Source organism: Bradyrhizobium sp. AC87j1 (assembly GCF_002936975.1).
Classification (GTDB): domain Bacteria; phylum Pseudomonadota; class Alphaproteobacteria; order Rhizobiales; family Xanthobacteraceae; genus Bradyrhizobium; species Bradyrhizobium shewense.
The window spans coordinates 1-42,107 of the sequence record NZ_PTFE01000074.1; the positions used below are offsets into that span (position 1 = coordinate 1).

The window sequence follows — 42,107 nt, forward strand, 5'->3', positions numbered from 1 at the left end:
CTGTCACCCCACCTCGGCTCGCATTTCGCTTCGCTTCATGCGAACCGATCCTCCCCCTCCAGGGGAGGATGGGGACCTTTGATGCCGCGCGGCCTTTGCCTCTCTTCGAATCCCTTGGATGAACCGGGCTGCGGCTTGCGGGTTCGGGCTGATTAAGGTTATCGCGGCTTAGGGCTGCCGCCGGGGACCGGAGCCGTGGACCTGCCTGCGGGCGCGGGCGATACTAACCCTTTCTTAAGGCTGTCATTCCCGGCAGCCGCCAGCTTCAAGCGTGAGACACAGACGGTCGGATGACGAGTTCGGATTTCCAGTTGCGAGGTGTGGGCGATCCCCGGCTGGCCGTGCATGCGACCTCGCCGCTCGCGACCTGGCTGTGGTCCACCGACGGCGCGCGCGTGCTGTGGGCCAATCCGGTCGGCGCAAAACTGTTCGGCGCGGCCAATGGCGCAACGCTCGCGGAGCGGATCTTTGGCCCAGCGGACGGCCATCGCCGCCAGGTCGCCCGGCTCGCCCGGCAGCTGCCGGCGAGCGGCAATGTGCGGCTCGAACGGCTGCGCGGCTTCGGCGCCCGGCTCGGCACGCTGATGACCTGCGCCTGCGCCCGGCTCGACTTTGCCGATGGCGGACACGCCGTGCTCGTCACCGCGATGGACCCGACCTTGCGCACCATGCCGCTGGTCGAGCGGCTGCATCGCCTGGTCGAAGACGCGAAGATGCCGATGGCCGCGTTCGCGCCCGACGGCCTGTTCGTCGGCGCCAGCGAGGCCGCCCGCTCCCTGCTCGGCTTTCGCGATCTCGGCGAGGCCGGGCTCGAACAGGCGCGCAGCGATGCGCTTCGCGCGGGCCGCGTCGAAACGCCGATCGGCATCGGCCAGATGGTGCTGCAGCGGGTCGGCAGCGGCGCCGATGTCGGCCTGATCGCGCTGATCGAGCCGGCGACGCAGGCTGCGCCCGCGGCGGCCGTGCCCGAGAGCGCGGCGGAAACCGCAAACGAGGCGCCGGCTGAACCTTCGCAGCAGGCCACGGCCATGCCGTGCGAGCCGCCACCGTCGCAGGACGGATCGGCCGGGATCTCGTTGTTCGATGCGTTCGCCGAGCCAATCGAGGCGCCCACGGCAACCGGGACAATCGCGCCTGAACCGCAGGACTCGACGGGGATCGACGACGCGGCCGACGAGCCTGTTCGAGAGCCAGCTCGCGAAACGCCGGCCCAGAGCGCCGACATCGCGCCAAAGACTCCGGTTGAAAACCCGCATCAAGCCATCCTCTCGCCGCAGGCTGCGCCGATCACTCCCGGCATGGTCGATCCACCGTCGAGCCAGGAATCGTCTGGCCGGGATTCGTCGGGCCAAGAGCCGCCCGCACCGCGTCAGCATCCGCTGCGCTTCCTCTGGCAGATGGATGCAGAGGGCCGCTTTGTGCTTCTCTCCGACGAATTCATCCGCCTGATCGGCGCGCGCACCGCCACCGGCTTCGGCCGCCCTTGGCGCGAGATCGCCGAGCAGTTTTCGCTCGATCCTGATGGCCGCGTCGCGGAGGCGCTTGCACGCCACGACACCTGGGCCGGGATCACCGTGAACTGGCCGGCTGACGGCGGCGAGCGTCTAGCGGTCGAGCTCGCGGGCCTGCCGGTCTACGACCAGTCGCGCAACTTTGCCGGCTTCAAGGGCTTTGGCGTCTGCCGCGATCTCGACGGCCTCAACCGCCTGGAAGCACTCAGGCGCTTCGAGACGGTGGTCGAACCGCCGGCGCAGCACGGCCCGTCGGCCGAGCTGGTCGCGCCGGAGCCCGAGGCCGAGCCGGTCGCGGAGGCGCCGCCTCCGCCGATCGAGCCGCCCGCAGCCGAACCCGAGCCAACATCCGAACCTGAACTGCCCGAACCCACCAGCGACGCGAATTCACATCCAACCGATCCGGACATTTCCGTGGAAACGCCAGTCGAAACCCCTCCGAATGTCGTGCCGTTCCGCCCGCACGGCGATGTCAGATCACCCAGTGATCAGAGATCGCCGACGCTGACGCCGGTCGAGAACAGCGCGTTCAATGAGCTCGCCCGGCAATTGTCCAAACGGCTCGAACGCGAGCGCGAGACGATCGCGGCAGAAGCTTCCGAGCCTGTGGCGGAGATCACCACCGAGCCGCCGGCGCCGGAGCCCGCGCCGCCCAACGCGCCGGCCGAATGGCTGACCGAGCCCGCGCCGCCGGCACGCGGCGCCAGCGCGCGCGACCGCACCCTGCTCGACCTGTTGCCGACGGGCATCCTGATCTACCGGCTCGACCGCCTGCTCTATGCCAACCCCGCCTTCCTCGCGCGCATGGGCTATGCCGGCATCAACGCGCTGGAGAATGCCGGCGGGCTCGATGCGCTCTATGTCGAGCCGGGCGTGTCCTCGGCCAGCAGCACCTCGCAAGCCGGCACGCCGGTTACGATCAGCGCGACTCTCGCGAACGGCGAGCAGCCGCTTGCCTCCACCGAAGCGCATCTGCACACGATCGACTGGGACGGCGAGAGCGCGCATGCGCTGATCTGCGCACTGCCGCAGGCGCCCATCGTCGCGGCGCCCGTGATCGCAGAGACCATCGTCGTCGAGCCCATCGTCGCCGAATCCTTCCCCTACGCGCCCGAGCTCGAATCCGCGGCCGGCGATGCCGATGCCGAGGATCTCGCCGCGATCCTCGACACCACCGCTGAGGGCATCGTCATGTTCGATGCCGAAGGCAACATCCACGCCTGCAACCGCAGCGCGGAGGCGCTGTTCGGCTATGACGGCACCGAGCTGCTCGAGCAGAATCTGACGACGCTGTTCGCGCCGGAGAGCCGGCAGATCGTCGCCGACTATCTCGAAAGCCTCAAGAACCAGGACATTTCGAGCCTGCTCGACCACGGCCGCGAGGTGCTGGGACGCGAGAAGAAGGGCGGCGTCCTTCCGCTCGCGATGATCATGGGCCGCACGCGGCCGGACGGCCCGAACTTCTTCGCCGTGTTCCGCGATCTCTCGCAGAGCAAGAAGGGCGAGAACGAGCTGACGCAGGCCCGCCACCTCGTCCACAGTGCGGCCAACGCCAAGGCCGACATGCTGGCGCGGATCAGCCACGAGATCCGCACGCCGCTCAACGCCATCATCGGCTTTGCCGAGGTGATGATCTCCGAACGCTTCGGCACGCTCGGCAACGAGCGCTACGGCGAATACATGAAGGACATCCGCGCCTCCGGCGAGCGCGTCATCGCGATCATCGACGACCTCCTGGAGCTGTCGCGGATCGAGACCGGCAAGCTCGATCTCAATTTCGCCAACCTCAGCCTCAACGACCTCGTCGAAGCCTGCGTGACCGTGATGCAGCCGCAGGCCAATCGCGAGCGCATCATCATCCGTACCTCGCTCGCGCATGCGCTGCCGCAGGTCACGGCTGACGCGCGCGCGATGCGGCAGATCACCATGAATCTGATCTCGAACTCGATCCGGCTCGCCAGCGCCGGCGGCCAGGTCATCGTCTCCACCGCGCTGTCCGACCGCGGCGAGATTTGCTTGCGCATCCGCGACACCGGCCATGGCCTCTCCGAGCGCGAAGTCGCCGCCGCGATGGAGCCGTTCCGCACCCCGCCGCCCGGCGATGCAGCCGACAATTCGGCGCTGAGCCTGTCGCTGACCAAGGCCCTGGTCGAAGCCAACCGCGCCCGCTTCAACATCAAGAGCGCTGGGAATTCCGGCACGCTGATCGAAGTGGTGTTCGCACCGGTGGTGGCGGGGGCGTAGCAGTCACCACAAGCTCGTCATGCCCGGGCTTGTCCGGGCATGACCACACGGGAGCATCACGCCGCGCGCACCGTGTCCAAAAACCTGCTCACCTCGATCTTCAGCCGGCTGCTGTCGTTCGACAGCGACTGCGCTGCGGAGAGCACCTGCGAGGAGGCAGATCCGGTCTCGGTCGCGCCCTGGCGCACGCTGCTGATGTTGGCGCTCACCTGCGTAGTGCCGGCGGCCGCGTTCTGGACGTTGCGCGAGATCTCGCCGGTCGCGGCGCCCTGCTCTTCCACGGCGGCGGCGATGGTGGAGGAGATCTCGGACAGCCGCTCGATGGTGCCGCCGATGGTCTTGATGGCGCCGACCGAATCCTCGGTCGCAACCTGGATGCTGGAAATCTGCTGACCGATGTCGCCGGTGGCCTTCGCGGTCTGCTCGGCCAGCGCCTTCACTTCCGAGGCCACCACGGCAAAGCCGCGCCCGGCTTCGCCGGCACGCGCGGCCTCGATGGTGGCATTGAGCGCCAGCAAATTGGTCTGGCCCGCGATGGCGCTGATGAGCTCGACCACGTCGCCGATGCGCGCGGCCGCCTTCGACAATTCGCTGACGCGGTCGTTGGTCTGCCCGGCCTGGCTGACGGCTTCGCCGGCCATGCGTGCGGAGGCCTGCACCTGGCGGCTGATCTCGTGGACCGAGGCGGTCATCTCCTCCGCCGCGGAGGCCACCGACTGAACGTTGGTCGCGGCCTCTTCGGAAGCGGCCTCGACCAAGGTGGCAAGCTCGGTCGAGCGGCTGGCGGTGGTGGTCAGCGACGTCGCCGACGCCTCGAGCTCGTTGGCGGCAGACGACACGGTCTCGACGATCTCGCCGATCGCGCCTTCGAAATCGTCGGCCATCCTGATCATGTCGGCGCGACGGCGCTCGGCGGCGAGCTTGTCCTGCCTGATCTTCTCTTCCGCCTCTTCCTGCGCCTTGCGCTCGGCATTGACCTTGAACGTCTCGACGGCCTGCGCGATCTCGCCGATCTCGTCGGGACGGCCGAGCCCGGGCAGCACGATGGCGAAATTGCCGTTGGCGAGTTCGATCATCGCCGCGCGCATCGCTGACAGCGGCTTGGAGACCGAGCGGCCGATGAAGATGCCGAGGCCGAGCACGCCGGATGCGATCAGCGGGATCGCAACGCCGATCCACCACTGGATGCTGTCGCGCTGGGCATCGTTCAGCCGGTCGGCTTCGGCCAGGATCTGGTCGACCGATTTCGACACCTGCTCGATGACGGGCTCGACCGCGGAGAAAGCCTCCGACATCGCCTTGAGTTCGCTCGCCAGAGTCAGCGCGGTCTCCATCCAGGCGAAGAAGTCACGCTGGTAATCAGCGAGATTCTGGCGCAACTCGGCCTTCGCATCGCCGGGAATGGAGGGCTCGTCGAGGCCGGCCACAAACTCGGCCGCGCGCTTTTTCATGTCGTCGCCGTATCTGGCGTCGCGACGCAGCATGAAGTCCTTCTCGTGCCGGCGCATCATAAGCATTGTCACCTTGAGCGACGGATTCCGGAGCTCGCCGACCTTGGTCTCGATGTCGTGGACCGAGGCCCGCAAGCGGCCTTCGAGACCGGACTTTTCGTCGAGCCCGAGCCGCTGTCTCTGCTCGACCACCGCGGCGAAACGGGTCTGATAGGTCTTCAGCGATGCGGTCATCGCGTCGATCCTCGCGACCAGCTCGGGCTTACCGAGCCCTGAAATCCTGGCGCCGAAGCTTCTCGATATCGAGCGAGACCTGCTGGCTGATCTCGGCCTGGCGCTGCGCCTTGGCCGGCTCGCTGCGCAAGAGGAAGTCCTTCTCGGCGCGGCGTCCCTCGAGCAGCTCGACGGCGATCTTGTTATTCAGCTCGAAGATGGTGCGCGCGTTCTCGGCGGCGCCCCGATAGAACGCCATCGCGTTCTCGCCGTACAGATGGATGCCGCCGATCAGGACGACACCGATGACGCCGATGACGCCGATCGCGGTGATCTTGTGGGTAAGACGAAGGGAGAGAAATCGGATCTTGGCTTCAAAAATCGGTTGTCGCTGATGCGAGTATGAAACGTCAGGGCTGGGAAACTTCCGTTAATTTACCGGCACGTATGAATACGTACTTATTCACGATACACGTCATACGAGAGGTAACAAAGTCCCAACGCCGGTTTATCCTGGCCATGTTATGCACGGTGAGATGCATAGGCGCAGACAAAAAAACACGGCGCTCGTAGCGCCGTGCTGTCATGTCTTCAAGTGACTTTGGCGGTCCGGATCAGCTGTAGATCTCGAACAGGCCGGCGCCGCCCTGGCCGCCGCCGATGCACATCGTCACCACGCCCCACTTGGCCTTGCGGCGCGCGCCTTCCTGCAGCAGGTGGCCGGTGAGACGGGCGCCGGTCATGCCGAAGGGATGGCCGATCGCGATCGAGCCGCCGTTGACGTTGTACTTGGCGGGATCGATGCCGAGCTGGTCGCGGCAGTACAAGCACTGGCTGGCGAAGGCTTCGTTGAGCTCCCAGAGATCGATGTCGTCGACCTTGAGGCCGGTGCGCTTGAGCAGCTTCGGGATCGCGAACACCGGGCCGATGCCCATTTCGTCGGGCTCGCAGCCCGCGGTCGCCCAGGCGACGAAGCGGCCGAGCGGCTTCAGGCCGCGCTTCTCGGCGTCCTTGGCTTCCATCAGCACCACGGCGGCGGCGCCGTCCGAGAGCTGGCTGGCATTGCCGGCGGTGACGAACTTGCCGGGACCCTTCACCGGCTCGAGCTTGGCGAGACCTTCCATCGTGGTCTCGGGCCGGTTGCACTCGTCGCGATCGACGACGTAGTCGACGATGCTCTCGGCCTTGGTCGCCTTGTCGACGACCTTCATCTTGGTCTTCATCGGAACGATCTCGTCCTTGTACTTGCCCGCCTGCTGCGACGCCGCCATGCGGCGCTGCGATTCCAGCGAGAACTCGTCCTGATATTCGCGGCTGAGCTTGTAGCGCTCGGCGACGATGTCGGCGGTGTCGATCATCGCCATGAAGATGTCGGGCGCGACCTTGAGCAATTCCGGATCGATAGATTCCTTCGGCGTGCCGCCGCCCGGCATCGAGATGCTCTCGACCCCGCCGGCGACGATGCAGTCGGCGCCGTCCGAGCGGATCGAGTTGGCGGCCATCGCGATCGTCTGCAGTCCCGAGGAGCAGAACCGGTTCACCGAGACGCCGGCGGTGGTCTTCGGCAGGCCGGCGAGCAGCGCGGCCTGGCGGCCGATGTTGGGCGCGCCGTGGGCGCAATTGCCGAGATAGCAGTCCTCGACATAGTCCTTGTCGACGCCGGCGCGCTTCACCGCGTGCTGGATGGCGTGCGCCGCGAGCGACATCGGCGGCGTGATGTTGAACCCGCCGCGGCCGGATTTTGCGAGGCCCGTGCGCGCATAGGAAACGATGACGGCTTCACGCATGTGTTTCTCCCTTGTCGAGCGATTTTGAACGGAGCGCTCTTTGAACGAGTTGTCCTGGCGCCATTGGTACACAAAGTTTGAAGGCTGCGGAAAATAAAAACGCCGCCTCCGGTGGCGGAGGCGGCGTTGTTCCGCGGGTCGGAATATGATGCTCGTCATTCCGGGGCGATGCGAAGCATCGAACCCGGAATCTCGAGATTCTCAGGTGCGCACCGGAGTTCTCGCTTCGCGAGCCCCGGAATGACCGTGACTCAGAACGTCAGCGCCTTGACCTGCTTGACCTGCGGCAGGGCCTGCACCTTGGCAAGCACGTCTGCCGGGACCGCGCCATCGACCTCGACCAGCGCGATAGCGTCGCCGCCCTGCTCGACGCGGCCGAGATGGAAGGTCGCGATGTTGATCTTGGCGTCGCCCAGCAGGCCAGCGAAACTGCCGATGAAGCCCGGCTTGTCCTCGTTGGTGACATAGATCATCGACTTGCCGAACTCGGCGTCGACGCGGATGCCCTTGATGTCGACCAGGCGCGGCTTGCCGTCGTGATAGACGGTGCCGGAGACCGAGCGCTCCTGGCGTTCGGTCGCGACCGTCACGGTGATCAGGCTCTCATAGTCGCTCTGGGCGGCGCGCACGATCTCGTCCACCACCATGCCGCGCTCCTTGGCGACGACGGGCGCGGACACCACGTTGACCTCGCCCAGCATCGGCCGCAGCAGGCCCGACAGCACGGCGGAGGTGATCGCCTTGATCTTCATCTCGGCGACGTGGCCCTCATAGGTGATCTCGACCTTGAGGATGCCGGTCTCGGTGAGCTGGCCGGCGAACGAACCGAGCTTCTCGGCGAGCGAGATGAACGGCTTCAGCTTCGGCGCTTCTTCCGCCGTGATCGAGGGGAAGTTGACCGCATTCGAGATCGCGCCGGTGAGCAGGTAATCCGACATCTGCTCGGCGACCTGGAGCGCGACGTTCTCCTGCGCTTCGGTGGTGGAGGCGCCGAGATGCGGCGTGCAGATCACATTGGGATGGCCGAACAGCACGTTGGCGTTCGCGGGCTCCTCGACGAAGACGTCGAACGCGGCGCCGGCGATGTGCTTGGAGTTGAGTGCATCGACCACCGCCTGCTCGTCGACGAGACCGCCGCGCGCGCAGTTGATCAGGCGCACGCCCTTCTTCATCTTGGCGATTGCGGCAGCGTCGATGATGTTCTTCGTCTTCTCGGTCAGCGGCGTGTGCAGCGTGATGAAATCGGCGCGCTTGAGCAGGTCGTCGAGCTCGACCTTCTCGACGCCGATGTCCTTGGCGCGCTCCGGCGACAGGAACGGATCGAACGCGATCACCTTCATGCGCAGGCCGAGCGCGCGGTCAGCGACGATCGAGCCGATGTTGCCGCAGCCGACCACGCCGAGCACCTTGCCGGTGATCTCGACGCCCATGAAGCGGTTCTTCTCCCACTTGCCGGCCTGGGTCGAGGCGTCGGCCTGCGGGATTTCGCGCGCGAGCGCCAGCATCAGGGTGACGGCATGCTCGGCGGTCGTGATCGAATTGCCGAACGGCGTGTTCATCACGATGATGCCCTTGGCCGTGGCGGCGGGGATCTCGACGTTGTCGACGCCGATGCCGGCGCGGCCGATCACCTTGAGGTTGGTCGCCTTGTCGAGGATCTTTGCGGTCGCCTTCGTCGCGGAGCGGATCGCAAGGCCGTCGTAATTGCCGATGATCTCGGCCAGCTTGTCCTTGTCCTTGCCGAGATTGGGCTGGAAGTCGACCTCGACGCCGCGGTCTTTGAAGATCTGCACGGCAGCGGGCGAGAGCGCGTCGGAAATGAGAACTTTGGGTTTGGTCATGGGGATGATCCGTGGTGCGTGCTGCGTTTACGGAACGTCATCCGCGGGCTTAAGCGCGAAGCGCGTCTTCGCGCCAGAACCCCGCGGATCCATTTCTCTTGATCGATGGATGGCCGGGTCAAGCCCGGCCATGACGGGAATGAGTTGGAGCGAATTACGCCGCCTTGGCGAGCGTGGCCTTGGTCTCGGCAAAAGCCCAATCGATCCACTGCGTCAGCAGCTCGACGTCCTTGGCCTCGACGGTGGCACCGCACCAGATGCGCAGGCCGGCCGGCGCATCGCGGTAGTAGGCGAAGTCGTAACCGGCGCCTTCCTTCTCGATCAGCGCGACCAACTTCTTCGAGAACTCCGCCTGCGCGTCCTCGGACAGCGAGGTGATCGCGGGATCTGTGAACTTCAGGCACACCGAGGTGTTGGAGCGGATCGAAGCGTCCTTGGCTAGGAAGTCGATCCACGGCGTCTTCGCCTTCCAGTCGGCGAGCACCTTGGTGTTGGCATCGGCACGCGCGATCAGCGCCTTGAGGCCGCCGATCGACTTGGCCCAGTTCAGCGCATCGAGATAATCCTCGACGCAGAGCATCGACGGCGTGTTGATGGTCTCGCCGACGAAGATGCCTTCGTTAATCTTGCCGCCCTTGGTCATGCGGAAGATCTTCGGCAGCGGCCAGGCCGGCTTATAGGTTTCCAGCCGTTCCACCGCACGGGGCGACAGGATCAGCATGCCGTGCGCGGCTTCGCCGCCGAGCGCCTTCTGCCAGGAGAAGGTGACGACATCGAGCTTGGCCCAGTCCAGCGGCTGCGCAAACGCGGCCGAGGTGGCGTCGCAGATGGTCAGGCCTTCGCGGGTCGCGCTGATCCAGTCCGCGTTCGGCACACGCACGCCTGACGTGGTGCCGTTCCAGGTGAAGACGACGTCGCTCTTGGGATCGACCTTGGAGAGGTCGGGGATCTCACCGTAAGCCGCATTCAGCTTGGTGACGTCCTTGAGCTTCAATTCCTTGACGATGTCGCTGACCCAACCCTCGCCGAAGGATTCCCAGGCGAGCGTGGTGACGGGGCGCGCACCGAGCAGCGACCAGAGCGCCATCTCGACTGCGCCGGTATCGGAGGCCGGCACGATGCCGATGCGATAATCGGCGGGCACTTCGAGCACTTCGCGCGTGAGATCAATCGCGAGCTTGAGCTTGGTCTTGCCGACCTTCGCGCGATGCGACCGGCCGAGTGCTGCGTCCTTGAGATTTTGGGCGTTCCAGCCGGGGCGCTTGGCGCAGGGGCCGGAGGAGAAATGCGGCACGTTCGGCCGCGAAGCGGGCTTCGCTACAGTCATAATATCTACCCTTCCAGATAGTCAGCCTCCCGTTGGGGGGAGGTGTCCCGCCGCGGCTGATACGGGAAACAGGAAGAGTCGTCAAGGAAGTTCCGGCGTCTCACGGCGGCGTGACGGTGCTTCCGGTGCGATATCAGGGGATTCGACGACCGCGAGCGCATTCAGCAAGTCCGTGGCCTCGCTGATCAATTGCGCGGCTCTGCGGCGGCTGGCGACTTTCAAAATGCACTTGTCATTGGCCTGCACGACGTAATCGTTGCCGACCTTGATCATTGAATAGCTTGTCATCGAAATCCCCGAACCGACAGAGCCCGGTGTCTGAAGCTGCCGTAGCACCGTTCGTTCCCGGATCAACGTGAACGACGGCTGGGTAGTTTATCAGCTGTTAATATGAACAAACGCGCGATCCGAATTCGCTGATCGCGCAAGGCTCGCGAGGAGCTGCCTCAAAAGCGGACAGTCATACCGACGTGGCTCGCCGCGAATCCGAGCCGCTTGTAGAAACGCTGCGCATCGACGCGGCTCGCATGCGTCAGCAACTCGACCAGATTGCAGCCGCGCGCTTTCGCTTCCGCGATCGCCCATTGCACCAACAGCTCGCCGATGCCGCGGCTGCGACAATCCGAAGCAACGCGAACGTCTTCCAGCAGGCCGCGCACGCCGCCTTGCGAGCTGATGCCCGGCAGGATCGCGAGTTGCAGGCAGCCGACCACCCTGCCCTCGCTCTCGGCAACCACGAGCGTGAGGTTCGGATCGCGCTCGACGCGCGCGAAGGCATCGTAATAGGCGGCAGGCAACGGATCCTCGACGCGCTCGCGCGCGCGGCCGAGATGATCGTCGGCGAGCATCGCCACGATCGCTGAAACGTCGTCGCGGCGCGCGCGGCGAATGGAGACGGATTCGGCGTTCATGTCAGGCAACTCCAACCTCAGCGCGCCGGCGGGAGGCCGAGAAGCGCTTCGACCTCGCCGATCCAGCGGCGGAGAGCGGCATAGCGGCCGAGATCGAAGCCGCCTTCATGCGCCACGCGGGTATAGGCCAGCAGCGAGACGTCGGCGAGCGAAACCTCTTCACCGGCGAAGAAGCGGCCAGCCGAAAGATGCTGCTCCATGCGGTCGAGCGCTGCATAGCCGCGCTTGACCTTTTCGGGGTCGAGCTCGGATGCGTCCTTGCCGAGATAAACGAGGAGGAAGCGGCACACCGCGATATAGGGCTCGTGGCTGTACTGTTCCCAGAACAGCCATTCGTCCATCTTGGCCGCAACGAAGGCGTCGCGCGGAACGAGCGCGCTGTCGCGGGCGAGATAGCGGATGATGGCATTGGACTGCGCCAGCGTGCGGCCGTCGTCGAATGCGACGGTGGGCACCTGGCCGGCGCCGTTCATCTCAAGGAATTGCGGCGTGCGCGTCTCGCCCTTGCGCGTGTCGATCTCGATCCACTGGTAGGGAAATGCGAGCTTGTCGCAGACCCACTTCACCTTCAGACAATTGCCGGAATTGCTGTCGCCGTAGATCTTCATCGCTGCCGCCCCGCGTTCAGCGACAGAGCATCAGGACGGCGCGGAGCTGTCAACCGCGGCGTGCGCGGCTGCGTCAGAACTTGTAGCCGAGGCCGGCGCGGACGGTGTTGATACTGGTGTCGACCTGGGAAGTGAAGCGAATGTATTCCCACTCGGCGCGCATAAAGAGACCGCCGACGAGGTTGACGTCTACGCCCAGCCCCCCGCTGTAGCCGTAGATCAGATGATTGTGCTGCGCCTCGCTCGCGGAAACCGGCCCCAGAAGAACGCCGGCAGGCGTCACGAAATCCTGAGCGCTCACCGTGCGGACGATATCGGCATTGCCGAGCGCGAGCCCGCCGAACACGTAGGGCAGGAAGCATCCCCATGCATAACCGGCCCGGCCGCGAAACGTTGCCATGTCCTTGATCGCGATCGAGGCCGTCGAGCTCGCCGTCACCGAGTGCACATTGCCGTCGGACAGCGTATTGCTGCGAGCTTCGCTGGCAGTGGTCGATCCGCCGAACTTACCGTGCAGGTAACTGGCCTCCAGGCCGATCACGACATCGTCCCATTGGGCATTGTAGCCCACGAAAGCACCATATCCGCTGCTGCGCTGAGAGGCCTTTCCGAGGCCGAGATTCCATTGCGAGACCTGCATCTCCTGCTCGATCAGGGTGTCTGCGAGCAGCGCCGCCATCATATTGCTGGTCGACCCGTTGAAATTCTCATCGGATGATCCGTAGCCACCCTGCCCGCCGACATAGAAGCCTTGCCAGTTGACGCTGGACCTGGTGAGACCGTCGGTGAAGCTGCCGCGCAGGATGGGAAGATCGGGCATATCGGCCGCATGCGCGGCAGACACCGTCCCCAACATCGCCGCCGCCAACAAAAGCCCACGCATCGCAACGCTCCATCGAACTCGAACTTTCACCCGTGATCATGGCTCGTTAACCTTAACCAATGGTTGCGTCTGGCACCTTCATCGCTACTCGCCATGAAAAATACGCAAAGCAAAACGGCGCGGGATGATCCCGCGCCGTTAAGAAGTCCTAACCGATCGAAGTGTCGATCAGCCCTTGGTGACGAGCGGCGCCGGCATGTAGGCCGGCGGGCTGTCGAGATTCCAGCGCACTCCGAATTTCAGGTCGTGCGAGGTGATATCCTTGAACTTGAAGACGTTGCCAGTGGTGCCTCCGGTGTAGTCCGACAGGACACCGGTTTGTCCTGGACCCAGGTCGACGTAGCTGTAGGCGAGTTCGAGGACGAGGTTGGGATTGACCTTGTAAGCAAGACCGGCATGGGCCGCCCAGGCAAAATTCCACTTCGAACCGGTCGGCGCACTGGCGAAGCTCGTATTTCCGACTGCGAGGTTGTTTATGCCCGTGTCGGTGAAGTTCGCGATCGAAACACGCGCGCCGCCGACGCCGGCGCCGATGAACGGCGTGATGCACCACCACGTACCCAGGTCAACGTACGCGTTCGCCAAGACCAGCCATTCGGACTTGCTTGCACCGTAATTGTCGATGCCGCTGTAAGGCACGCCGCCCGCGGTTCCGGTGAAACGATCCGTTCCCTTGAAGTTCGAATTGCCGCGGTACTGCCCGGTCACGTCGGTACGGAACCAGTTGTTGAACCGGTAGCCGACGCCGACACCGTAGATGCCGGCCGCGTCGAACGAAGTCTGCTGATCGAACGAGGTGAGCTGCGAATAGGCCGACTCGCGACCGTAGCGCAGATCCTTCGTCTTCTGATTGCTGAAGCCGATGTCGCCGCGCAGATACCAGCCGCCGAAATCGGCGGGCGGAGCCGGCGGCGCGTACATGGGAGGGGGCGCCGCGATCGGCATATCGGCAGCGAACGCCATCGACGAGATCAGGGTTGCCGCACCCGCGGCAAGGAGAGACTTAACGCTACGCATTGGCTTCGTCCTTTTGGCCGGTGAGGCAAATACGCAGGCCTCACGTTCTGGAAACTCACGGAGCGGACGATGCCAGCAAATGTTTAAGCGCCACTTAACCCTAATTTTTAAGGTTGATTTTTCCTGACTGCTCGCGCGCACGGACGAGAAGCGTTGCAAAACTGCAGCGCCTCGCGCCGCAATTGCTAACGATGTGTAAAGCCGCAGTGCAGCGGGAGAGAATCCGTTAACGCGCGTGCCGCGGCAGCTTGGGCAGGAACACCGCAAGCAGGCCGATCGCCGGCAGGTAGGCGCAGACCTGGTAGACGAACTCGATCGAGGTGTGGTCGGCGAGCTTGCCGAGCACGGCGGCGCCCAGGCCCCCGATGCCGAACGCAACGCCGAAGAACACGCCGGAGATCATGCCGAATCTGTGCGGCACCAGCTCCTGCGCGAACACGATGATCGACGACGTCGTCGAGGAGATGATCAGGCCGATAATGACTGACAGCACGGCGCTGCCGACGAGCCCGGCATAGGGCAGCGCCAGCGTGAACGGCAGCGCGCCCAGGATCGAGATCCAGATCACGATCTTGCGGCCGAAGCGATCGCCCAAGGGACCGCCCAGAAACGCGCCGACCGCATTCGCCGCGAGGAAGATGAAGAGATAGATCTGCGCTGCCTGCGTCGACACGCCGAACCGGTCGATCAGGTAGAAGATGTAATAGCTCGACAGGCTCGAGACATAGAGCTGTTTTGAAAACAGCAGCGCGACCAGCACGAGCAGCGCAACGGCGACGCGGCGCGAGCTCGGCGCCTCGGGATGGGCCTGAACCGCCGCCATCTTCTTCGCCTTGATCTGCGGCGCATACCAGCGGCCGATGCGCCAGAGGATGAGGATCGCGAGGAAGGCGATCGAGGAGAACCAGGCGATGCTGCCCTGCCCGAACGGCACCACGATCAGCGCCGCCAGCACCGGCCCCATCGAGGTGCCGAAACTGCCGCCGAGCTGGAACACCGATTGCGCAAACCCGTAGCGGCCGCCGGAGGCGAGCCGCGCGATGCGCGCGGATTCGGGGTGAAACACCGCCGAGCCGAGACCGACCAGCGCGGCGGCGACGAGGATGACGAGATATTGGTGCGCGGCACTGAGCAGCAAGAGGCCGAAGAAGGTCGAGGCCATGCCGATCGCCAGCGAATAAGGCTGCGCTTTCTTGTCGGTATAATGCCCGACCACCGGCTGCAGCAGCGAGGCCGTGAACTGAAACGCGAGCGTGATCATGCCGATCTGCGCGAAGTCGAGCGCGTAGGTGTCCTTCAGGATCGGATACACCGAGGCGATCAGCGACTGCATGGTGTCGTTGAGGAAGTGCGAGAAGCTGATGCCGGCGAGCACGACATAGGCCGGCCCGGCCGCTTTGGCCGCGGGTGCCACGTCAGCCACGACGACGGGCTCGGTCAGCGTTTCCTCTGAGACGACGACAGATTTGTTCAATGCAGCGGTCCCGGCGCGGCAGATTGCCGCGACCTCGTAGGTACGATGCAACGCGCGGTGGAACCACCGCCAATCGCAAATGGCTGGGATGCGTGTGTCTTACCCTCTCCCCTTGTGGGAGAGGGTGGCTCGCCGCGTTAGCGGCGAGACGGGTGAGGGGTATCTGTCTTCACGAAAAGTATTGCGAGTCGAGAGAACCCCTCATCCGGCGCTTCGCGCCACCTGCTCCCACAGGGGGAGAAGGAAGAGAGCTCAGGCCGCGGCCTGGCCGAGCGCGAAGACGATGGTGTCGACGACGTCCTCGACCAGGATGCGGTCTTCGCCCTCGCCCATGACGCGGATCACCGGCTCGGTGCCGGAGGAGCGGATCAGGAGGCGGCCGTGGCCGTTGAGCCGTTTCTCGCCGTCGGAGATCGCCGACTTGACGTCGGAATCGTCGAGCGGCTTGCCGCCCTTGTGGCGGACGTTCTTGAGGATCTGCGGCAGCGGATCGAAGCGGTGGCAGACTTCCGACACGGGGCGGCGCAGCTTCTGCACCACCGCCAGCACCTGCAGCGCAGCGACAAAACCGTCGCCGGTGGTGGCGTAGTCCGACAGGATGATGTGGCCCGACTGCTCGCCGCCGAGATTGTAGCCGCCGTTCAGCATCTGCTCGAGCACGTAGCGGTCGCCGACCGGCGTGCGCACCAGATCGAGCCCCTGCCCTTTCAGGAAGCGCTCGAGCCCGAGATTGGACATCACGGTGGCGACGATGCCGGGACGCGACAGGCGGCCGTCTTCCTTCCAGCTCTGCGCGATCACCGCGAGCAACTGGTCGCCGTCGACGACATGACCGCGCTCGTCGACCAGGATGACGCGATCGGCGTCGCCGTCGAGCGCGATGCCGATGTCGGCGCGCATCTCGCGCACCTTCCGCGACAGTGCTTCCGGCGAGGTCGAGCCGCAATCCTTGTTGATGTTGAAGCCGTCGGGCTCGACGCCAATCGGCACGACGTCGGCGCCCAACTCCCACAGCGCTTCCGGCACCACCTTGTAGGCGGCGCCATTGGCGCAATCGATCACGACGCGCAGGCCGTCGAGCGAGAGGTCGCGCGGCAGCGTGCGCTTGGCGAATTCGATGTAGCGGTCATGCACGCCGTCAATACGACGGGCGCGGCCGAGGCTCGCGCTTTGTGCCAGCCGCTTGTCGATGGGCTCATCGAGCAGCTGCTCGATCTGCCTCTCGACGTCGTCGGAGAGCTTGAAGCCCTGCGGGCCGAACAGCTTGATGCCGTTGTCCTCGAACAGATTGTGCGAGGCCGAGATCATGACGCCGAGATCGGCGCGCATCGACTTGGTCAGCATCGCAACCGCCGGCGTCGGCATCGGGCCGACCAGCAGCACGTCCATGCCGACCGAGGTGAAGCCGGCGACCATCGCGTATTCGATCATGTAGCCGGACAGGCGGGTGTCCTTGCCGATCACGACCCGGTGGCGGTGGTCACCGCGCTGAAACGCAAGGCCTGCGGCCTGGCCGACCTTGAGCGCGAGCTCCGGCGTGATCAGTCCGTTGGCGCGGCCCCGAATCCCGTCCGTCCCGAAATATTTGCGACTCATATCGTCCCCCGAGCAACAACCAGGGGATCCCCTCTACAACCACGGGCTGCCCGAACGGGGCCCGCATCCCTGATTTGCTAGGCGTGTTATAATGCCTGTGAGGCTAACTTGGCTTCAAAAAATATGATGAATCATTACGGAACCGGGGCGCCGCCGTCCGACAACGGCTTGTTAACATTATATTTCCTGCCGATGGTGCCGAAACGGGGCGGAACCCGACTTAATCGCTGCGCTTCACGTGCCCATCCCCGCGGCTCGGCGCCGGCTGGGTGACGTTGACGGGATCGGAGCCCGGAAAGGTCTCTTCCAGACCTTCTTCCAGGGCTTCCTCGAGATCACGCTTCTCCTTGATCTCTTCCGGCGAAGGTCCAGCGTGCGGCTTCGTCATGGTGCCCTCCTGCAAAACCGTCTGCAAACGGATTTGGCTGTGCATCCAACCATGCTAGATGACCCCGAAATCTTCCGATGCAAGACTCTTGGTAGAAGACGGGCCGGGGAACGATCATGAAACATATCACCTGTATCGACGATCTTCGCACGCTGCATAAGCGCCGCGTGCCGAAGGCGTTCTTCGACTATTGCGACCGCGGCTCCTATGCCGAGGAGACGCTGCGCGCCAACCGCGAGGATATGCAGGCGATCAAGTTCCGCCAGCGCATCCTGGTCGATGTCTCCAAGCGCGACACTTCGACCACGATCCTCGGCGAGCCCTCGACCATGCCGCTGATGCTCGCCCCCGTCGGCCTGCTCGGCATGCAGCATGGCGACGGCGAAATTTATGCCTGCCGCGCCGCGCAGGCCGCCGGTATCCCGTTCACGCAATCGACCATGTCGATCTGCTCGATCGAGGACATCGCCGCCAATGTCGAGAAGCCGTTCTGGTTCCAGCTCTACGTCATGAAGGACCGCGGCTTCATCAAGGAATTGATCCAGCGCGCGATCGCGGCCAAGTGCAGCGCGCTGGTGCTCACCGTGGACCTCCAGGTGATCGGCCAGCGCCACGCCGACATCAAGAACGGCATGACCGTGCCCCCCGAATGGTCGCTGTCGAAGCTGCTGGATTTCGCCAGCAAGCCCAGCTGGGTCTCCGGCGTGCTGCAGGGCAAGCGCCGCACCTTCGGCAACATCGCCGGCCACGTGAAGAACACCGAGGATCTCAATCGCCTCGCCGAATGGACGGCCTCGCAGTTCGACACCTCGCTGAACTGGAAAGACGTCGAGTGGGTCCGCAGCATCTGGCCGGGCAAGCTCGTCATCAAGGGCATCCTCGACGTCGAGGACGCCGAGGAAGCGGCCAAGACCGGCGCGCAGGCCCTCGTCGTCTCCAACCATGGCGGCCGGCAGCTCGACGGCGCGCCGTCCTCGATCGAGGTGCTGCCCGAGATCGCCGATGCGGTCGGTGACAGGATGGAGATCATGTTCGACGGCGGCATCCGCTCCGGCCAGGACGTGATGCGCGCGCTTGCGCTCGGCGCAAAGTCCTGCATGCTCGGCCGCGCCTATGCCTACGGCCTGGGTGCCGGCGGCCAGGCCGGCGTCGCCAAGGCGATCGACATCATCCAGAAGGAGCTGCTCACCACCATGGGCCTGTGCGGCGTCAACCGGATCGACGAGATCGACGATCATGTCATCGCGATGTGAGGTGCAGCGGCGGTGCCGTAGGGTGGGCAAAGCGACTTGTCCGCCGTAGCTCGACGAGCGAAGGCGGAAGCGTGCCCACCATCGTGCGCGGAATGTGAGAAAGACGTGGGCACGGCGCAAATGCGCCTTTGCCCACCCTACGAGATCTCGGTGTGATCGAAGATCGCAGCCACAAATTTCCGCTGTCGTCCCGGACAAGCGCAGCGCCGATCCGGGACCCATAACCACAGGGAGTAGTTTGGCGAGGACTGGTGATTAGTCAGTCTTCGCGCGGTACTGCAATCTTCTCACATCGAGCGATCACGAATGGGTCCCTGCTTTCGCAGGGACCACTGCGGCAGCGCCCCCCAACTTACATCGGCGGCGTCAGGCCGTCACGGCCGACGCTGACGCGGTTGGTCTCGAACGAGCCGTCCGGCAGTTGCTTCATGAAGGCGATGACCTTGGCGCCGGCCTTCAGGTCGGATTTGTCGCCAGGCACGAAGGTCACCACCGGCGTGTTGTCGGCGACGAACACCTTCTTCTCGCCGTCCTTGTACTTGACCAGCAGCGTATGGCCGTCATTGCCGACCACGCTCTCCGAGACCGTGGCGTTGGTCATGCTCGAATTCGGCTTGAGGTCATAGGGCCGCGAGCCCTCGCCGGTGCCGCGCATGCTCTCCGGAAACACGTGGACCTCGACCGCGTTCTGGCCGCCGTCCGGTCCCGGCACCGTGGTGGCGCCGACGAAGGAGCCGACCTTGATGTCGGCGAGTGAAATTTTGGTAATCCCCGATACGTTCACGTCGGAAGCGATGCGCAGCTTGACGTCCTCGCCGCTGCGCGATTTGACCTGCATCGTGTCACCATTGACGCTTTCGATCGTGCCGCGCACGCGCGTCGGCACCGGTGCCCTCTGCGCGTAGGCATAGAGGGTGGAAGCGGCCACCATCGCGACGGCGATGAGCGGACGTGTGAAAGTTGCGCGTTGAACAGACATGACGGTCTCCGATTGTCCCCCGGATGGAGAACTCCGGACGACGCGTGCTATTCTCTCAAGTCTTTGTGAGATCGGCCTCGACCAGCGCCCGCAGCTCGGCCGTGACCTCCGGCCGCCGGCCGAACCACAGCTCGAAGCCGCGCACTGCCTGGTGCAGCAGCATGCCGAGCCCGTCTGCCGTCTTCAGGCCGCGCGCCGTTGCGGCGGCGAGCAGCGGCGTCACCAGCGGCACATAGACGAGGTCGGCGACCACCGCCGCCTGCGGCAGGCGCGCGACATCAACATCGAGTGAGGGCTGGCCGTGCATGCCGAGCGAGGTCGTGTTCACGAGAAGTTTTGCGCGCGGCAGCACATCGTCGATCCCGTCCCACGTCACGGGATGCACGTTCGGCCCGAACTGTCTTGCCAGCGTCTCAGCCCGCGCGATGGTGCGATTGGCCAGATGGATGCGCTTGATCCCACGCTCGAGCAGACCGAACACGACCGCCCGCGAGGAGCCGCCGGCGCCGAGCACCAGCGCCTCCTCGGCAGCATCCCAGCCGGGCGCGCTGGCGTCGAGATTGCCGATGAAACCTTCGACATCGGTGTTGGTCGAGCGCAGCTCGCCGTCGGCAAACCACAGCGTGTTCGCCGCGCCGACGGCCTTGGCGCGGGCGTCGGGAGTGGACAGCGCCAGCACCTCCTCCTTGTGCGGGATGGTGACGTTGGCGCCGACGAATCCGCGCAGCGACAGCCGCAGCACGAAATCCCTGAGATCCTCGGGCGGAACCGCTTCGATGACATAGCCGCCGGCAATGCCGAGCGTGCGCAGCCAGTAATGATGGATCAGCGGCGAGCGCGAATGCGCGGCCGGCCATCCGATCAGACAGGCTGCAGGAGCTTTGGGCGCGGACATCTTTTCCTCGGGGTCGTATTCCCGAGGCGATCCATTTCGCGTCCCGTGGGGCCTGTCAAGCGTGCGGACGTCGCTAGTCCGCCGCGGCCTCGTCGGCCGCCCGGCCCTTGATGTCGGCGATCGCGCGGTCGAGGCTCTGGCGATATCGCGCCCGGGGCGGCGTCACGCCATGGGTGAGCAGCGCGCGCCGGACCGCGGGCGAGGCGCCGGTGATGAACAGGCGGATGCCCTGGCGGTGCGCCTTGGCGGCGACGCGGCCGAGCACGTTAGCCGCCGTCGAATCCAGGAACGGCACCGCGGCGAAATCGACCACGAAGGCCTTGCGCTTGTCGGCGACCTCGTCGAGCACGCCTCCGATGGCGGAGGCCGCGCCGAAGAAGAACGCGCCGGTGATGCGATAGACCAGCACGTCGCGATCGACCGCAAGCGCAGGATCGTAGCGAACGCGATCGCCGTTGCCGTCGTCGGGACGATCGCCGGCGACGAGTGGCGAGCGTTCCTCGATGCCCGTCATCTCCGCCATGCGATGGATGAACAGCACGGCGCCGAGCGCGAAGCCGACCAGGATGCCTTCGGTGAGATCGCGGAAGATCGTCAGCAGGAAGGTCGCGAGCAGCACGACGGCATCGCCCCATGACGAACGCAGGAGCGTGGCGAATTCGTGCTTCTCCGCCATGGTCCAGGCCACCACGACCAGCACCGAGGCGAGCGCGGCCAGCGGAATGTAGCTTGCGAGCGGCGCCGCGATCAGCATGAACAGCAGCAGGAACACGGAGTGCAGCATGCCGGCCAGCGGCCCGCGCGCGCCGGCGCGGATGTTGGTCGCGGTGCGCGCGATCAGGCCGGTGACGCAGATGCCGCCGAACAGCGCCGAGCCGATATTGGCGGCGCCTTGCGCCACCAGCTCGCAATTGGAGCGGTGACGGCGCCCGGTCATGCCGTCGGCGACCACCGCCGACAGCAGCGACTCGATAGCTGCCAGCAGCGCGAACGCGATCGCATCCGGCAGCACGGCGCTCGCCTTCGCGACCGAGAACGCCGGCAGCGCCGGTGACGGCAATTCGCGCGGAATGCCGCCGAAGCGCGACCCGATGGTTTCCACCGGCAGCGACAGCACGGCACACGCAACGGCGGCGAGCACGACCGCGATCAGGATGCCGGGCCAGGACGGCCGCCAGATCCGCAAGGCCGCGATGATGGCGATGCTGATGATTGCGACCGCCACGGCGGATGGATTGATGGTGTTGAGACCGCCGGCGAGCGCGACCAGCTTTGGAACGAACTCGCTGGGCTCTTTCCCCGCAAGCGTGATGCCGCCGAGATCGCGGAGCTGGCTGGCGAAGATGATCACGGCGATGCCAGCGGTGAATCCGACCGTCACCGGATAGGGAATGAACTTGATGTAGGTGCCGACCCGGAGCAGGCCCGCGGCGATCAGGAACACGCCCGCCATCAGGGTGGCGAGGATGACGCCATCGACGCCGTGACGTTCCGCGGTCGCTGCGACCAATACGATGAAGGCGCCGGCGGGTCCGCCGATCTGGAACCGGCTGCCGCCGAGCAGCGAGGCGATGAAGCCGCCGACGACAGCGGTGTAGAGACCGCGGTCCGGCGTCACGCCCGAGGCGATCGCGATCGCCATCGACAGCGGCAGCGCCACGATCGCAACCGTCAGCCCTGCGAAGACGTCGGCGCGGAAGTCCGCGACGCCGTAGCCTTCACGCCAGACGGTGACGAGCTTTGGCAGATACAGTTCGGCGAAGGTCGGCTGACGCAGCTGGTGCAGCCGGCTTGCGTGATCGCTTGTGATGCTCATGCTCCGCTGCCCCACAATGCTCCACTGCATCGTGCGGCCGCGATTCGGACGCGACGGTGCGCTGGTTCAGTCTGCTCCGGGCATGACCCGCAAGATCACGCCCCCACCCGACGCGGCGGCCCGGGCTCCTTCAGGCGGACGCCACGCCCGCCGCTGTCGCTGCGGACCTGCTCGCCGATCAGCTCGACACCGGCCCGGTCGAACGCCTCGACCACCTTGATCAGGGTCTCGACCACGCCGCGCACATTGCCGGTGCTGGCCTCCATCCGCTGGATGGTCGGCAGCGAAACGCCGGCGAGCTCGGCCAGGGTTTTCTGGTCAATGCCCAGCAGCGCGCGGGCTGCCCGCATCTGGAACGACGTGATCACCTTGGCCTCACTTACCAGAACTTATAAATGATATCTGAGACGTGTACAATGATGTAAAATACATCATCCGCGGGCAAGCGCAAGGGGCTTACGCCTATCTCCTCCATCATTGCGAGGAGCTCTTGCGACGAAGCAATCCAGGCTGCCTGCGCAGAGACAGTCTGGATTGCTTCGCGGAGCCTGTCATCGGGCCGCGCTTTGCGCGGACCCGGTGGCTCGCAATGACGAGTGGAGAGGGGGCGCGGCCTAAATGAAGCACCGCACCCGTGGAGACAGCCCTCACCCCACCCCTCTCCCCGTAAGGACGGGGAGAGGGTGTGAGAGAGTGCCGTCCCTGACTAAGCCAGCTTGATCAAGCCGCGTGTTGATGCGCGGCGATGATCTGGTCGGCGGCGCGGCCTGTGACTTCGGCCATGTGGTCGAACGTGCGGGTGAAGCTGCCGGCGCCGGCGGTGGCCGAGCGCAGCTCCACGATCAGTTCGCCGATCTCGGCTTCCGGCATCATGGCGCGGACGCTGTCCCAGCCGCTCCAGCCGTCACGCGTGTCGAAGCCGAGGATCTGGCCGCGCCGCGCCGACAGGATCGCATTGATCTTGGCGGTGGCGTCGGTCGGACAGACGATCTCGACCACGTGGATCGGCTCCAGCAGCACCGACTGACAATGCGGCAGGCCCTCGTTTAGTCCGATCCGCGCCGCCGTGCGGAAGGCGAGATCGGAAGAGTCGACGCTGTGATAGGAGCCGTCGGTCAGCGTCACCTGCAAATCGGTGACGGGGAAACCGAGCGGACCGCGCGTCAATCCGTCGACGACACCTTCTTCCACCGCGCCGATGTAGTTGCGCGGCACGGCGCCACCAACGACCTTCTCGGCGAACTTGAAGCCCTCGCCGCGCGGCAACGGCCTGATGTCGAGCACGACGTCGCCGAACTGGCCGTGGCCGCCGGACTGCTTCTTGTGGCGGCCGCGCTGGACGATCGGCTTGCGGATGGTCTCCTGATAGCCGATGGCCGGTGGATGCGAGGTGATCTTGACGCCGAAGCGGTCGCGCAGCCGCTCGCTGGCGACGCGCAAGTGCATCTCGCCCTGTCCCCACAGCACGGTGTCGTGGGTCTGGGCGTTCATCACGATGACGAGCGAGGGATCCTCCTCGTGCAGCCGCGTCAGCGCCTGGCCGAGCTTGACGTCGTCCTTGCGATCGGTGGCCGCAACCGAGATCGCGAGCACCGGCGACGTCGGCTCCGAGACCGCGAGCGCCGCAGGCGGGGTCTTGCCGCTCGAGACCGTGTCGCCGGTCTTGATCGGATCGAGCTTGGCGAGCGCCACCGTGTCGCCAGCTTCAGCTGTGGCACGCTTGGTGTCGTAGGCGCCGTTGACGGCGAGGATGCCGGAGATGCGGCCCGCTCCTCCGGAAGCGGATTGCAGCGTGGCGCCGTCGTCGAGATGGCCGGCGAGCAGCCGCGTCAATGACAGTTTGCCGCCATGCTGCGAATGCAGCGTCTTGAACACGAAGCCGAGCGCGTCCCTGGTCTCGGTAACGCCGAGACGTTTTGCGGTCTCCGCTATTCCCGGCGCCTCGTGACGCAGCGCCTTCATCAGACGCAGTACGCCGTTTTCGCGCGCGGCTGCCCCTAACAGCACAGGGCAGATCACCCCTTCGCGCAATTCGCGGGCGAGATCGTCGAACACGGCATCACGCGGCGGCTGGATGTCTTCGAGCAGCTGCTCCATCAGCGCGTCGTCGTGATCGGCGAGCTTCTCCAGCATCGAGAAGCGGGCCTCCTTCTCGCGGTCGAGATTGCCGCCTTCGAGCGCGACCACCTCGGAAGCCTTGTGCTCACGATAGATGAAGGCGCGTTCCAGCGCGAGATCGACGAAGCCCTCGATCAGTTCGTCCTTCCAGATCGGGATCTGGCGCAGCACCAGCGGCACGCGGGAGGCGGGCTGCAGCATTGCGAGCGACTCGCGGATGCGCTGGCTCGCGCGGTCGATCTTGTTGAGGAACAGGAAACGCGGGATCTTCAGCTCCTCCAGCTCGCGCAGGATGATCTGAAGCTGCGGCAGCTTCTTCTCGTCGGCCTCGCAGACCACGATCGCGGCATCGACCGCGGGCAGCGCGGCGCGCATGTCGTGGGCAAACTCGACGGAACCGGGACAATCGAGGAAAGTGTAGCTGTCGCCCATGAAACTCGTGGTGGCGGCAGTGAGCCCGACGGTCATCTTGTGATGACGGGCCTCGGGCGCAGCGTCGCCGACGGAAGTTCCGGCGTCGACACTGCCGGCACGCGGGATTGCACCCGTTCGCGCCAATATTGCTTCGAGAAGTGTGGTTTTACCGCTTTGGAAAGGGCCCACCAGCGCGATGCACCGTGGACCTCGGGGACTTCTGACGTCTTGTCCCATTCGCCGCCTCCTTGGTGTGGAGCTCGGCCCATGATTGGGTCGGCAATCGCAGATGCTCTGCCCGTCCCCGAGATTTGGCAAGCATCAAACGTCGCTGCGGTGCGTCGTCGGTTAGATCAAGTCTTGACGGTGGTGTTCCACCTCTTCCCGCTGGGAAGAGGTGGAGCAGCACCACCCGCCCGGCGCGCGATCAACGGCCCGGACGAAGTTCCAGGCTCTCGAGGCCGGCGGCAATGTTGAGGCCGACCTGGCCCTGCACGCTGAGCGGTTGGAGCGCGATCGAATTGTTGGAGCCGCCGACCAGCACGTTACCCCCCAAGCCGACACCGACCGAGGCGCTGCCCTGCGCACCGGCATAATTGCCCGAGAGGTCGCCGGGGCCGAGCCGGTCGACCGGCGCGAACACGCCCCACGCCAAAGCCGTCTCCTGGGTGATGCCGATGTCGAGACCGACTTTGCGGATGGTTGCGACGTAACGATCGTCGGGCAGACCATCGGCGCGCAGCACGCAGCCGAGATGGGTCACCGATCCCACGATGAAGCCGACGCTGGCGCCGCCGCGGCATTCGAGCACGCCGACCCGGGCCATCCGCTGCTGCGCACTGCCGCTCACGCTGGAGGCAACGAGGCTGGCGGCGGCGAGCCCGGCGAAGATCAACGAACGGCGCATGAAATGTCTCCGGCGATGAAGTGATGCGAGCAGAGAAGGCGCACTGCACGCTGCGCGATGGTCTATGCCACAAGTGCGTTGTGGGTGCCATATCGCAGGCGGTTAGAATCGAACTTGTGGAGAGAGCCCCTCACCCCACCCTCTCAGGGCGAGCTTTGCTCGTCCCGCCCCCCGTAAGAACGGGGCGAGGGAGTGAGAGAGCGGTGCGCCCCTCACTCAAAGCCAATCAAACTTCAATGGCGCGTGGCGGGCGTCCTAACCTCTCCCCGCTCTTCAGCGGGCAGAGGTCGGATCGCCCCGGCGATGCGAAGCATCGTCCGGCGTGATCCGGGTGAGGGACAAGGCACAATGCTGCCCCAAGCAAAAGCCCATCCGACTCCACTCATCGAACACGCATAAAAAAGGCCCGCACGAAGCGGGCCTTTTCAATTCTCGTCGCGACAGACTTACCGCAAATTACCGCAGAAGCGCTGGATGCGCTTGCATGCGTCTTCGAGATCCGAGGTCTTGGTCGCGTAGGAGATGCGGAACGCCGGGCCGAGGCCGAAGGCCGAACCCTGCACCACCGCGACGCCTTCGGTCTCAAGGAGCTCGGTGACGAAGGTCTCGTCATTGTCGATCACCTTGCCCGACGGCGCGGTCTTGCCGATCGTGCCGGCGCAGGACGGATAGACGTAGAACGCGCCCTCGGGACGCGGGCATTCGATGCCCTTGGCCTGGTTGAGCATGGAGACGACGAGGTCGCGCCGCTCCTTGAACACCTTGTTGTTGGCGGGGATGAAGTCCTGCGGACCGTTCAGAGCTTCCACCGCGGCCCATTGCGCAATCGAGGACGGGTTCGAGGTCGACTGCGACTGGATGGTCGACATCGCCTTGATCAGCTGCGCGGGGCCACCGGCATAGCCGATGCGCCAGCCGGTCATGCAATAGGCCTTCGACACACCGTTCACGGTGAGCGTGCGGTCGTAGAGTTTCGGCTCGACCTGCGCCACCGTGGTGAACTGGAAGTCGTCATAGACGAGATGCTCGTACATGTCGTCGGTCATCACCCAGACATGGGGATGCTTCACCAGCACGTCGGTGAGCGCCTTCAGTTCGGAACGCGTGTAGGCGGCTCCCGTCGGGTTCGACGGCGAGCACAGGATCACCCATTTTGTCTTCGGCGTGATCGCGCGCTCGAGCGCCTCGGCCTGGAGCTTGAAGCCGGTCGCAGCGGTGCAGACCACCGGCACCGGCTCGCCGCCGGCGAGCGCCACCATCTCAGGGTAGCTGACCCAGTACGGCGCGGGAATGATCACCTCGTCGCCCGGATTGATGGTCGCCATCAGCGCGTTGTACAGCACCTGCTTGCCGCCGGTGCCGACGATGATCTGGTTCGGCTTGTAGGCAACGCCGTTCTCGCGCTGAAACTTGGCGATGATCGCGTCCTTCAGCTCGGGAATGCCGTCGACCGCGGTGTACTTGGTCTTGCCGGCCTCGATGGCGCGGATCGCCGCCAGCTTGATGTTCGCGGGCGTGTCGAAGTCGGGCTCGCCGGCACCGAGACCGATGACGTTGCGGCCCGCCGCTTTCAGCGCGCGTGCTTTATCCGTGACCGCGATGGTCGCGGACGGCTTCACACGGTCGAGCGCAGCGGCAAGGAAGGACATCGTCATCTCCTGACAAGCGTCGAAAAGCCCTGGGCCTCACGACTCTGATTGTGGGAATGAGATACCCTAAAACGTGTGCCGCTGCGCCGCAAGAAACTTCGGCCCGATCTCGGAAAAACTTACGGATTTGGAGCGGTTCAAGCAGCGATTTCCAGCAATTTTCCGCAACTTTATCGCGCGAATCGCTCATATCCCGGAAGGCTTGTCCTCGGAGCAATTTTGCGTGTTGCGTGCTGAAGCTCCGTCATGGCCGGGCATAGCCGTCCGAAGGACGGCGTCGCTCTCCGCTCGCCAGTGTCCCGCCATCCACGCCTCACCCGCGGCACGAAGAACGTGAATGCCCGGGGACAAGCCCGGGCATGACGGCGCACTGGGTTGATGACAGCGCTCTTCCCCAATCGCTCACCCTGCGCACGATCGCGCGAGCCAAGCGCTCGCATGCTGACGCAAGCGTGATCTGATTTGCATCGTCGCGCGGAAATGATCTTCCGCGGCGCTGCAGTGCGGTAGGGATTTCGAGTTTTTCTATTGGCCGGCCCTTGCAGCGGATTCGCATCGGCATCATTGTTTAGCCGCCTCGCACGGCAACGAGCGCCGCGCCTCCCGTCTTCCGGAATCATTCTCAGAATGTACAAGCTCTATTCGATGCAACGCTCGGGCAACAGCTACAAGGTCCGCCTTGCGCTGGCGCTGCTCAACGTGCCTTACGAAGCGATCGAGGTGGACATTCTGCGCGGCGAGAGCCGCACGCCGGACTTTCTGACCAAGAACCCGTCGGGACAGGTGCCGCTGCTCGAGGTCGGCGACGACCGCTTTCTCGCGGAGTCCAACGCCATCCTCTGGTACGTCGCCGTCGGCACACCGCTCGCGCCCGAGAACCGCATCGACCGCGCCGAGGCGCTGCAATGGATGTTCTTCGAGCAGCACGCGCTGGAGCCGAACATCGGTGCCGCCTATTTCTGGCTATCATTGGTCAAGGGCGGCCGCGACCTCCAGACCCATTCGCTGGAAGACTGGATGGAGCGCGGCTATGGCGCGCTCCAGGTGATGGAGAACCACCTCAAGACCAACGCCTATTTCGCCGCGCGCCAACTCACGGTCGCCGACATCGCCTTGTACGGCTACACCCACCTCGCCGACCGCTGCGACTTCGACCTCCAGGCCTTCCCGGCGATCCGCGACTGGCTGAAGCGGGTGGAAGCTGCGCCGGGTTTCGTGTCGATGGACTGGCGGCCGGCCGACGTCGACGACCCCGCCAGCATTGCCGCCGGGGCCTGAGCGCGCGCCCTGCGCTCTGGCGAATAGCGGGTACAAAGGTAACATTCGCCGCAATCCCGCCGTTTTCTGCGCGATAGCCGCCGCAATATTGCCGGTTGAAACTGGGAAATTGTGGAAAGTCGCGGGTGATTCGCTCGCACGTTGAAGGATTTAGACCATGATACGGGCGTCCGGCACGGCAGGCTTTCAGGGCCATCCCGCTACCGTCGCGTCTTCCCGGCTGACCAACGCGGTCGCGGCCTCGCTCGCCGTCGCCGCGCTCTCGCTGTGCCTGATCGTCACCCTGACGGTGCTGTCGACCAAGGCGACCATGGCGATGGGCCTGCCGGTCTGATTCCCGTTTCATCCTGGTCCAGCCTTCAAGGCGCCGCGTGGCCCGTGCCTTCAGGCATCGCGACAGGACGTCGATGAAATCACCCGTGGTAGTCGTTGCAATCGCACTGACTGCGGCCATTTTGGTCGCGGCGTCGCTGTTGATTGTCGTCACGCGCAAGGGCCCGGGGATTTCGACGCTGAATGCGCCTGCGCTGCAACAGCCCCTCAAGCACGCCCACTTGGTCTAAAATCATCCGAAAACCTGAAGCTTGCACGCAAGCGGCCCTTAAACACATCGCGGGAAAACGTATCGCGGTGGCGCAACGATCAGTCAGTGTTGCGACGTTACCTCGTTCGGGAGGAGCGAGACGGGTCCATGCGGTTCGGATGGCGTGCGATCTCCGGTCCGGTGCTGACGGCAGCAACCCTGCTGCTGGCGATGCTTTTCGACCGCTTTCTCCCCACTGCCTCGCCCGTTCCGCTGCTCGTCGGCATCGTGGCGCTCGCCGGCGCACTGTCGGGCCTCGCCTCCGCCGTCACCAGCGCGGCCGTCGCGGTGATCGGCGCGGCGCTGCTCCTCCTCGGCCGCCACGGCGTTTCCGGCTTGACCACCACCGATCTGGTCCAGTTCGGCCTGCTGGCGATCACGAGTGCCGCCACGGCCGGCATTACCGGCCTGATGCGCGAGCGGCTGCTCGGCACGGTCGCGGCCGAGCGCCGGAGCCACACCACGGCGGCACGGCTGTCGGCCGCGCTCGACCAGGTCGATATCGGCATCGTGCTGCTCGATGCCGAGACGCGGGCCGAGTTCATCAACCGCGCCTTCCGCGATTATTTCGCGGTGCCGGACGAGATCGCCGACGGCAAGCCGCCCTTCATCGCGCTGATGTATCACGGCCGCGACACCGGCGCGTTCGAGCTGCCCGAAGACGAGCTCGGCACCTTCATCGCGCAGCGCATGGAGATGGTGCGCATCGGCGATGCCACGCCGATCAACATCGCCTTGCGCAACGGCGAGGTGCTGCGCTTCGTCTGCGCCGCGCTGCCCGACGGCGGACGAATGCTCAGCTACACGCCGGTGACCGACCTCGTCCGCCACACCGACGCGCCCTCACGCGCCGACTACTACCGCTCGCTGCGCGATCCCACGGGCCGCAGGCTGATCCGGCATCTGCGCGCCGCGGAGTGATGCGACTGGCGATTGATCGGCACGCCCGTCATCACGTATGAAGGACGTCCCATCGATCGCAGGAATTCCACATGTCGCTCACCATTCGCGCCGTCACCAGGCAGGACTACGATCAATGGCTGCCGCTGTGGGACGGCTATAACGCCTTCTACGGCCGCTCCGGCCCGACCGCGCTGGCGGGCGAGATCACTGCGATGACGTGGCAGCGTTTCTTCGATGCCTATGAGCCGGTACATGGGTTGGTCGCCGAGAGCGACGGCAAGCTGCTCGGCATGACGAACTACCTGTTTCATCGCAGCACCACCGCGATCGAGCCGTCCTGCTATTTGCAGGATCTGTTCACGCTGGAAGCCGCGCGCGGCAAGGGTGTCGCCTCGGCGCTGATCCACGGCGTCTATGAGCGGGCGAAACTGGCGGGATCGCCGCGCGTCTATTGGCAGACGCACGAGACCAATCTCACGGCACAGCGCCTGTATGACAAGGTCGCGGAGCGGTCCGGTTTCATCGTCTATCGCAAGCTGTTCTGATCCCTGCCCGCACCTGTGGATAACTCCCGCTGTCACCCGCGCGTAACATAGCGGGACTACGCTGCACCTGCGTCTGATCAGGCCCCCCGTCACCGATCAAGCGCCCCAAGCGGTCCCCGTCAGTCGCCGCGTCTGACAGGGGCCGCATTTTTTTGTCCGCCTTGTCAGCATGGCAGCAGCGCGGCGCGCGCCTTGCTGCTGCGGCGCACGATGGTCACAATGAGTGGCTGCTCTCTCTGACAGGATCTCCCATGGAAATTCGCAATCTCGGCGCCTCCGGCCTTCGCGTGTCCGCGGTCGGGCTCGGCTGCAACAATTTCGGCCAGCGCACGGATCTGGAGACCTCGCGCAAGGTGATCCATCGCGCGCTCGATCTCGGCATCACCCTGTTCGACACCGCCGACATCTATTCGAACATGGGCGGCTCGGAGAACGTGCTTGGCGCTGTGCTGGGCGACCGCCGCAAGGACATCGTGCTGGCGACGAAATATTCCAAGCCGATGGCGGAGGACGGAACCAAGCAGGGCGCCTCGCGCCGCTACATCATGGACGCCGTCGAAGCGAGCCTGAGGCGGCTGAAGACCGACTACATCGATCTCTACCAGCAGCACGACTACGACCCGCTGACGCCGATCGAGGAGAGCCTGCGCGCGCTCGACGATCTCGTCCGCCAGGGCAAGGTCCGCTACATCGGCAATTCCAACTTCCCGGCCTGGCGCGTCGCTGAAGCCGAGTACGTCGCGCGGGCGATGAATGTCAGCCGCTTCGTCTCCTGCCAGGACGAATACAGCCTGCTGGTGCGCGACATCGAAAAGGACCTGCTGCCGGCGGCGACGGAATACAAGCTCGGCCTGTTGCCGTTCTTCCCGCTCGCCAGCGGACTCCTGACCGGCAAGTACCGGAAGGGTGAGGCCGCGCCCGATGATACCCGCTTCGGCAAGGTGGAGCGGCTGCGCGACCGCTACGTCACACCGCGCAACGAGGACATCGTCGAGAAGCTCCAGGCCTTTGCCAAGGCCCGTGGCCACAGCATGCTAGAGCTCGCCTTCTCCTGGCTCGCCGCCCGCCCGCAGGTGTCCAGCGTGATCGCCGGCGCCACCCGTGTCGAGCAGATCGAGCAGAACGTCAAGGCGATCGCCTGGAAGCTCAGCGCGGATGAGATGGCGGAGATCGACAAGATCACGCTGGGCTGACGTTCGAGGCGCGGCGTGTTATTTCGCGCCGCGTCCCACGGTCTGCATCACCTCAAAGCCTTCGAACTGGGGGTGGCCGAGATAGAGCGGCTTGTTGTCGCCTGCCTTGTGGTGCGCGGCCCGAAACGCTTCGGACTTGGTCCAGGCGTCGAACGCGGCATGGTTTGCCCACACGGTGTGCGAGGCATAGAGCGTGTGGTCCTCGAGCTCGGGTCCACGCAGCAGATGGAATTCGACGAAGCCCGGCACCTTGTCCAGATGCGTATCGCGGCTGAGCCAGACCTGCTCGAAAGCGGCCTCGGAGCCCTTGGCGACGCGGAAGCGGTTCATGGCGATGTACATGGGGATGGTTCTCCTGATGCTGCACCATTATCTCGTCATTCCGGGATGCGCCGCAAGGCGCAGGCCCGGAATGACGGCGCGTGGGGTTAGGCGACCAATCCCTTCATCGGCCGTACTCCCGCACTATCCGGGAACACCGTCTCGGCCAGCACGCGATCGGACAGGCCGAACTGGCCCTGCAGCACGCCCTTGATCACGGAGCGAAGATCGGTGGTCGGCTTGAGATCGCGAGCTTCATACAAGTTCGCGAGCTTGAGGCCCGGCCAGTCGGAGATGACGCGGCCACCTTTCACGGCGCCCCCGGCGAGCAGCGCGATCGTGCCGGTGCCGTGATCGGTGCCGTCGGTGCCATTGATCCGCGCGGTGCGGCCGAACTCGGTGGCGACGACGACGACAGTGTCGCGCCAGCGCTCCCCCAAGCCGCTTTCGAATTCGGCGAGTGCGCCATCGAGCCCGCCGAGCAGGAAGGCGAGACGACCGACCGGGCCGCCTTCATTGGCATGCGAGTCCCAGCCGTCGAAGGCGAGCGCGGCGATGCGCGGGCCGTCGTCCGCCGCCATCAGCTTGGCCGCGCCGCGCGCGACCTGGCGCATCTGCGCCACCGCATTGCCGGGTTTCGGCTTCATGTCGTCCCCGCTCGCGGCCTTGTCGAGCTGGAGGCCTTGCGACAAGGCCAGCGCCAGCGCGGGATCGCGATGACGGTAGAGATCGACGAGGCGCATCGCGGTGTCGTCATCCGCCTGGGGCAGCGCAACCGGCGCCCAGCCGACGGTCGGGGCATTGCCGCGCAGTACCAGCGGCGTAGTGGGCCCGACCGCAAGTGCACTCGATACGCGCTCGCCGCGCGGCAGCGCTTCCAACGCGCGATTGAGCCAGCCGGACTGCACGCGGCCAGGCCCGGCATAGCCGCTCTCGAGCACGTCCTGGCCGTCGAAATGCGAGCGGTCGCGATAGGGCGTCGCCACTGCGTGAATCACCGCGGCATGCTTGTCGCGATACATGCGCGCAAATTCCGGCATCGCCGGATGCAGCGCGAAGAAGGAATCCAGCATGATCGCGGGATGCGCGCCGTCAGAAGTGAGCGCGATCGAGCCGTGCAGGCCGGCATAATCGGGATCGCCGATCGGCGCGACGGTCGAGAGACCGTCGAGCGCGCCGCGCAGGATCACCACGATCAGCCTGGGATCGCGCCCATCGGCCGCGCGTGCGAATTTCGGCAGGTAAGCCCAGGCTGCGAACGAGGCGCCGCCGAGCAGAAGACCGCGGCGCGAGGTGAGGAGCCGGTTCTCGGTGCAGTCCATCGTCACCTCCTCTGCATTTCCGGCGACATCAGCAGCAGCGCCAGCGCCTGCTGGCGCGACTCCGCGCGCTCGATGGTCCGGCGCGTTTCGATCGAGGCCGCGTCCGCCGCTGCGAACTCCAGCAGATCCAGCGGATCGATGTTGGGCCCGAGCCGTGCGCCCATCTGCGCGGCGATATCGAGCCTGAGCTTCATGCCCTCGGGCGCGGCCCATGCGGCGCTGGTATCGGGGAAACCATTGGGGCCGGCCGGCGACCACAGCGGCTGTCCCAGCAAATTGAGATTGTTCAGATAGGCGCCGGGATCCTCCGGCACGCGCGCGAGCAGCCGGCCGCTCGCGACCAGAAAATCATAGGGCGAGCGCATCTTGGTCAGCGGCGCCTTCCACGCCTCGTCGGAATCGACCAGCGCCGCGGCAAGCGCCTTGAGGTCGCCGTCGGTCTTGACAAAGATTTCACGCAGCCGCGCCACCAATCGCGGCGGCGGATCGTCGGCAACGAAATGGCGAGCGAACTTGGTGGCGATGAAATTCGCGGTCGACGAATGGCGCGCGATGTCGGCGAGCGCGGCTTCGCCTTGCACCAGGCCCGCCGCCTCGTAGCTCTTGCCGAGCAACATCTGTGCGCCGGGCTGGTGCGCATTGGCGTTGAACACGAAGGAGCCGGGCGTCCCCAACTGCCCCTGCCTTCCGGCAAAGGTCCAGCCGGTGATGATGCGCGCGAGCGAGGTGACGTCCTCTTGCGTATAGCCGCCGCCTACGCCGAGCGTGTGCAGCTCCATGATCTCACGCGCGAGATTCTCATTGAGCCCCCGCTTGCGATTCTGGCCTGCGCGCGAATCCGGCCCGAGCGATTGCTGGTTGTCGAGGAAGAACAGCATCGCCGGATGCTGCTCCACCGCTTTCAGCATGTCGGCGAAGCGCCCGAGCACATGCGGCCTGATCGCCTCGCGCTCGAACGCGCCGGCCCAGATCCGCGCCAGCTCGCCCTTCGTCGCGGAAATGCAGAAATGGTTGGACCAGAACGCGACGAGACGCTCGGTGAAGCCGCAGGTCGCCAGCGTCGCGCGCTGCAGGCGCGCCAGCGCCTCGGAGCGGAAGGTCTTTTGAATCACGTTGAGCGGCTGAGGTGCCGGCTTTGCGGCCGGCGGCGCGGCGGCGTTGGGCTGCATCGCGTCCGGCCTTGCCGCATTGTCCGCCGGCTTGTTGTCCGCCGGCTTGGCCTCCGTCATCTGGCCGGCGACCTCCGTTGCTGCCGCATTCAGCGAGAGATTGCGGCGGAGCCCGGGCTTCTGTTCTGTCGGCGCAGGCGGCGGCGTCTCGGCGGGCGCAGCGGCCTTCGCCGCTTCGCGCGCCTGCCTGACCTGATCCTGATAGGCGAAGACGGCCTGCCCGAGTTGCTGGGTCGATTGCAGACCGGGCGCCTCCAGCAGCACGCCGCTCGCACGGACCAGCTCTGCCTTCACGAAACCGCGAGGATCGGAGGCTGCGTTGATGAGATCGCCCGAGGCGCCGCCGCGGGCGCCGAAGCCAAAACGGTTGAGCGCGACGAGCGCGGCTTGCGAATCGCGGGCCATCGATTTGTCCTTCGCGTGTCGGGAGCCGCTTTCGGAGTCCGCGCGCGACGCCTAATATACCGCAGCGACCGATGAACCCGACATGAAAATCACGGCGAAGCTTCGACGTAAATCATGACAAATCCGAAAGAATCCTCACCGCCGGAACCGCGCCGCCTCGCCTGCGCGCGCTGCGGCACCGAATTCGGCTGCGACCTCTCGGGCAATTGCTGGTGCGCGGAGGAAACCGCGAAGCTGCCGATGCCGGTCGAAGGCGAAGACTGCCTGTGCCGCCAGTGCTTGCGCAAGGCGGCGGCGGACGCGAGCGCGGCGGCTCGTTAACCGCGAGAGGATCACCGCACCCTCCCTGTCGTCCCTGCGAACGCAGGGACCCATAACCACAGGGAGAGGTTTGGCGAAGACTGTTCGTCCGGTACTTCGACCATCCGCGCTCGAATAGATCACGCGGTATGGATCCCCGCGTTCGCGGGGACGACGTCGGAGAGACCGTACCTTACACCTCATGCCCCGGCGATTTCCGCGCCATGCCGTCGAACGCGTCGAGCAGCTTTTCGCGCCAGGCATGAACGGGATCGTCCGCCTCGAGTAGCTTGAACGGGCTCACCACGCGCGCCCACTGGAAACCGCCGAACACGATGTAGTCGGCGTAGTTCGGCGCGGCGCCGCCGAGATAGGGCTGCTTCTTCAACGTCTGGCGCATCACCTCGAGCGACTTGCGGAAGGCGACCACGCCGGTGTCGCGGCTCGCCATGACCGCTTCCAGGCTCTTGCCGCCGAAGCGCGCCTCGCGCGACTTGCGGAAATAGGCAGCGTCGATCTCGGCGAGATTCTTCGGGATGTCGGCGACGATCAGCGGAAAGATGCCGCCGACCACGGCGATGTCGCCGAAGGCGTTGATCATGCGCGCCATGGCGCGGCCGCCCTCGCCGCCGAACAGCGACGGACGGTCCGGGAAATTATCCTCGAGATAGATCGCGATCGTCCAGGAGTCGACGACCGATCTCTCATCGTGCAGCAGCACCGGAACCTTCTCCGACCCGTGCGGCGCGAGCGCGCTCTTCTCGGTGAAGCGCCAGGGCAGCGATTCCGCCGCGAGGCCCTTGTGCGCCAGCGCCATCCGCGTGCGCCAACAATACGGGCTGAAGGGACGCGAGGCGTCGGTGCCGACGAGTTCGTAGAGTTTGAGTGACAAAGGCGCCTCCACTGGCTCCGTCATTGCGAGGAGCTCTTGCGACGAAGCAATCCAGCCTGCCGCGCGGCGACATTCTGGATTGCTTCGCTGACGCTCGCAATGACGATGTGTCGAGAGTTAGCGCCCGTTCATTCGCAGCAATTTCTCGCCGCCCTCCGTCACCGCGATCACCAGCCCGAGACCGGGCAGCGTCTCGCGCGCGACGTAGCCGCGCTCAGTGGCGTCTTCCCAGATGGTGAGGCGCGGGCACGAGGTTTTCCAGGTCGCGATCACCTCGGCATAGGCGCGCGGCTCGCGCGCCACCCATTCGACGAAGTCCAGCACCAGCGGATCGGCAGTCTCGCTCATTGCAAACCTCCCTTGTCGAAGGCGGCCAGCACCGGCGTGCGCACCATGAGCCAGCCGCCATAGGCGATGTAGTAGCAGGCGATGGTGGTGATCAGCTTGTTCGACCAGGCCACGAATTGCTGATCGGTCATCGCTTCCAGGATGCGCCGCGCCAGCGTGGTGCCGAGCATCGAGGCAAGGATGGCGACGCCAGCGAGCACGGGATCGAGGCTCGCGGCCTGGTCGATGATGCCGCCGAAATAGACCAGCTTGGTGAAATGGCTGACGAGCTGGCACATCGCCTTGGTCGCGACTTTCTCGCGTCGGCCGAAATCGCCGCCGAGGAAGAAGGTGTCGAGCAGCGGACCCGACACGCCGGTCATCAGCATCAAGCCCATGCAGATCGTGCCATAGACCGTGCCCTGCCAGAGACGATCGGGATCCGGCTTGATATTCGACGGCAACAGCCGCGCCATGAACGGGGTGATGCCGAGCAGCAGCAGGGCCATCGGCTTATCAGGCACGTAGCGAGTGATCGACCAGGCCGCGAGCGCGACGGCAGCGCCGACCATATAGTTCGCGACCGGCCGCCAGCGGATATGCGCGCGCCATAAAAACGCGCGCCAGCCGTTCGAGGCCATCTGCGTGATCGCATGCAGTACCATCGCGGTCGGCAGCGGCATCAGTGCCAGCAGCACACCGATCAGGATCAGCCCGCCCGCCATGCCGAACAGCCCCGACAGGAACGCGGTGGCGACCATCAGCAATCCGAGGGCAGCGATCGTGATGGGCGTCACTGGCGAATCTCCGGTGGTGGGCCGTTGAGTAAGGGACGCAGGCTGCTTCACTCCCTCGTCCGGCCTCTCCCGCACACGGGGAGAGGCGAAGAAGCCGCGGCACTCCCGACAAATCATTCCGAAACTACGCTGGAAAATCTGCCTCGCTTGCTCCTTCCGCGCAAACTGAGTTATCTTGGCCTGGCATCAGCTTTCCTGAGGGTCTTGTATAAGGGTCTTGCCTTTGCGGCGTCTGCTGTTTCTCAACGGCATCAAGGCATTCGAGGCGGCGGCGCGGACCGGCAGCTTTGCTGCGGCCGGGCTGGAGCTGAGCGTGTCGGCGGCCGCGGTCAGCCGCATGGTGCATCTCCTGGAAGAGCGCCTCGGCGTCGCGCTATTCGAGCGCAAGGCCAATCGCCTGGTGCTAACGCAGGCCGGCCGCGCCTATCAGAGCGGGCTGACGCCGATCTTCGATGCGCTGGCAAGCCTCACCGCGCAGGTGACGGCGCCGGCAAGCGTCCGCGTGCTCACCATCGGCGTCGGCCACACCTTTGCGATGCGCTGGCTGATCCCGCGCCTGTCGGAGTTTCGCAGCGAAGAGCCCGACATCGAGGTGCGCTTCACCACTGGCGGCGCGTCGGTGCCGTTCGGCGAGGACTGGAGCTGCGGCATCAAGCTCGGCACCGGCGACTGGCCCGGGCTCGTCGCCGAGCCCCTGTTCGCCGGCGATCTCACGCCGGTCTGCGTGCCCCGCCTCGCGAGCGGCCTGAAGCGCCCGGCCGACCTGAAGGGACCGAGCCTGATCCGCGTCGAACATTCGCCGGAGGACTGGCCGATCTGGCTGAAGACCGCGAACCTCCCTCGCATCAATCCGCGCGGGCCCGAGTTCCAGTTTTACGGCCAGGCGCTGCAGGCCGCCGCCGACGGGCTCGGCATCGCCATGGGCATCCGCCCCTATATCGACGACGATCTTGCCGCCGGCCGGCTGGTCGCCCCGTTCGACCTCTCGGTGCCCAAGGGCATGCGCTGGTACCTGCTCTATCGCAGCTTTCAAACCGAACACCGCGACTTTGCCGCGTTCCGCCGCTGGATCATGCGCGCGGCCTCGGAACCCGCTGCCCGCCCGGTCAAGCGGACGGGCCGTGTCGCCGCGCGGAACTGACGCCCGAGGCAAAAAAGCCTGCCGCTTGTGAACGGCTTCACATTCCGGAATCCGCAAACGTGGTCCCCTGACCCTCCGAAAAGAAACGTGGGACCGACAAGAATGACGACCCTCTACGACGGCTTTGACATTGAATCCTTCGAGGCTGGCAAAGGCCTCTGGCACGCCCGCATCCGCCGCGCCGATCTCAGCCCCGTCGCCATCGACGGCGTGCTGTTTCCGGCGATGGAAGTCGGTTTCGCCTGGCCCGATCAGAACGCCGCGATCGCCGACGCCAAGCACCACATCGACCGCTTCCGCCGCCGGGCCGACAGCGACGACGAATAAGCAAGCCGGACGGCAAGCGAACCGGGCAGCAGCATAAAAGGGGGGAACCGGGTCATGTCAGTCATCGACATCGAAGACACGCCGCGGCCGAGAATTTACGCCCGCAACGTGCTGTCGAATTGCCCGGAATGCGACGGCGATCTCTCGGTGCTCCGCGTGATCGGCGGCCGCGCAGGGTGCGAATACTGGACCATGCGCTGCACCGATTGCGGCGGCATCCACCTCGATATCCTCAAGCCGTATCAGGCGGGTGAGGACGACGGCGGGCCGATGCCGGCGGCGTGAGGCCGAGGCTGCTGCCAACCTGCTGTCAGCAGGCTGCATGAGGACGGTCATTCACCCTTTATCGGGAGGCGGACTCGTCCCATATTCGGCTCATGGCGAAGAAACCTGCATCCTCCGAAAAATCCGGCAAATCCCCCAAGACCAAGGCCCCCAACTCGAAGGCACATCGGCCTGATGTGCAGCCGATCGGGCCGGCGCTGGCCGAGCTGCTCAATCCCGCGATCAATCGCGGCGACGCAGGGCTTGGCTCGGGTACCGGGCTGCAGCCGCCGCCGGACAATTCGCGCGACCGCCGCTCGGGCGGCGAGGCTGCGGCGCATCGCGCGCGGGCCTCGACGCCGAAGGAGTTTCCGCAGGACAGCGCGCGGCCGATGCCGCTGCGGCCCAACCCGCAGCCGGCGGGCGCCCGGCAATCCAGCGAAATTGGCGGGCTGGAAGAGGCGCCGCAGGCCAATTACGGAACCGCGGCCACGATCCCGACGCTCGATCCGGAACTGGCGCGGCAGCTTGGCCTGCCCACCGAGGAAGACGATGCCGAGGCGCTGGCACGTCCGCCGCGCAGCAAGATGGAGGCGCTCGGCGTCAAGGCGACCGCGGATGCGCTGGAGGCGCTGATCCGTGAGGGCCGGCCGGAGTTCCGCAAGAATGACGGCTCGACCAAGGTGTGGACGCCGCACCGGCCGCCGCGGCCGGAGAAGTCCGAAGGCGGCGTGCGCTTCGAGATCAAATCGGAATACCAGCCCAAGGGCGACCAGCCGACCGCGATCGCCGAGCTGGTCGAAGGCGTCCAGCGTAACGACCGCACCCAAGTGCTGCTCGGCGTCACCGGCTCGGGCAAGACCTACACGATGGCGCAGGTGATCGAGAAGACGCAGCGCCCCGCGCTGATCCTGGCGCCGAACAAGACGCTCGCCGCCCAGCTCTATGGCGAGTTCAAGAACTTCTTCCCTGATAACGCGGTGGAGTATTTCGTCTCGTATTACGACTACTACCAGCCGGAAGCCTACGTCCCGCGCACCGACACCTATATCGAGAAGGACTCCTCGATCAACGAGCAGATCGACCGCATGCGGCACTCGGCGACGCGCGCGCTGCTCGAACGCGATGACGTCATCATCGTCGCCTCGGTGTCCTGCATCTACGGTATCGGCTCGGTCGAAACCTACACCGCGATGACCTTCGCACTGAAGAAGGGCGAGCGCATCGACCAGCGCCAGCTCATCGCCGACCTCGTCGCGCTCCAGTACAAGCGCACCCAGGCCGATTTCACCCGCGGCACGTTTCGCGTGCGCGGCGACGTCATCGACATTTTCCCGGCGCATTATGAAGACCGTGCCTGGCGCGTGAATTTGTTCGGCGACACCATCGAGAATATCGAGGAGTTCGATCCGCTCACCGGCCACAAGCAGGACGAGCTCGAATTCATCAAGATGTACGCCAACTCGCACTATGTGACGCCGCGCCCGACGCTGGTGCAGGCGATCAAGTCGATCAAGTTCGAATTGAAGCAGCGGCTCGACCAGCTGCACGACCAGGGGCGCCTGCTGGAAGCGCAGCGGCTGGAGCAGCGCACCACCTTCGACCTCGAGATGATGGAGGCGACGGGAAGCTGCGCCGGCATCGAGAACTATTCGCGCTACCTCACGGGACGCCGCCCCGGCGAGCCGCCGCCGACGCTGTTCGAATACGTCCCCGACAACGCGCTGATCTTCGCCGACGAGAGCCACGTCACCATCCCGCAGATCGGCGCCATGTTCCGCGGCGACTTCCGCCGTAAGGCGACGCTGGCCGAATACGGCTTCCGCCTGCCCTCGTGCATGGACAACCGCCCGTTGCGCTTCGAGGAATGGGACATGATGCGGCCGCAGACCGTTGCGGTGTCGGCAACGCCGAGCGGCTGGGAGCTGAACGAGAGCGGCGGCGTGTTCGTCGAGCAGGTCATTCGCCCCACTGGCCTGATCGATCCTCCCGTTGACATTCGCCCGGCCCGCACCCAGGTCGACGATCTCGTCGGCGAGGTCCGCGCCACCGCGCAGGCCGGCTATCGCTCGCTGGTCACGGTTCTCACAAAACGCATGGCGGAGGACCTCACCGAATATCTGCATGAGCAGGGGATTCGCGTCCGCTACATGCACTCCGACATCGACACCATCGAGCGCATCGAGATCATCCGCGACCTCCGTCTCGGCGCGTTCGACGCGCTGGTCGGCATCAACCTGTTGCGCGAAGGCCTCGACATTCCCGAATGCGCGCTGGTCGCGATCCTCGACGCCGACAAGGAAGGCTTTTTGCGCAGCGAGACCTCGCTGATCCAGACCATCGGCCGCGCCGCGCGCAACGTCGACGGCAAGGTGATCCTCTATGCCGACCAGATGACGGGGTCGATGGAGCGCGCCATCGCCGAGACCAACCGCCGCCGCGAAAAGCAGGTCGAGTACAACACCGCCAACGGCATCACGCCGGAGAGCGTGAAGAAGCAGATCGGCGACATCCTCAACTCCGTGTACGAGCGCGACCACGTGCTGATCGAGGTCGGCGGCCACGACATGACCGACGACGTCATCTCGATCGGCCACAATTTCGAGGCCGTGCTCGGCGACCTGGAAACGCGGATGCGCGAGGCCGCCGCCGATCTGAACTTCGAGGAAGCCGCGCGCCTCCGCGACGAAGTCAAGCGCCTGCGCGCCACCGAGCTCGCGGTGGTCGACGATCCCACTGCCAAGCAGCGCACCGTCCAGGGCAAGGCCGGCGCCTATGCCGGCACGAAGAAGTATGGCGACGCCGCGAATTTGCCGGTCAGCGCGATGAAGAAGAAGACCGTGGGCTCCGCGCTGAAAGCCAGCGGCGGCGGTAGCGGCTCGAAGGTCCACAAGCCGCATCTCGACGAGATGCACGGCCCGGAATCACTGCCGTACCGCGAGAACCAGACGCTGCCGTCAAAACCGTTCGGCAGCACCAGCCGGATCATCCAGCCGACGGATTCGCGGCAGTCGGGCCCGGAGTTCGGGCCCGACTGCCGCGAATCCGTCGGCTGGAT

38 protein-coding genes and 1 pseudogene are annotated in these 42,107 nt (G+C 65.4%); 14 read left to right on the forward strand and 25 right to left on the reverse strand.

Going from position 1 to position 42,107, the window contains the following annotated elements:
• Window positions 1-290 precede the first annotated feature (290 nt).
• Window positions 291-3,755: a PAS domain-containing sensor histidine kinase gene (locus CV770_RS29545; RefSeq protein WP_104464885.1), complete on the forward strand. Its 3,465-nt coding sequence runs from the start codon at window positions 291-293 to the stop codon at window positions 3,753-3,755.
• 56 nt (window positions 3,756-3,811) lie between these two features.
• Here the strand turns inward: CV770_RS29545 and CV770_RS29550 are convergent.
• A pseudogene (locus tag CV770_RS29550) lies at window positions 3,812-5,753 on the reverse strand (methyl-accepting chemotaxis protein).
• On the opposite strand from CV770_RS29550, the gene CV770_RS43925 reads away from it, so the two are divergent.
• The gene (locus CV770_RS43925) at window positions 5,697-5,825 is read left to right on the forward strand and encodes a hypothetical protein (protein WP_283811401.1); all 129 of its coding nucleotides are present in this window, start codon (window positions 5,697-5,699) and stop codon (window positions 5,823-5,825) included. The pseudogene CV770_RS29550 and the gene CV770_RS43925 overlap by 57 nt on opposite strands.
• A gap of 208 nt (window positions 5,826-6,033) precedes the next feature.
• Here the strand turns inward: CV770_RS43925 and CV770_RS29555 are convergent, their stop codons facing one another.
• The 11 genes from CV770_RS29555 to CV770_RS42820 form a co-directional block, all read right to left on the reverse strand.
• Window positions 6,034-7,206: a thiolase family protein gene (locus tag CV770_RS29555; RefSeq protein ID WP_028140513.1), complete on the reverse strand. Its 1,173-nt coding sequence runs from the start codon at window positions 7,204-7,206 to the stop codon at window positions 6,034-6,036.
• Between the two features lie 251 nt (window positions 7,207-7,457).
• Window positions 7,458-9,047, reverse strand: coding sequence for a phosphoglycerate dehydrogenase (serA, locus tag CV770_RS29560; protein WP_018318279.1), 1,590 nt, complete (start codon window positions 9,045-9,047; stop codon window positions 7,458-7,460).
• 154 nt (window positions 9,048-9,201) lie between these two features.
• Entirely contained in the window at window positions 9,202-10,374 is a 1,173-nt protein-coding gene (locus CV770_RS29565) for a phosphoserine transaminase (RefSeq protein WP_091958401.1), read from the reverse strand.
• An 81-nt stretch (window positions 10,375-10,455) separates the two neighbouring features.
• Entirely contained in the window at window positions 10,456-10,647 is a 192-nt protein-coding gene (locus CV770_RS29570) for a hypothetical protein (protein WP_245323399.1), read from the reverse strand.
• A gap of 173 nt (window positions 10,648-10,820) precedes the next feature.
• Window positions 10,821-11,285: a GNAT family N-acetyltransferase gene (locus tag CV770_RS29575; RefSeq protein WP_104464903.1), complete on the reverse strand. Its 465-nt coding sequence runs from the start codon at window positions 11,283-11,285 to the stop codon at window positions 10,821-10,823.
• Between the two features lie 17 nt (window positions 11,286-11,302).
• The gene (locus tag CV770_RS29580) at window positions 11,303-11,893 is read right to left on the reverse strand and encodes a glutathione S-transferase family protein (RefSeq protein WP_104464886.1); all 591 of its coding nucleotides are present in this window, start codon (window positions 11,891-11,893) and stop codon (window positions 11,303-11,305) included.
• Between the two features lie 73 nt (window positions 11,894-11,966).
• Window positions 11,967-12,776, reverse strand: coding sequence for an outer membrane protein (locus tag CV770_RS29585; protein ID WP_201760101.1), 810 nt, complete (start codon window positions 12,774-12,776; stop codon window positions 11,967-11,969).
• A gap of 168 nt (window positions 12,777-12,944) precedes the next feature.
• Window positions 12,945-13,793, reverse strand: coding sequence for an outer membrane protein (locus CV770_RS29590; protein WP_245453891.1), 849 nt, complete (start codon window positions 13,791-13,793; stop codon window positions 12,945-12,947).
• Between the two features lie 226 nt (window positions 13,794-14,019).
• Window positions 14,020-15,267, reverse strand: a complete 1,248-nt coding sequence (locus tag CV770_RS29595) for an MFS transporter (protein ID WP_165637428.1) — start codon at window positions 15,265-15,267, stop codon at window positions 14,020-14,022.
• 252 nt (window positions 15,268-15,519) lie between these two features.
• Window positions 15,520-16,863 (reverse strand): phosphoglucosamine mutase, encoded by a 1,344-nt coding sequence (gene glmM / locus CV770_RS29600; RefSeq protein WP_028140521.1) that lies wholly within the window; start codon window positions 16,861-16,863, stop codon window positions 15,520-15,522.
• 220 nt (window positions 16,864-17,083) lie between these two features.
• Window positions 17,084-17,251, reverse strand: a complete 168-nt coding sequence (locus CV770_RS42820; RefSeq protein ID WP_162832259.1) for a hypothetical protein — start codon at window positions 17,249-17,251, stop codon at window positions 17,084-17,086.
• 116 nt (window positions 17,252-17,367) lie between these two features.
• Here CV770_RS42820 and CV770_RS29610 point away from each other — a divergent pair, with 116 nt between their 5' ends.
• Window positions 17,368-18,504: an alpha-hydroxy acid oxidase gene (locus CV770_RS29610; protein ID WP_028140522.1), complete on the forward strand. Its 1,137-nt coding sequence runs from the start codon at window positions 17,368-17,370 to the stop codon at window positions 18,502-18,504.
• A gap of 352 nt (window positions 18,505-18,856) precedes the next feature.
• Here CV770_RS29610 and CV770_RS29615 read toward each other — a convergent pair whose 3' ends face one another.
• The 7 genes from CV770_RS29615 to CV770_RS29645 all read right to left on the reverse strand — a co-directional run bounded on the left by CV770_RS29615 (window position 18,857) and on the right by CV770_RS29645 (window position 27,282).
• Window positions 18,857-19,483, reverse strand: a complete 627-nt coding sequence (locus CV770_RS29615) for a hypothetical protein (RefSeq protein WP_104464888.1) — start codon at window positions 19,481-19,483, stop codon at window positions 18,857-18,859.
• Window positions 19,484-19,538: 55 nt separating this feature from the next.
• Entirely contained in the window at window positions 19,539-20,378 is an 840-nt protein-coding gene (locus CV770_RS29620) for a shikimate dehydrogenase (RefSeq protein ID WP_104464889.1), read from the reverse strand.
• Window positions 20,379-20,451: 73 nt separating this feature from the next.
• Complete coding sequence (locus CV770_RS29625; protein ID WP_104464890.1) at window positions 20,452-22,194, reverse strand: SulP family inorganic anion transporter; 1,743 nt, start codon at window positions 22,192-22,194, stop codon at window positions 20,452-20,454.
• A 95-nt stretch (window positions 22,195-22,289) separates the two neighbouring features.
• Window positions 22,290-22,562 (reverse strand): helix-turn-helix domain-containing protein, encoded by a 273-nt coding sequence (locus CV770_RS29630; protein ID WP_026201995.1) that lies wholly within the window; start codon window positions 22,560-22,562, stop codon window positions 22,290-22,292.
• Window positions 22,563-22,914: 352 nt separating this feature from the next.
• Window positions 22,915-24,963 carry an elongation factor G gene (locus tag CV770_RS29635; protein ID WP_091958426.1) on the reverse strand — a complete coding sequence of 683 codons (2,049 nt, stop codon included), beginning with the start codon at window positions 24,961-24,963 and terminating at the stop codon, window positions 22,915-22,917.
• A gap of 190 nt (window positions 24,964-25,153) precedes the next feature.
• The gene (locus tag CV770_RS29640) at window positions 25,154-25,633 is read right to left on the reverse strand and encodes a DUF992 domain-containing protein (protein ID WP_104464891.1); all 480 of its coding nucleotides are present in this window, start codon (window positions 25,631-25,633) and stop codon (window positions 25,154-25,156) included.
• 446 nt (window positions 25,634-26,079) lie between these two features.
• Window positions 26,080-27,282 (reverse strand): pyridoxal phosphate-dependent aminotransferase, encoded by a 1,203-nt coding sequence (locus CV770_RS29645; protein ID WP_026201996.1) that lies wholly within the window; start codon window positions 27,280-27,282, stop codon window positions 26,080-26,082.
• A 627-nt stretch (window positions 27,283-27,909) separates the two neighbouring features.
• Here CV770_RS29645 and CV770_RS29655 point away from each other — a divergent pair.
• The 6 genes from CV770_RS29655 (at window position 27,910) to CV770_RS29675 (ending at window position 31,784) form a co-directional block, all read left to right on the forward strand.
• On the forward strand, window positions 27,910-28,560 hold the full coding sequence (locus tag CV770_RS29655) for a glutathione S-transferase family protein (RefSeq protein WP_018318298.1): 651 nt from the start codon (window positions 27,910-27,912) through the stop codon (window positions 28,558-28,560).
• Between the two features lie 157 nt (window positions 28,561-28,717).
• The gene (locus CV770_RS42825; protein ID WP_018318299.1) at window positions 28,718-28,894 is read left to right on the forward strand and encodes a hypothetical protein; all 177 of its coding nucleotides are present in this window, start codon (window positions 28,718-28,720) and stop codon (window positions 28,892-28,894) included.
• A gap of 73 nt (window positions 28,895-28,967) precedes the next feature.
• Window positions 28,968-29,123 carry a hypothetical protein gene (locus tag CV770_RS29660; RefSeq protein ID WP_165637429.1) on the forward strand — a complete coding sequence of 52 codons (156 nt, stop codon included), beginning with the start codon at window positions 28,968-28,970 and terminating at the stop codon, window positions 29,121-29,123.
• 128 nt (window positions 29,124-29,251) lie between these two features.
• Window positions 29,252-30,064, forward strand: a complete 813-nt coding sequence (locus CV770_RS29665) for a PAS-domain containing protein (RefSeq protein WP_104464892.1) — start codon at window positions 29,252-29,254, stop codon at window positions 30,062-30,064.
• Between the two features lie 71 nt (window positions 30,065-30,135).
• On the forward strand, window positions 30,136-30,591 hold the full coding sequence (locus tag CV770_RS29670) for a GNAT family N-acetyltransferase (protein ID WP_028140530.1): 456 nt from the start codon (window positions 30,136-30,138) through the stop codon (window positions 30,589-30,591).
• A 251-nt stretch (window positions 30,592-30,842) separates the two neighbouring features.
• Window positions 30,843-31,784, forward strand: coding sequence for an aldo/keto reductase (locus tag CV770_RS29675; protein WP_104464893.1), 942 nt, complete (start codon window positions 30,843-30,845; stop codon window positions 31,782-31,784).
• An 18-nt stretch (window positions 31,785-31,802) separates the two neighbouring features.
• On the opposite strand, the gene hmuQ is transcribed toward CV770_RS29675, so the two are convergent.
• From hmuQ to CV770_RS29690, 3 genes are all read right to left on the reverse strand, one after another.
• The gene (gene hmuQ / locus CV770_RS29680; RefSeq protein ID WP_027534263.1) at window positions 31,803-32,126 is read right to left on the reverse strand and encodes a heme-degrading protein HmuQ; all 324 of its coding nucleotides are present in this window, start codon (window positions 32,124-32,126) and stop codon (window positions 31,803-31,805) included.
• A gap of 86 nt (window positions 32,127-32,212) precedes the next feature.
• Window positions 32,213-33,427, reverse strand: coding sequence for a DUF1501 domain-containing protein (locus CV770_RS29685; protein WP_104464894.1), 1,215 nt, complete (start codon window positions 33,425-33,427; stop codon window positions 32,213-32,215).
• A gap of 2 nt (window positions 33,428-33,429) precedes the next feature.
• Window positions 33,430-35,001: a DUF1800 domain-containing protein gene (locus CV770_RS29690; protein ID WP_104464895.1), complete on the reverse strand. Its 1,572-nt coding sequence runs from the start codon at window positions 34,999-35,001 to the stop codon at window positions 33,430-33,432.
• Between the two features lie 114 nt (window positions 35,002-35,115).
• On the opposite strand from CV770_RS29690, the gene CV770_RS29695 reads away from it, so the two are divergent.
• On the forward strand, window positions 35,116-35,322 hold the full coding sequence (locus CV770_RS29695; RefSeq protein ID WP_104464896.1) for a cysteine-rich CWC family protein: 207 nt from the start codon (window positions 35,116-35,118) through the stop codon (window positions 35,320-35,322).
• A 172-nt stretch (window positions 35,323-35,494) separates the two neighbouring features.
• Here the strand turns inward: CV770_RS29695 and CV770_RS29700 are convergent, their stop codons facing one another.
• The 3 genes from CV770_RS29700 to CV770_RS29710 form a co-directional block, all read right to left on the reverse strand.
• Window positions 35,495-36,193 (reverse strand): glutathione S-transferase family protein, encoded by a 699-nt coding sequence (locus CV770_RS29700; protein WP_201760102.1) that lies wholly within the window; start codon window positions 36,191-36,193, stop codon window positions 35,495-35,497.
• A gap of 117 nt (window positions 36,194-36,310) precedes the next feature.
• Window positions 36,311-36,541 (reverse strand): hypothetical protein, encoded by a 231-nt coding sequence (locus tag CV770_RS29705; protein ID WP_104464898.1) that lies wholly within the window; start codon window positions 36,539-36,541, stop codon window positions 36,311-36,313.
• On the reverse strand, window positions 36,538-37,317 hold the full coding sequence (locus tag CV770_RS29710; RefSeq protein ID WP_104464899.1) for a sulfite exporter TauE/SafE family protein: 780 nt from the start codon (window positions 37,315-37,317) through the stop codon (window positions 36,538-36,540). The genes CV770_RS29705 and CV770_RS29710 overlap by 4 nt, the downstream gene beginning before the upstream one ends.
• A gap of 223 nt (window positions 37,318-37,540) precedes the next feature.
• Here CV770_RS29710 and CV770_RS29715 point away from each other — a divergent pair, with 223 nt between their 5' ends.
• The 4 genes from CV770_RS29715 to uvrB form a co-directional block, all read left to right on the forward strand.
• Window positions 37,541-38,458, forward strand: coding sequence for a LysR substrate-binding domain-containing protein (locus tag CV770_RS29715; RefSeq protein ID WP_104464900.1), 918 nt, complete (start codon window positions 37,541-37,543; stop codon window positions 38,456-38,458).
• A 102-nt stretch (window positions 38,459-38,560) separates the two neighbouring features.
• Window positions 38,561-38,785 (forward strand): hypothetical protein, encoded by a 225-nt coding sequence (locus tag CV770_RS29720; protein WP_018318312.1) that lies wholly within the window; start codon window positions 38,561-38,563, stop codon window positions 38,783-38,785.
• A 54-nt stretch (window positions 38,786-38,839) separates the two neighbouring features.
• Complete coding sequence (locus CV770_RS29725) at window positions 38,840-39,070, forward strand: hypothetical protein (protein WP_104464901.1); 231 nt, start codon at window positions 38,840-38,842, stop codon at window positions 39,068-39,070.
• A gap of 92 nt (window positions 39,071-39,162) precedes the next feature.
• Window positions 39,163-42,107, forward strand: a 2,945-nt coding sequence (uvrB, locus tag CV770_RS29730; protein ID WP_104464902.1) for an excinuclease ABC subunit UvrB, incomplete at its 3' end; no start/stop codon positions are given.

Excerpts from the sequence above, each read along its gene's own strand:
- CV770_RS29725 (WP_104464901.1), top strand. The coding sequence starts at position 38,840 with ATGTCAGTCATCGACATCGAAGACACGCCGCGGCCGAGAATTTACGCC.
- CV770_RS29705 (WP_104464898.1), bottom strand. The coding sequence starts at position 36,541 with ATGAGCGAGACTGCCGATCCGCTGGTGCTGGACTTCGTCGAATGGGTG.
- CV770_RS29690 (WP_104464895.1), bottom strand. The coding sequence starts at position 35,001 with ATGGCCCGCGATTCGCAAGCCGCGCTCGTCGCGCTCAACCGTTTTGGC.
- CV770_RS29655 (WP_018318298.1), top strand. The coding sequence starts at position 27,910 with ATGTACAAGCTCTATTCGATGCAACGCTCGGGCAACAGCTACAAGGTC.
- CV770_RS29670 (WP_028140530.1), top strand. The coding sequence starts at position 30,136 with ATGTCGCTCACCATTCGCGCCGTCACCAGGCAGGACTACGATCAATGG.
- CV770_RS29575 (WP_104464903.1), bottom strand. The coding sequence starts at position 11,285 with ATGAACGCCGAATCCGTCTCCATTCGCCGCGCGCGCCGCGACGACGTT.
- CV770_RS29660 (WP_165637429.1), top strand. The coding sequence starts at position 28,968 with ATGAAATCACCCGTGGTAGTCGTTGCAATCGCACTGACTGCGGCCATT.
- CV770_RS29695 (WP_104464896.1), top strand. The coding sequence starts at position 35,116 with ATGACAAATCCGAAAGAATCCTCACCGCCGGAACCGCGCCGCCTCGCC.
- CV770_RS29665 (WP_104464892.1), top strand. The coding sequence starts at position 29,252 with ATGCGGTTCGGATGGCGTGCGATCTCCGGTCCGGTGCTGACGGCAGCA.
- hmuQ (WP_027534263.1), bottom strand. The coding sequence starts at position 32,126 with ATGTACATCGCCATGAACCGCTTCCGCGTCGCCAAGGGCTCCGAGGCC.
- CV770_RS29570 (WP_245323399.1), bottom strand. The coding sequence starts at position 10,647 with ATGATCAAGGTCGGCAACGATTACGTCGTGCAGGCCAATGACAAGTGC.
- CV770_RS42825 (WP_018318299.1), top strand. The coding sequence starts at position 28,718 with ATGATACGGGCGTCCGGCACGGCAGGCTTTCAGGGCCATCCCGCTACC.
- CV770_RS29685 (WP_104464894.1), bottom strand. The coding sequence starts at position 33,427 with ATGGACTGCACCGAGAACCGGCTCCTCACCTCGCGCCGCGGTCTTCTG.
- CV770_RS42820 (WP_162832259.1), bottom strand. The coding sequence starts at position 17,251 with ATGACGAAGCCGCACGCTGGACCTTCGCCGGAAGAGATCAAGGAGAAG.
- CV770_RS29620 (WP_104464889.1), bottom strand. The coding sequence starts at position 20,378 with ATGTCCGCGCCCAAAGCTCCTGCAGCCTGTCTGATCGGATGGCCGGCC.
- CV770_RS29610 (WP_028140522.1), top strand. The coding sequence starts at position 17,368 with ATGAAACATATCACCTGTATCGACGATCTTCGCACGCTGCATAAGCGC.
- CV770_RS29625 (WP_104464890.1), bottom strand. The coding sequence starts at position 22,194 with ATGAGCATCACAAGCGATCACGCAAGCCGGCTGCACCAGCTGCGTCAG.
- CV770_RS29555 (WP_028140513.1), bottom strand. The coding sequence starts at position 7,206 with ATGCGTGAAGCCGTCATCGTTTCCTATGCGCGCACGGGCCTCGCAAAA.
- CV770_RS29640 (WP_104464891.1), bottom strand. The coding sequence starts at position 25,633 with ATGCGCCGTTCGTTGATCTTCGCCGGGCTCGCCGCCGCCAGCCTCGTT.
- CV770_RS29720 (WP_018318312.1), top strand. The coding sequence starts at position 38,561 with ATGACGACCCTCTACGACGGCTTTGACATTGAATCCTTCGAGGCTGGC.
- CV770_RS29565 (WP_091958401.1), bottom strand. The coding sequence starts at position 10,374 with ATGACTGTAGCGAAGCCCGCTTCGCGGCCGAACGTGCCGCATTTCTCC.
- glmM (WP_028140521.1), bottom strand. The coding sequence starts at position 16,863 with ATGAGTCGCAAATATTTCGGGACGGACGGGATTCGGGGCCGCGCCAAC.
- CV770_RS29590 (WP_245453891.1), bottom strand. The coding sequence starts at position 13,793 with ATGCGTAGCGTTAAGTCTCTCCTTGCCGCGGGTGCGGCAACCCTGATC.
- CV770_RS29675 (WP_104464893.1), top strand. The coding sequence starts at position 30,843 with ATGGAAATTCGCAATCTCGGCGCCTCCGGCCTTCGCGTGTCCGCGGTC.
- CV770_RS29645 (WP_026201996.1), bottom strand. The coding sequence starts at position 27,282 with ATGTCCTTCCTTGCCGCTGCGCTCGACCGTGTGAAGCCGTCCGCGACC.
- CV770_RS29615 (WP_104464888.1), bottom strand. The coding sequence starts at position 19,483 with ATGTCTGTTCAACGCGCAACTTTCACACGTCCGCTCATCGCCGTCGCG.
- CV770_RS43925 (WP_283811401.1), top strand. The coding sequence starts at position 5,697 with ATGGATGCCGCCGATCAGGACGACACCGATGACGCCGATGACGCCGAT.
- CV770_RS29635 (WP_091958426.1), bottom strand. The coding sequence starts at position 24,963 with ATGGGACAAGACGTCAGAAGTCCCCGAGGTCCACGGTGCATCGCGCTG.
- CV770_RS29545 (WP_104464885.1), top strand. The coding sequence starts at position 291 with ATGACGAGTTCGGATTTCCAGTTGCGAGGTGTGGGCGATCCCCGGCTG.
- CV770_RS29585 (WP_201760101.1), bottom strand. The coding sequence starts at position 12,776 with ATGCGTGGGCTTTTGTTGGCGGCGGCGATGTTGGGGACGGTGTCTGCC.
- serA (WP_018318279.1), bottom strand. The coding sequence starts at position 9,047 with ATGACCAAACCCAAAGTTCTCATTTCCGACGCGCTCTCGCCCGCTGCC.
- CV770_RS29580 (WP_104464886.1), bottom strand. The coding sequence starts at position 11,893 with ATGAAGATCTACGGCGACAGCAATTCCGGCAATTGTCTGAAGGTGAAG.